The following is a 57,671-nucleotide window of genomic DNA, read 5'->3' on the forward strand; positions in this document are numbered from 1 at the left end:
AACGAACGACGGAACGAACGACGGAACGAACGACGGAACGAACGACGGAACGAACGACGGAACGAACGACGGAACGAACGACGGAACGAACGACGGAACGAACGACGGAACCACCGACGGAGAGGCGACGCATGGGAGCCGGGACCGGGGAGGCCCAGCCTGCCGCGCCCCGCGGGGACGTGGGCAACAACTGGGTCCCGGTCGCAGGGATCGGGGCTCTCTTCCTCGGCGGAGCCGTGACGGCGCTCGTGGTCGACGGCGACACGCGGCGGACGGCGGCCTATTTCGTGGTGAGCACCCTGGTGCTGATCCTGGTGGCTGCTCCCTGGCTCGTCTCCCACCCTCCGGCGCTTGCCGCTCCTCCGGGCGCCTATCTGGTGCTCGGCGTCGCCGTCGAACTGGGCGCACTCGTCGGCGGTGCCGTGGAGGCCTTCCACGGACTCGGGGCCTGGGTGGTGCTCGGGGTCGGTCTTGTGGTGTACGGGCAGTTGGAACGGGCCCGCGTCATGGTCACCGCGGGCGGAGTCGCGGCCGTCCTCGGTGTCGTCGCCATCGCGGCGGCTCTGCCGTGGCTGACGCTGGGGCTCGCGCTGGCCACCTCGGCGTTTCTCGTCCTCGCAGCGTGGCGACTACGGCGGCTCGGGCCGCACGCGCAGTACCGGGCGGTTCGCGCGGCTAGGCGGCGGGCTGCAGCGTTCCGACGGTCATCAGGACGATCGACGACGCCGAGCATGCCGGGATCTCCTGCGCCAGGACGAGCGAGTCGGTGGCGCCCGGCGGGTAGACGCGGACTCCGGCCGCCGGCGTGATGCCGCACCCGTCGCCGTAGTTCTGGGCGTTGGTCTGCTGCAGCGTGGCCGTCGCCGATGCCCCGGGAGCCAGGACCACAGGGGTCATGGCGGAGCCGTCGCGGTCCGCGGGAGCGCCGATCTGGGTGCCGGACGCATCGACGAAGGACACACCGGGGAACCCGTCGACGACGCACTCCTGGTCGGATGCGTTGGTCAGCACGATCGTCCGGTAGACGCTCCCGGCTGCTGCTCCGCCGGCCTGGTCCTCGACGGCGCCGCTGAGTTGCGCCGCGGTGCAGACGCCGGCGGCTGCCGGCGTCGACTCGGATGCACTGGGGGAGGGCGACGGCGTCGCGCTCTCCGTCGTGGCGGTCGGATCGGGGGTCGCCGGGGTGGTCGGCTCGGCCGAGGACTCCGCTGTGGCCGACGGCGAAGCCGACGGTGCCGATGCCGATGCCGATGCCGATGCAGAGGTTGATGACGAGGACGGTGACGAGGTCGCCGTCACCCCGGCGTCCTCCGATCCCGACGACGCGCAGCCGCTCACGACGGCGATCACTCCCACGGCCGTGACGGCCGACATCCAACGCTTGCTCCCCAGCAGACTAGTCATGCCCTCACCCTACGTCCGGGAATCGGGGTGTCCCGCAGGCGGCGCGTGGTGTGGCGGGATCGTTACACGCCTACTCGTGGTGGTAGGACCGGCCGCCGGCGATCTCCTGGGCGCGGTACACCTGCTCCGCGAGGATGAGGCGGACGAGCTGGTGCGGGAACACCAGCGGGGAGAGGGACCAGATGAAGTCGGCGCGCCGGTGCACGTGATCATCGACGCCGTACGCCCCGCCGATGATCACTGTGACATTGCGGGAGGACTCGAGCGGGCGCAGGAGGGTCCGCGAGAGCGTGGGGGAATCGATGGCCTTGCCGCGCTCGTCGAGCAGCACCACGTAGTCGTCACCGAGCCTGGCGAGGAGCCGCTCGGACTCCTCCCGGCGCGCGGCGTCGTGCTCCCTCGCCGAGTGGGCGATCAGCTGCCACGACAGGTCGAACGGTTTCTTGAGGCGTTTCACGTAGCGCTCGATGCCCTCGGCCACCCAGCTCTCGTGCTTGCGGCCCACTGCGAGCACCCGGATTCCCATGTGATCAGGCTATCGCCAGGGGAAGGACTCCGGCCCCGCAGTGGCCCCGGGATGAACTGCGGGCGAACGCTAGGCAAAGGACAAGCGCTTGCACAAGACATTCGTCCGCGGAAGTTTTCCTGCTCGGCGACCGGCGCCGTAAGTACGCTTACTAAATTCTGTGAGGACCACGAAGTGAACGAAGGGGGCGGCAATGTCGACCATCACCGGCGGATTGGACGCACCAGGCACAGCGGGGAAGGACATCCGGCTGATCCTGGCCGGGCACGTGCACTTCCCGTCGTCGTCGCTCTTCGCAGGGATCCCCGTGTCGGTCGCGTCGTCGACCTGCTACACGCAGGACCTCAACGTCCCCGTGGGCGGGATCCGCGGCCGGGACGGGGCGCAGGCCTTCAATCTCGTGCACGTCTATCCGCACACGATCGTCACGTCGGTGGCCACGCTCGGGTCCTATCCGACCGCCGGGGAGTACATCCCTCCGGAGGAGGCACGACGACGCCTGACGGCGGGGATCGGGACTCCCGTCCGGCGCTGAGCGGACGGGAGCACCCGGGCCGGGGTCAGCCGTTCGCGTCCTCGCGGGACGTGATCCCGAAGCCCGGGGACTGCAGTTCGGTGAAGTTCCCGACGGTCGCGCGCACCGTGCACTCCGGCGTGATCTGCAGGGCGGTGACGGTGAGCCCCGAGCTGTCGACGGCGAGCGCCCCACCGCAGCCGTCGGAGAACCGCACTCCGTCCTCGCCGCCTGCGACTGCTGTGAACATCTGCGACGGCTTGCCCGACGCCGGACTGACGTAGAGCGGGTTCAGCTCGTCCGGGCCGCCGGCCCACACGGGGATGAGCGTGATCTTCAGGGGGCTCGGCGTCACCACACGCGCCGGGGTGCGGACCTCCACCCCGGTCAGACGCTGAACGGGGTAGGCGGTGCCCGGAACGGCCGGGTCCTGCGTCGCGGCCGACGTCGCCTCGGACCCGCCGCGGAGCCACGCATCGAGCGCCTGCTGGTCGGCGGGCTGCGCCGACACCGAGGCGGTCACCTGGACCGACCCTCCCGCCGGGACCTGCAGGTCCGACAGCGTCCAGCCGCACGCGACATCGAGCCCGGTGATGGAGGCCTGGTTGCGCTTGGCGGGGGCACCCTCCCAGCTCACGGCAGGGCACGCCTCACCCTCGGCCATCCCCGGGACCACCTCGAGGAACTCCCCGGACAGCGGCGCCTTCTGTGCTGCGTAGGTGAGCGTCAGGCGGATCCGGCCGGAGGAGGGCTCGTAGGCGGCGGCCCGCGAGATCGTCAGGCCGGTGGGCAGGGCGGTGTCCTGCGTCTGGGCCGACAGCGGAGCGCCGGCACCGGCGGACGCCGCCGGCCGCTCGGCAGGGCTGAGGACCACGAACCCGACGACCATCCCCACCAGGAGGAGCACAGCCGTTCCCGCGAGGAGGAGGGCCTTGCGGGTGCGCCAGAACGGGAGCGCGTCCGCGGGTTCGAGTCGGGTCCCGGCCACCGGCCGCACGTCGCGTCGCGGCAGAGGGCGGACGATGGTCGCGTTGCCCGCCTCCCCGAGCCGCGGGACCTCCGTGCTGTCGTCGGCGGGCGGGGCTGACGCCAGGGCTGCGAGCTCCGCGTCCGTGAAGGCGCCGCGGACCACCGTGGCGGGGCGATCGACGTCGTCGAAGTCCGCCGGGGCTTCCCCGGGCGCGAGGGGCGCGCTCGCGGCGAGGCGCAGCGCGAGGCGTCGGAGCGTCGCTGCCGCCTCGGCGGCGGTGGGGCGCTCCGCGGGGTCCTTGGACAGGAGCCCGGCCAGGACGTCCCAGAGGCCGTCGTCCACGGGGATCCTCGGCGGATGGGCGGAGACGTGGCGGTAGGCGACGCTGAAGTCCGTCCCCGGGCCGGCGAAGGGGGTGCGTCCGGCGAGCAGCTCGTAGAGCAGGACCCCCGTGGAGTAGACATCACCGGGAGGGCCCGAGCGGCCCTGGCTGATGAGTTCCGGCGGCATGTACTGCGGAGTGCCGATGAGGCCCGTCGTCTGGCGGACCCTCTCGCCCACGACGTCGGAGATGCCGAAGTCGGAGACCCGGACGTCGCCCGGGGTCCACCCGGTCCAGGGCCGGGCGAGGAGCACGTTGTCCGGCTTGATGTCGCGGTGCGTCACGCCCCGGGTGTGGGCGAACGCCAGTGCGTCGAGCACCTCGGCGGTGACGCCCAGCGCGTCCGCGGGACGCAGCGTGCCGGCTTCCCGCACGACGTCCCGCAGGGAGCCGCCGGCGACGTAGTCCATGACGATGGCCAGCCTCGCGCCCTCCACCACCATGTCGCGCACCGTGACGATGGAGGAGTCCTGCAGCCCGAGCAGCACGGACCGCTCACGGACAAACCGCTCCACCAGTGAGGCGTCATCGGCGTGCTCGGGACGCAGCACCTTCGCGGCGAGGATCCGGTCGTCGCTCGCGGTGACGGTCCACACCTCACCGACGGCTCCGGAGCCGACCCGCTCACCGAAGCGGTAGGACGCGCCGAGCGCCTGGCCCGTCTGTGCGAGTTGCATACCGTTCCCTCTCCCTCTCTCCGACGCCGTCGGTCTGCTCTGCCGGGCGCACCCGTGTCGGGGCCCCTGTCATCGTAGGTGCCGGTCAGCCTCCGGGACTGATCGACTGGACGAGCGACACCTGTCCGCCCACGCCGAGGTATCCGCGTCCGGTGGTCAACGCCACCGGCGCCTTCCGGGGCAGCGCCGCGCCCAGCAGCTCGCCGTCGTAGTCCACATCCGGCTGCAGCAGCACGCCGAGGCGTGACTTGCGGACCGTCTTGGTCCAGTGTCCGTACAGTCCGCGGAGATCCGCGGCCCGGCCCGCCGCGATGACGCACAATCCCGACGTCCCGGAGGCCACGATGCCGGCGATGGACTGGTCGGGGTCCTCGAACCGCTCCGCGTCGTCGACCAGGAGGAACACCGGGCCGCGCTCGAGCCGCAGGGACGCCAGCAGGGCCGGGACCTCGTCCGCGCCGACGGCCGTGCGGTCGAGGGCAGCGGAGGCCAGGGGGGAGCGACGGTCGCAGATGCCCCAGACCTGGGCTGCTCCCTGGGGTGTGGCCGCTCCCCGCAGGGCCGCGGCGAGTGCCATGAGCAGCGTGGACTTCCCGGAGCGGGCGGGCCCGGCGATGAGCGCATGCTCACCCTCGTAGACCTCCAGGAACGCGGGGGAGAGGTCCGACTCCTGGAGTCCGATCGGGATGCGCCACGGCTCGGCGTCCAGGTGCGGTTCCACCCCCAGGTCCTGCAGGGTGACGTCCGCAGGCAGGCGCCGGATGGCCCGGGACTTCGCGGGGGCGTCGGCCCAGCCCTGCCGTACCCGGTCCACGGCGGCGGCGACCCCGATGCGGGGCGTGGCCACATGCATCTGGAGCGCGGTGCGGGGGTCCACGCAGCGGCCCGGGAGTGCGGCCGGGATCTGCTTGCCGCGGACGCCGAGCGAGGAGTAGTCGTAGGTGTCCGCCAACCGGAACAGCCACCGCTGGAGGGTCACCTCGTTCATGGCCGAGGGCACCGCCTTGGCACGTGTGGTGGAGACCGCGAAGGAGAGTCCGAGCGCCGGGCCGTCCGCGTACGCACGGTACAGCAGGTCCAGCAGCTGCTGCCCCTCGTAGTCCTGGAGCTCGTCCCGCAGGGAGGCCAGGCCGTCCAGCAGCACCACGGTGCGGCGGTGCGTGCCAGGCTCCGCGCGGCGCCGTTCCAGCTCGCCGTGCAGATGTCGCAGGAAGCGGGCCTGCTGCTCCTTGGCGCCGGCCCCGGAACCCACGTAGGCGACGGTGTGCGGCAGCCCTTCCAGGGCCGCGAGCGCCCGCGAACCCAGGTCGAGGACCATCAGGTCGAGGTCGGCCGGATCCGTGTCCCGGGCGAGGGACAGCGCGATGGACGCCAGTGCGGTCGTCGTACCGGAACCGGCCACGCCCATCAGCATCAGGTTGCCCGCAGACAGGTCCCAGCCCGCCGCGGACTGGCGCTGCAACTCCGGCTCGTCCATGAGCGTCACCAGCACCGAGGAGCCCCGCACCCCGCCCACCCTCGGCAGGTGGTGCGGGTCGGGTTCGTCCGCGCCGTCGTCGTGCCCCTCGGGGAGGAACCCGTCCAGCTCCACGCGCTCGCCGAGGGCCTCGGGCCAGACCTGCCGCGGCGGTGCGTAGCCGGCGTCGGCGTTGGCCCCCACCACGGCATCGATGAGGAGGTCGAGGTCGTTCTCGTCCGACGCCGCGGCTGCGGACGCCGCCGCCGGGGGCACGGGGACGCCGAACCGGCGCACCTCGCGGACATCCACCGCCGCGCCCCCGCCGGCCTGCACGCGTCCCGTGACGAGGGCCGTCTGCACGGGTGTGATCTCGTCCTGGCCGAGCTTCACGTAGGCCCGGCCCATCTGTGCCCGGCCGATCGCCGAGGCCGCCGGGACGCCGATGACGTTGCTGGAGTCCTCGCGGCTCTGCACCCGCAGCGCCACCCGGAGGTTGGTGTTCGCGAGGATGTCCTCGCTGACGACGCCGGCGGGGCGCTGCGTCGCCAGGATCATGTGCACGCCCAGGGTCCGGCCCACGGCCCCCACGCTGACGAGCGCCTTGAGCACGTCCGGGAAGTCCTTCGCCAGCATCGCGAACTCGTCGATCACGAGGAGCAGCCTCGGCATGGGCTCGGCAGGGTTCGTGGCGAGGTAGGCGTTCAGGTTGTCGATACCCTCGCCGGCCGCCGCGAAGACCCGCTGGCGGCGCTCCATCTCCGCTTCCAGGGCCAGGAGGGCGCGGTCGGCCAGTTGCTCGTCCAGGTTGGAGATGGTGCCGATGGTGTGCGGGAGACGTTCGCAGGCCTTGAACGCCGCCCCGCCCTTGAAGTCCACGAGGATGAAGTTCAGGCGGGTGGGATCGTTGCGTGCCGCGAGGCCCGCCACGAGGGAGCGCAGGAACTCGGACTTGCCGGAGCCGGTGGTGCCGCCCACCAGGCCGTGCGGGCCGTCCTTGACGAGGTCCAGCGTCAGGGTCCCGTTCTCGTCCGTGCCGATCGGCGTCGACACCCCCGGGGAGGTCTCCCACATGCGGCGGATCGTGGCCGGGTCGGGGTGCTCGTAGCCCAGGAGCCGGGGCAGCCGCACGAGGGCGGGAAGGGAGGCCCCGGGCACACTCAGTTCCGGGTCGTCGAAGCGTGCCAGGCGCATGGCGCAGCGCAGCGCCTCCTCCTCGTCGAGGCCCGCGAGGATGACGTCGTCCACGCGGACCAGGTCCTCCGGTTGCTCGACGGTGGCCGCTGCATCCGACCCCACCCTGATGATGGTGGTGCAGGCCGCCGGCAGTTGCTCCTCGGACGTGGCGATGACGATGCCCGCCACCCGGGACGTGCGCTGGTGCGCCGTCAGGGAGGCCCCCGGAACGGAGCGGCCCATACCGAGCAGTGCGCGAGCCGGGGCATCCCGGCCCTCGGTGAGGACCTCGGAGTCCAGGACCACCAGCAGGGCCGGCGTGGGCAGTTCGGCGACCGTGTCCTTGAGCGAGCGGAGCATGGCAAGACTCGTCTCACGATGATCGGACATCCACCGCCGGCCCGTGCTGCTGCCGGCCTGGCGGGTATGCGGGAGCCAGGAAGCCCACTCCCACTCGTCGGCGCGTCCGGCGTCGCAGAAGACGCCGACGGTCAGGTCTGCGGGTCCGACGTGCACGGCGGCCTGGGCGAGGAGGGACCGCGCGAGCGCCAGGGTGCCGTCCCGCGGTCCCACGATGCCCACCACTCCGGCGTCGGTGAGGTCCACCAGCACGGGTGCGGCCAGCAGGCGCGCCGCCGCGAGGGAGTCCCTGACCTTCTCCTGCATGCGGGGGCCGGCCGACCGATCCACCGGGGGCTTCCACGGGACGTCGCCCGTGCCGGCGTGCAGGGCCAGGAAGTCGTCGGCGTCGGCGCGGCGCTGCCACAGGGAGGTGGCGGGGAGAGCCGCGCGCCGTACGACGGTCGCGGGATCGGGGATCAGCCGGTGGCGCAGGGCGGTCTCGGTCTCCGCTGCCGCACGGATCTGCTGCTCGAAATCCTCGATCGCTGCGGTGAAGCGGGCGTCCTCGTCCTTGAGTCCGCGGGCGTGACGGCGTTTCTGCTCGAACCACATGCCCACGGCCATGACCGGGCTGAGCATGGCGAACATCGCGAAGCGGAGGTCCCGCAGGATGATGACCATGGCCACGGCCATCACGAGGGGCGCGAGCACGCTGATGTAGCTGAACTTGCCGGCGGGCGGGACGTCCTTGGGGCTCGGGGGGATGAGCGCGTCGGCCGCCGGGGCCTTTCCGGGACGGGGCGGCCGGTTGAAGGGCGCCGTCGCCGCGGGGGTCAGGTTGTGCAGGCTGCCCGGCGCGGGGGCCGGGGTCTCGTCGAGGGACCGGCGCAGCAGGAGCACTGTCCCGCCCGCCGTGATCGTGGCGATCTCGCGGACCAGGACGCCGTCGTCCCCCACCTTCTCGCCGTCCACGAGGGTCCCGTTCGTGGAGCCGCTGTCCAGGACCCGCACGCCGTCGTCCTCCCGGCGAAGGCGGCAGTGCTCCCAGGATGCGCTCTCGGCGGGCAGGGTGAGATCGGCGTGGGGTGACCGGCCGATGAGCATCTCGCGACCGCGAGGGACGTCGGTCACCGTGCCGGTGTGCTGGCCGCCGGCGAGTGTCACGCTCCAGTCGCGCACGCGCTGGGGAGCCGGCCACGGTGCCCGGGCGATGCGGCTGCCCTCCAGGAGGACGAGCTCCGACACAGGGGTGGACCCGCGGACCTCGGCCTCGTCCACGAACACGGACTCGTCGGGCCCAAGGCATGGCCCGCCGGCGATCTCCACCAGGTCCGCCAGCGTGGTGGCCGGCGCTGCGTGCGCCACCTCGCACTCGAAGCGACGCTCGTCCAGGTCTATCAGCACGCGCACCGGGCGATCCTTCTGTCAGTGGAGTGGACCCGTCCACGGAGCGTGGGCCGGGGACGTTCGGTCAGGGGCCGGGCGTGGGGGCCGGCGCCGGCACCCAGACGAGGCGCGGGGCGTCCTCGTCCGCCGGGCGCAGGCCCAGGTCCTGGGGGGACGCGTAGACCGGCATGGCTTTGGCGGTGAGCGCCTCGGGGCGCGAGAAGTCCAGCGGCGGTCCTGCGAGCCCTTCACCGGGACCCAGCGAGACGGAGCGAAGCGCCTCGCCGACCTCTGACGGATCGCCGCTGCCGGCAAGGGCGACCGCCCGCACCAGGGCGACGACGGCGTCGTGGCTGGCCGCGTCGGCTGCCCAGGCATCAGCGGAGAACGGGGCGTCACCGGTCAGGTTCTTGACGTCGGCATCGCCCGCCGCCAGGCGCACGGCGGACAGGAAGGCGGACATCCCGCGCCCCTGGGCGTCCTGCTGCAGGGCGGCGCTGTCGCCGGCGGACGGCGCGATGCCGACCAGCTGCCCTGAGGCGGTCCCGTCGAGATCGGAGAGCGCGGAGGCGAAGTCCGGGGCGGTCGCGCCGTCGGGCAGGATCAGGGGTACGGAGACGTTCCGGGACTGCAGGGCCTGGACCAGACGGGCCAGCCGCTGCGGAGTGGCGGCGGAGACGACCACGGCGTCCGCGGAACCGGTGGCTCCCGTGGACCCGTTGCCCGCGGGGGCGTCCGGCGCGCGCTGCTGGTCGCCGGTGAGGATGGCGGCTTCCTGTGCCATGCCCGTCACGTCGTCGAAGTCCTGGAGGTCGAGGGTCTGCGCGATCGGTACCGACGCAGGGGTGGGGCCGCCGTCGGTGACGAGCAGGACGCTGGTCCTGCCGTTCACCGCCGTCCGGAGGGCCACGTCGACGGAGCTGCGGGACGGCATCGTGGTCCAGAGGGACGGCGCTGCCTCCGCCGGCTGCACGTACGGCAGGATCGCCGGGAGTCCGAGCTTCGAAGCGGCCTGGGCCGCCGCCTGGGCCTGCGTGCCCGAACTCGCGATGACGACGCCGGACACGCCCTGCTCGGCGAGTGCCTGGACGGCGGCGCGTGCGCCGTCCTCGGTCCCGCGGTCGTTCGCGGTGGGGAGGGTGAGGGCGGCACCGCCCTGGGCGAAGCGCTGTGCGGCGACGACTGCGCCCTGAGCCGCCCGGTTGTACTCGGAGCCGGGCTCGCCGGACCGGCCGAACGTCAGGACGACGCCGATGGTCAGGTCCTCGGGCAGGCCTTCGGCCTGCAGCGCCACGGGAACGGTTGCGGCCACGGGGTCGGGCCGGATGGCCTCGGCAGGGCGATTCACCACCGCGGTCAGGGCGATCACGGCCGCGACGACGAGAGCAGCCCCGACGACGAGCAGCGTCATGAGTCTGGTGCGCGGGCTCATACGCCGGCGTCGATCGTCAGGGTGTACAGGGTCTGCGACGTCGCGCCCTCCGGCACCTCGAGGTGGAAGGGCGGCAGTTCCTCGACGGCGGCGAGGGAGGCCTTGAACTGTGCCTGGCGCAGCAGCAGCCCGTCCACGTCCCGTGAGCGGATGTTGGTGTACCCCTCGGCGTTCTGGGAGGCGAGGGCCAGCTGGAAGTCGGCGGTGTCGGCCTTGGCTGCGCTGGTGGCCATGGAGCCGAGGAGGCCGGAGCCGTTCACCGTGCGGTCGCCGAGATCGAGCATCACGTTGTTGAGGCTCGACGCCAGCAGTGCGCTCGCGCCCTCGACATCGCGGGTGGAACCGGACGTGCTGGAGGCGATGTTCGCGAGCGAGGACCGGGTGCTCCTGTCGAGGCTCGCGGCCAGGGCGTCGCCGCGCTCGTTCAGTTCGTTGCGCTGCTTGTCCACCGTCCCGCCGGCCTCGGTCACGACGTCGTCCGAAGTCGCTTTCAGGCCGGTGATGGAGCGGTCGAACGCCGTGATGACGGAGGCGGAGCCAGCGTCGCCGATCTCGGCGACCTCCCGCACCTGGTCGTCGACGAGCTTCGAGATCTCGGTGGAGGTCTCCTTCGAGACGTCGCGGAGGGACTCCCTGATCTCGACGCCGAGTTCGTCCTGCTGCTCCTGCAGTCCCTCGAGGCTCTGGGCCACCAGGTCGGAGGAGCCGATCGCTTCGACGAGCACCACCTTGAGGGCTTCGAGTTCGTCGCGGGTGCTGCTGACGTCTTCCGTCGCGGCCTCGTCCAGCTTCTTCACGGTCTCGTCGATCGCGTCCAGCCCGGAGTCGTTGCCGGTGATGGCTTCGTCCAGGTCGTCGAAGGCCTTGGAGATCTTCTGGTCCGGGTCCGTGGTGTCGACGGCGTCGAGGACCGAGTCCCAGGCGGTGGCCTGCTCACGGAGCCGGACGTCCAGCGGGTCCGCGAAGTCGCGGGGCGGGATCAGGTCCAGCACGGGAAGCGCCTCGACCGTCGTCCGGAGGTGCACAGCGCTGTCTATCGTGGGGCCCGTCGTGGACCCGTCCGTTGCGAATCCGTCCGTTGCCGGTACGTCCGTCGTGGACCCGTCCGTCGTGGATCCGCCTGGCGACGGCTTGTCAGCGGAGGGATCGCCCGGCGTCACCGTGGGCGTCGGCGTTGGGATGATCGTGGGGGAGGGCGTCGGCTCGGATTCGGTGGGCTCGGGCTCGGGCTCGGGCTCTGGCTCGGAGTCGGACGGCTCGCAGGGCATGGACGTCAGGTAGGAGCGCAGCTCCTCCACCTCGCCCGTGGAGAGCCGGCCCCTCCGGGGAGAATCGCCGTCGGCCAGCTCGCACAGCTCGTCGGCGAGCTGCTGGGTTTGTTGCGTCATCGAGCCGTCCCGCCGTGAGCCGTCGACCAGTTCGTCTCTGGCTTCCTCCGCTGTCTCGCCGATGGCCTTCAGCTTGTCCCGGAGACCGTCGACGCTGTCGCGGGCCATCGCCGAGGCATCCCGGGTCGTTGCGACGGACTTCCGGGCGGACGTGATCGCGTCCCTCACCGCTGCGAGGGCCGTCGCGTAGTTCTTATCGTCCGCGGCACCGGCGAGCAGCGTCTCGAGGTCCGCATCCACCTGCTCCAGCGCTTTTGTGGAACTCTCCTGGTCGGCGATCGCGTTCTCGATCATCTGCGGCTGCAGGCCCGCGACGAGCGCGTCGCCCTTCGCCTTGAGGCCCAGCAGGGCAGCCGTGACGGTCGTTGCTGAACTGCGCAGCGAACAGGTCACCGAGCCCTGTCCGGCGCACTCCTCCGGTGTCGGGTTCTCCGGGCCCACCGTGATCCTGAGGGAGTCGGCGACGGAGTCGCGGCAGTCTGCGCTGACCTTCGCGTAGGCATCGAGCTGCGCCGCCATCGTCAGGATGCTGGAGTAGACGGTGGCCGTCTGGCCCGGCTTCGGCACCTCGGCGGAACAGCCGTCGCCGGAGATCGGGACCGTGGTGGGCGCGGCCGACGTGTCGCCCAGCATCGCGTCCACCGCGGACACGGTCTGCTGCAGCTGGGACATCGTCGTGGACTGCGTCGCGTTCGTCGCAGCTTCCAGGTCCCCACCGAGGACCTGCAGCTGCTCCTTCAGGTCCAGCATCGTCCGGGCCAGGGCCTGGGAGTTGTCGCGCAGTTCACCGGCAGTCTCGACGCCCAGGGTCTCGGCGGTGGTTTCGAGGTTCTGCCGGACGTCCGTGATGGTGGATCCTGCCTTGGTCAGCACGATGTTCACGTCGGAGACCAGGGAGATGGTGCGCCGCTGCAGATCGAGTTCGGACCCCGTACCCGAGGAGAATGCGCTGGTGACCACGCCGTCGGCGCTCAGATCGTTGTTCAGGCCCGGCTGCACCGCCAGATCGAATGCGGGCACCTGGAAGTCCTCGACATCGGCCACGAGGCGCAGAGTGGTACTGGCTCCGGAGCGTGGCGGGGCCAGGACCGTGGCCCACTGCACGACCGCCGAGCCGTCCTTCGTGCTGCTCAGAACCCCGTTGGTGCCCGTCGAACCGTCCGCGGAGCCCGGGGTGACGTCGTCCGCCCGTACGCCCTCCAGCTTCGTCGATGCGGCGATCGTCAGCGGAGCACCGACGAGGGCGGTGTCGGAGCGGGTCTGGCCCGCCGCGTCGTACTCGATGGCCTGTGGCTTGACGGTGAGGTTCTCGAGTGTCAGGTCTATCTCGACCGGGCCGGTGTGTCCCTGGAGATCCGTGAGATCGGACCCGGACCTGTTCCCGGCCCTGTACTGGAGGCTCACCCGCACCGGCAGCTCGCCCACCGTGTCGGCGGTGTTGTACTCCGTGTCCTTCGCAGAGGACTCGCCGGTCGCGGTCACCGAGATGGTGGTTCCCTCGATCGTCTCCACGCCTGCGGCAGGGGAGAGGTTCACACGCACGGTCTGCAGGAGCTTGACCGGGTCCGACACCGGCTCCGGGTTGCGGGTGGGTGTGCACGACGTCGTCGCGATCAGTCCCACGGCAACGAGGACGGCACTCAGCCCCCGACCGGGCGCGCCGAGGCGCCTCGGGTTGTGCTGGTGCATGCGAGACCGTGTGGCCATGATCGTCCCCAATTCCGTTCGGTGCCTTGAGCATCATACGTGCGGGCGAACGCATTCTTCGTCCGGCACTCCTGCGGTTGTTGCGGACGTTTCAGGCGACGTTTGTTCCGGTAGTGGCTTTTACGAATTGGTATTGGTAGCGTCACGAGCGTCCGCTCGCCGGTCGTTCAGCCCGGCATTGAAGCGGTTGTCTCTTGGGGAGGATATTTTTCATGTCGCGTGTGTTGTCTACCGAGCAAGCGAAGGCTGCTATCGGCCAGGTCCAGTCGATCATCAATGGTGGTTTCACCGATCAGATCTCGGCGCTGGATGCGCAGGGCAGGATCCTGTCGGACCCGAATATCTGGGACGGGCCGCTGGCCTCGCAGTTCCGGGGTTCGACGTGGCCGGAGACGAAGGCCGCCCTGGACAAGGCCAAGCAGGAACTGGAAGAGCTGCGGACGCAGCTGCAGAAGATCTCGCAGGACATTTTCTCCGCCGGCGGCGGCGCCTGAGTACGCATTCGCCGATATGAGGTGAGGTGATCGCGCCGCCGGATCGAGCGGTGCGATCACCTCATCGGTGCGGATCAGTTCTACCGGCCCGAATTTCTCCCGGCCCGGGTTCTTTGCGTTTTCCACCGGCCTGAGGTGATTTCCGGGCCGGCGGGGTTCTACGGTCTCTTTCGGGTGTGGGATGCCGTCCGGCAATGTCGGCGGCTGGTCGTTTTTCGGTTCTTTCTGCTGTTTGTTGCTTCTGGGGGGCGTTGGTTGTGACCGATTTCGTTGAGGTGCCGTTGTTGCCGGTATCGGATGCGTCCGATGGTGGGCGGTTCGATTACGGGGTGGCGGGAACGGTGAAGTCGGCGTTCGAGTCCGCGGCGTCCCGGCTCGAGGAGCAGTCGGCGACCCGGGCTTCCTATGTCTCGACGGCGAGAGAGGATTTCAGGGGTCGTTTCTCGGAGATCTTCCAGGCGAATGCGACAACGGCGGCCAGTGACGCAACAGCGTTGGCGGCGGCGTTGCGGACGGTCGCCGGGTATGTAGGGCAGATGATCGACGCCGGTCATGAGGAGGACTCCCGGCGGAAGAAGAACAACGAGTGGGTGCGCGAGCACAACGACCGCAACGGTTTCGAGCAGTTCGGCGACTGGTTGTTCGGCGAGGAGGCTCGCCCGAACATGGACCCCGGCAGCGCTCCCTCGTTCGCGCCGGCGTCTGCCTCGACGGGTTCCCGCCAGACACCTGCACCCGGTGGCGGTGGGTACGGGGGCGGGACGTCCTCGGCCCGGCCGGAGCACCTGCGCACCTTCGCGACCAACGCCCGTGGACTGGACGAGGGTCTGTCCTCGGCGCCGGGCGCCCTGTCCGGGCACCTGTCCTCGTTCGCGTCGAGCTGCTACTGGGGGACCATCGAGGCCTCCGGTGTGATCAGTGCCTACCGCGAGTATCTGCGGGCGAATGAGAACGATGCGGTGTGGGCGGTCACGGTTGCTGACGCGTTCGCCGCGGCCGGTGGCGAGGGTGCCGTCTCGACGGTGTCGGATGCGGGCCTGGCCGAGGCACTGGCCGCGGCCGGGGTCAGCGCGTCCCGGTCGGCGTTGAGCATCGACCCGCCGACGGCGGCGGGCGCGATGCCGACCAGCGGGTATGCGAATGATCCTGTGAACACCGCGACCGGGAACTTCATCGAACCCGAAACCGACCTCGGCTTCACGGGCCTGGCGTCGGGTCTGGTGCTCTCACGGATGTACAACTCGCTGGGCTCGGGCCTGGACACCCCGGGGGTGTTCGGTCCGGGCTGGGCTTCGGTGCTGGACCAGCACCTGAGCCTCTCGGACGAGGGTGCCCGCTGGGTGCTGGCCGACGGCCGGGCCGTCGACTTCCCCCGCGAGGGCACCGGCTGGGGCCGGGCCGTGGGCGAGAACTACTGGCTCACCCGCGAACCCGCCACCTCTGCGGACCTGACGGAACTCGACTCCGTGTCTGACGGCGTGCATGCATCCTCCGAGTTGCTGGTGGTCCGCAACAACCAGGGCGGATGGTGGGCCTACTCCCTCGCCGGTTTCTGGTTGGGGGCCGGGTCCGGACCTGGCCGGACTGTCTCGGTGATCCGCGAAGAACCGGCTGACCTTCGCCTGCCCGACGGCGGGAACGTGACTGTGGGTGCTGCACCTGCCGGCGATGCTGCCGATGACGGGGTGTCGGCTGGCGGGCCCGCCGGTGGTGTGCCGCTGGTGGCCCGGTTGTCGCATGGGCGGGGGCGTTTCCTGGAGATCGACTACGTGGAGGGGCGTGCCGCCGTGGTGCGGTCCTCGGACGGGCGTCGGGTGGAGTACGGGTACGACGACGCCGGCCGCCTGGTCGGCGTGACCACCGAGACGGGGACCCGGTCGTATCGGTGGAACGAGCAAGGCCTGATCGACGCCGTGGTCTCCGCGGCAGGGGTTGTGGAGGCGGAGAACACGTATGACGAGCAGGGCCGGGTGATCCTGCAGGTCACGCAGCACGGGCGGCGGGTCCGGTTCGCGTACCTGCCGGGCCGGGTCACCGTCGTCTCGGACGAGGACGGCACCCGGTCCAACTCGTGGGTGGCGGATGCGAAGGGCCGCCTGGTCGGGGTCCTCGATTCCGAGGACCGGCGCCAGTCCATGGCCTACGACAGGCACGGGAACCTGGTGTCCCTGACCGAGCGCGACGGCTCCGTCACGGTGCACGCCTATGACGAGCGGGGCCGCAGGATCCGGACGGTGACCCCTGAGGGCGCGGACCTGACCTACGGGTGGGACGAGCACGACCGGATCACCACCCTGGTCACCGCCACCGGGTCCGTGGTCAGCTACGACTATCCCGATGGGATCACCCGGGACCCGTGCGTGGTGCACGACCCCCTGGGCGGCCGGACGATGCTGGAGTGGGATGACGGCCAGCTGGTGCGGGTCACGGACCCGGTCGGCGTGAGCGTCGGCTTCGAGTACGACGGGTTCGGGGACCTGGTCGCCACCCGCAACGCTGTCGGGGATGTTGCCCGGATCGTCCGGGACCAGGCCGGGCGTCCGGTGACGGCGATCAGCCCGTCCGGGGCCGAGACCCGGTTCGGCTACGACGCCAGGGGGCTCTTGGTCCGCCGGGTGGACCCGGACGGGGCGGTGTGGTCCTTCGAGCACGACCCGGCCGGACGGATGACGGCGTCGGTCGCCCCGGACGGGGGCCGGACCGAGCTGGAGTACGGGCCGACGGGGGACCTGGTCCGCACCACCGACCCCCTCGGGCGAGTGATCGAGCGGGTGGTGGATGAGCTCGGCAACGTGACCGCGGCGGTGCTGCCCGACGGCGGCTCCTGGGGGTTCTCCCATGACGCGATGTCGCGGCTGGTCGGGATCACGGATCCGGCCGGCCATGACTGGGTCCGTGAATACGACAGGGTCGGTGCGTTGACCGCGGTCGTGGATCCGACCGGAGTCCGCACTGACACCACCACCGACCGGACGGCGGGGACGGCGACGATCACGGACGCCTTCGCATCCGCGACCTACACCTTCGACCAGTACGGGCGGCCCACGAAGGTGGCCGGCGCGGACGGGTCGGCGGAGCTCATCACGTATGACGCGGCCGGGAACCCGGTGGAACTGCTCGACGGGGAGGGCGGCCTCACCATCCTGGGCCGGGATGCGGCGGGGAAGATCACCTCCATCACCTCGCCCGTCGGCGCGGTGACCCGGTACGAGTACGACGCGTGCGGGCGGCCGTGGAAGACCACCGACCCGACCGGCGCGACCACCGTGCTGGCGTATGACGCCGATCAGAGGGTTGCTTCCCGGACCCTGCCCACGGGTGAGGTCGAGTCCTTCACCTATGACGCGTGCGGCAGGTTGATCCTGCGCCGCACCCCCGGCAACGGGACCGCCCGGTACGGGTACGACGCGTGCGGGCGCCTGACGTACTCGCAGGACACCTGGTACGGGACCCGCCGCTTCACCTACAACACCGCCGGAGAGCTCACCTCCACCATCAACGGGGTCGGTGGAAAGACGTACTTCGCCTACGACGCCCGGGGACGCCTGGTCCGGATCACCGACCCCCTCGGCGGGGTCACCACCCGCACCTACACCGCCACCGACCAGGTCGATTCGGTGACGGATCCGCTGGGGCGGGTCACAACCGCGACCTACGACCCGGCCGGGCGGCAGCTGTCCCAGACCGACCCCGAGGGCCACACCACCACCTGGACCTATGACACCGCCGGCCAGGAGGAAAGTACGTCGGTCGACGGAAGGCTGATCGCCTCCGTCGACCGCGATGCCCTGAACCGGCGCATCGTCATCACCGACCACACCGGGAACGTCGGCGCCGGTGCGGGTGCTGACGGGCTGGTCGTGGATCACGAACTCGGCTTCAATCGGCGCGGGCAGCTCACCTCCCGCACCCGGGGAGGGCAGGGCTTGTCGTGGGCGTACGACGCCGACGGCCACCGGACCAGCTTCACCGACGCCCGCGGCACGACCACCACCTACGCCCACGACCCCGCCGGACGGCTCACCACCGTCACCAACCCGTTGTTGGGCGACGCGGTGTTCACCCACGACGCGTCCGGCCGCCTGACCCGCGTCACAGCCGGGAACCTCGCCCAGGAATGGACCTACCGCAACGGCACCCTGACCGAGCACACCAGCACAACTTCCTCCACCCGCGAGGGACGCGCCGATTACGTGGGCCGCTCTGACAGTGCCTCGAGCAATACCGCGGGCACGGATGTGACGCTGATCGGTCGGGACGACGACGGGCGGATCACCGCCCTGACCCGCGCCGGGGTCATCACCCGCTACGGGTACGACGGAGCCGGGCAGATGATCATCGCCACTACCACGCCCGTCAGGAGCGTGGATGCGTCCGCATCAGATCCGGCGCCTGACGCCTCATCGGCAGCGGCGCGGGAGCAGCTGCCGGCAGTGGCCTCGGAGTGGGAGTACGACGCCGGTGGACGCCTGATCCGCGAGAGCACCCCCGCGGGGACACGGGTGTTCGATTACGACGCCGCGGGTCAGCTCCTCGCCATCACCGGCCCCGACGGGTCCCGGACGGAGTTCATCCACGACGGGCTGGGTCGGCGCACCCGCCTCATCGGCGTCGACGGGTCCTGGACCGAATACGCCTGGGGCCCCACCGGCCAGCTGAAGAGCACCTGTGAGCGCACCCCCGACGGGGGTGTCACGTCCCGACACGAGCTGTGGGTCGACGCCCTGGGCGAGCTCGCCGGCATCGACGGCACGCGCCTCTGGTGGGACACAGCCAACCCCATCCCCACCCTCACCGACATCACCCCATTCAGTGACAGCATCGCGGGGGCAGGGACCACCGGCATCGCTGGTGTTGGTGGTGGGCAGGTGCTGTCCCTGCCCGGCGGCGTCACCGGGATCGGCGACGCCTGGACCGCGTCGGGATGGCGGGCCGCCCGTCCCACCGACGAGACCGACCCCTGGGCAGCTCTCGGCACCCCCATCATCCCGACTCCCGTTGGGATGACCGGGGCCGGCACTGCCGGACTCGATGCCAGCGCGGGGCCGGCCGGGGTGCTGCCGGCGGGTGTCGGCCTCACCGGTCACGGTGGTGTGGGCGTCGCGGGCCTGGAATGGCTCGGCGCACGCGCTTACGATCCGGCGACCAGGGGCTTCCTCTCCACCGACCCGCTAGCCCCGGTCCTGGGCGCGGGCTGGGACGGCAACCCCTACGCCTACGCCGGCAACAACCCACTGAACACCACCGACCCCACCGGGCTGAGGCCTCTCACCGACGATGAACTGAAGGCCTACGACGGTTCCACCGGCGGTGCCATCGCCGCTGCCGGGGACTGGCTCGGAGACAACTGGGAATACGTCGTCGGAGGTGCGGCCATCGTGGGCGGAGCGGCGTTGCTGTTCGTCCCGGGTGGGCAGGTCGTCGGAGCGGGACTGATCAGTTTCGGCGCCGACGTCGTGATCCAGAAAGCCACCACCGGTGACGTGAACTGGGGGCAAGCCGCCATCTCCGGTGGTCTTGGCATGGTCGGTGGCGGAGTAGGTATGGCGGCCGGCAGGATGGTCAGCAACCCCGTGGCCCGGGTGGCGGTCGCGAACGGTGTCGAGGGGGCGATCAGTGGAGCGGGCGCGTACGTTGCCGGGCCCGGACCTCACACTCCAGCGGGTCTCGCGCGGGCCACCGCTCTAGGCGGCGGCACTGGAGCCATTCCGTTGGGTGGTGCCGCTCAGAAGGTCCGACTACCAGCCCCGCCAGTGACGAGACTCGCCGATCTTGCGCCCAACCCCTACGCGGGAGTGCAGGACGCGTCTGCGTGGCTGCAGAAGCTTGGAGTTCCTCGCGAATACAGGAAAGAGGCTCTGCAGTCATTCCAGCCGGGAACGGTATCGTTGGAGGTTGCTGGTTCCGCGCAGTACGGACTGCGATTCTTCGGTGGCGGGTCTGAGGCACTCGGCCGATATATAACGCCTAACCTCCCTGCCACCAGGAGTGATCTGGCTCTGCCGTCTGTGAATACGATGGAACGGTTGGCGCAATTCAGGATTACCGAAGGTTCCGAGTACATATCCGGGAGGGTTGGTCCCAACTTCGGGTATCCAGGCGGCGGCATTCAGTATTATGTCCCCGACCCCAACGTCTTGGTGAGAGTGGAGTGATGACCGTGGACTTGAGTAGTCTGCTGGCCTCTTTGAGGGAAGAATTGGCGCTCGACACCGGAAAACGCGCAACCAGCGCGTCCGACGCGTCTCTTGAATCCGTCATAAGTCTACTTCGAAGAGCTGAAATCTCGGCAGGAGCGGGCCAATCCGAACGAGTTCGAGAACTGTTGGACTCAGCCGCGCGTCAAGTATCGGATTCCTGGTCGTTCAATTCGAGCTTAGGCAAAGAGATCCTTAGATGTAGTCAAAGGGCTGCTCGCTAGTCTTCGAGCCGGTTCGGGCCGTTCTCGCCATGCTGGACCCGAGATGTCCCGGCCAGCCCACTTCAGCATCCACTGGAATGCAGCTCGGGGAATGCTGCTACCCAAGTGAACCGCACAGAGTCCCAGTGGAAACGTGCTCCTGAGGGCTGCGGCGCCGCAGCCCTTAGGAGGGCGAGCGGGGATCGGTGGGAAGGGGCATCTGGATTTCCGCCGGGGGTGGCAGCCGGGCAGGGAATTGACCTGTTCATCGCAACGAAGGCCCTGTCGTTTTCGTCTTGATGTAAGTTGCGAAGCCACCGACAGGTACCGCTGATGGGGGCTTATCTCATGAACTCTCCGGCCGGTCTCATACTGGGCTGTTGTTGAGAGCGCGGAATTCGTTGCCGAAAAGACAGGAGTAGCGCCATGGTGAGCGATAGCGTGAGTCCTGGCGCCGGGGATGAGGCCGTACCTGAGGGATTTTCGGAGGAGGACCTCCGCCTGCAGGCAGAAAACCTGATGCCCACCACATGCGGAAAGGATCCCGCGTCGGGTCGTATATTCTCGGGACTGTCATCATCGCTGCATGCGTCTTCTTCCGAGGGGTGTTCGCGCACGCGATCCTTATCGAGGGCGGTTTCTTCGCCGGATAGATCGTCCTGAGCCCACTCATCGCTTGTGGGACGGTTGGGTTGGCTGATCAGAGACGATGAAGAGGTTTATGAAACGCACTGCGCATAAAAGCGAGTCGGGGTTGGGATACCTGATCCTCGGCATTGCCATCGCCTGCGGCACTGCTGCGCTGATCGTCCTTGGACAACTCGAGGCGTCGTGGCCCGCATTCACAGCCCTCGCTGCGAGTGTCCTGCTGGGCGCGTGTCTGTTCAGATTCGGGGTGCGTCACGCTTGGTTGGCGCTGCTGTGCTTACTCGGCGCTCTGGCGGTCGGCCTGGTGCTTTTCGTCCGCATCGACGTGGCTGGTTCCGCGGGCATTGCCTGGATAGGAGGGTTCGTGGCCGGGACGCATCTGGGCGTTGCGTGGCGGATCGCAGGGAAGAACAGGAAGCCGGCTCCCGAGCGTGCTGCTTGGACAGTTGGCGGTCGAGGTATGCGCACTGTCGCGGAGGCAAGGGAGGCGGCTGCCGGTGCGTTGCGTGCTCTGGACGGCACGAAGGGCGGGCGGGTGTCCGTCGAGCGAGGTGGCGCGCGGTTCGAGGTGGCCGGTGCCGTGCACCCGGGCTTCATCTGCCATCGCACCACCGACGCCTCCGACGAAGGATCATGGGCGGTCCTGGTGCGCACAGGGCCGGTGCCGGATCAGTCGGTGGAGATACCGATGGGAGGCCCGAAGGGCTTCATGCCTCTGCGGCTCGTTCACGATGTCGAGTCGGTCGAGGAGGCGCTGGGCGACTTCTTCGCGGATCCGGGAGCGTCCTCGTTCGGATCAGAGTGGGAGAAAGGCAACCAGGCCGAGGGCACCCGCCTGCAGGCCCGCTAGTGTCTTTTCGTTGCTGAAAGCTGAAGTACGGGGAATTGATGGACACCCGTCGACGACGGCCGAGTGCCGATACCCGGGCGTAGGGTGGGGAGCTGACGAAAGGAGCACCCCATGAAGAAGATCCTCATGGTTCTGACCAGCGTTTCCGAGATCGGCGACACGGGGGAGAAGACGGGCTACAACGTGGCCGAGGCTGCACATCCCTGGAAGGTCTTCAAGGACTCCGGGCACTTCGTCGACTTCGCATCGATCAAGGGCGGGCAACCCCCGCGCGACGAGGTGGACACCTCCGATCCCGTGCAGGTGGCCTTCACGGAGGATGAGACCACTCGCGCCGGCCTCTACAACACGGCCCGCGTCGACGTCGTGGATCCCGATCAGTATGACGCCGTCTACCTCGTGGGAGGGCACGGCACCATGTGGGATTTCCCGGACAGCGAGGGCCTTCAAAAGCTCGTGGCTGCCGTGTACAACGGAGGCGGCCTGGTCGGTGCGGTGTGCCACGGGCCTGCCGGACTGGTGAATGTGGAACTGGACAACGGGTTCCGCCTCGTCGAGGGCCGCACGGTGGCCGCCTTCACCAATGACGAGGAGGTTGCCGCGGGCAAGGACAAGGTCATTCCCTTCTTCCTGGCGGACCGTCTCGAGGAACAGGGTGCAACCCATGTCTTCGCCGAGGTCTTCGAGGAGAAGGTCGTGGTCGACGACCGGCTCGTGACCGGCCAGAACCCTGCGTCGGCAGCGGGCGTGGCCAAGGAGATGGAGAAGCTCTTCGCGGTGGTCATCCGCCAGGAGAAAGCCGAGGAACAGCACGAGTCGGAGGCCCTGCGCGCCGAGAAGGATGCGGTCAAGGCCGCGGCGGCCGGCGACGAGGACTGACGTCGGATGGTCTCGTCAGGTGACCCGCGGCGTCCGTTCCGCGGGTCCCCCGACGAGAGTGCGTAGGTCCGGCTACACCGAAGTGACGGGGCCCGGCCTCAGGGCGTCTGCTCGTCCGTCGTGCCCCGTTCCCTCTCGAGGATGGTTCCGGCGATGACGCTTGCCCGCGCAAGGACGTCGAGCTGTGCCGGGTTGTACAGCGCCGCGATCGATTCGACGACGGTGTTCCGGGTGACCTCCAGACTTTTCGACAGGTGCTTCCCGGGCTCCGTGAGCCACGGGTAGTTCCTGATCGCATCGACGATGGTTGGTGCGTAGCGCTCGGCGAGTTTGGCACGTGCTGGTTCGTCGGCGTCAGGGGCTAGCTCGTCGAATTCCCTGCCCGGCGACTCCGGATCCTGCCGGATCATGGACCGCAGATCCTGCATCGCGTCGTCGTCGTACACCTGGGAGTAGATCAGCATCAGGGACTGGTCCTGCTCGGACAGCCTGGGCGCCACATCCTCGAATCCTGCCGGGACGCCCGTCACGGAGGAGCCCTGGAGGATCGCCTGGATCTCCGCCCTGGCGCGCTGCAGCCTCTCGATGCTCACGGCGAGGTCCGCGTCGATCGACCTCAACGCCTCGAACGATGAATCGCCGTCGAAGGTCACGTCGTCGATCTGGTCGAGCGGGACGTCGAGATCCCGCAGGCGGCGAATTTTCAGGAGACGGACCAGGTGCCTGACCTGGTACTGCTTGTAGCCGTTGGACGTCCTGTCCGGCTGCTCGAGGAGACCGACCTGGTGATAGTGACGCACCGTATTCACCGTCGTCCCTGCCAGCTCGGCGATCTCGCGGGTGCTCCACGCCACTGTCGCCACTCCTTCCGCGTCCTCGTTCGCCGGGTCAGTCGCTGCGTCCGCTGTCCGTCAGCCGGCCCGTGGGGAACCCATCGTCCCACCCGCGGTGGTCGCAGGCTTCGGTCACCACCCGAGGAACCCGACGAGCCCGGCCGCGAGAGCCGCGATGACGCCGGTCCACAGGACGATGGCGATCGCCTGCCAGAACAGGACCCGCTCCTTCCGGACCCCCGATGCTGCGAAGAACGCGGCGGTGAGCTGCGTGGGAAGAGCAAGCGGGGCGAGGAGGCTCGCGCCCGGCACGCCGAATCGGGAGAGCCAGCCCTGCAGGCGGCGCTGCCCCTTCACACGCCGGGCCGATGGAGCAGTGGATGCGGGATCTGCCGGCCCGTCCCCGCCTCCTCGACCGGCGACGACCTTCTCCCGGACACGGGAACTGATCACGACGACTGCGAGCACGCTCAGGAAGTTGCCGATCATGGCAGCGAGCGCCGCCACGACCGGGTTGATCCCGAGGACGATGCCGATTCCGGCAGCACCCTCGCCTTCGATGTAGGGGACCGCTGCGGCGACGGCGACGCCCAGCGGCTGCACGATCTCCGGTAGCTGCTGTACCCACTCCTGCATGCCCTCGTACGGGTTGGCCATGACATTCTCCTTCGTCTCTTCCGGCAGCCGGCGTAGGTTGTCCCACCGCGAGTCAGCGCGTTCCGGTTGCAAAGTCACGAGCGTTGTGCCGGGCCGGATTGCTCCATGTGCTCACCATTGAAGAGGCTGTGCCAGGAACAGGGTCAAGGCGCCGGGACGAGGCGTGCGCCACACCGGGGCGTCCACCGCAGCGGATCGGGGCAGGGGCACTCCGCGCTGCGCAATGTCGCAACGGGCGTGAGGGGAGCAGGCGGTGACGTCGAGGACATCACTCGATCGACGTTCTACATCGTCGACTGGACGCAGGAGCCGCAAATCGCTTCCCGGGGCGAAGCGAAAGGCCCCCATTCCCTCGTGAAGACGGGGAATGGGGGCCTTTCAAAGGGCGGTGACGGTGGGATTTGAACCCACGTTGGCTTTTACACCAAACAACATTTCGAGTGTTGCACCTTCGGCCGCTCGGACACGTCACCAACGCCGCTACTTTACCGGGTTGGAGGCGTCAGACCCAAAACGAGGTGCCCCGGCCGCCGGAAGGAGGCGCTAGGGCAGCTCGATGACCTCGTTCTTACCGGAGTCCGGCTTGCTGCCAGTCACCAGGCCCTTGACCATCTTCACGGCCGAGACGACGCGCGGCGCATCCATGGACCAGTATTCGGCGGTGTCGGCGTCGACGTGGATGAGTGCGACGGCGGGATCGTCGCGGCCGTTCTCGAACCATGCGGACACCGAGGGACCCCACAGCTCGTCGATCTTGGCCTGGTCCTTGGTCAGGGTCGCCGTGCCGGCGATGGACACGTAGCCCTTACCCGTGTTCGCGGTGACATTGACCTGCGGGTTCGCGCGGATCTCGTCGGCCTTCGGGGACGGATCCTCGGTGAAGAACCAGAGATCGCCGTCGAAGTCCCTGGCCTGCAGGGCCAGTGGCCTGCTGACGAGCTTGCCGTCCAGGCTCACCGTCGTGAGATTGGCGATGTCGGCCTTGCCGAGGATGTCCTGCACTTCCTTCAAACCGTCCTGCTGGTCTGCCACGTCTGCTCCTTCGTGAGGTCTGCTGCGTATTTACTAAGCCTACGCACTATTCGTTCGGGGGGCCCGCTGAGTGACGAAGAACTCCCTGAGCAGGCGCGCGCACTCGTCGTCGCGGACGCCCGGGAACACCTCGGTCCAATGGTTCAGGCGGCGCTCGCGCAGCACGTCGAACACCGACCCCGAGGCGCCCGCCTTCTCGTCCCAGGCCCCGAACACGACGCGCGGGATGCGGGCCAGGACGGAAGCCCCGGCGCACATTGCGCACGGCTCGAGGGTGACCACCAGCGTGCAGCCTTCGAGCCGCCAGGCGCCGAGCTGTGCAGCGGCTGCGCGGATCGCCTGTACCTCCGCGTGCGCGGTCGGGTCGCCGAGTTCCTCGCGCTGGTTCCACCCGGTGCCCAGCACGTCACCGCCAGGGCCCACGACGACGGCGCCGATCGGGACATCGGAGCTCGCGAGCGTCCGCACGGCCGCATCCAGAGCCAGCCCCATCCACGCCCGATGCTCGGCGTCCATGGCACGGGGGAAGGGGGTCATGGGCTCAATGGTACTTTTGACGCATGCGCGTACTGGTAGTCGACCACCCCCTGGTAGCCCACAAACTGACGGTTCTCCGGGACAAGGACACGTCGTCGCCGGTGTTCCGCCTCCTCACCGAGGAGCTCGTCACCCTGCTGGCCTACGAGGCCACACGCGACGTCCGCGTCGAGACCGTGTCCATCGAGACACCCGTCACGAAGACGGAGGGAACGGGGCTGGTGAAGCCCACGCCGCTCGTCGTCCCCATCCTGCGTGCCGGCCTCGGGATGCTCGAAGGCATGACGCGCCTCGTGCCGACGGCGGAGGTCGGCTTCCTCGGCATGGCCCGCAACGAGGAGACCCTCGAGGCCATCACCTACGCCGAGCGACTGCCGGACGATCTCACCGGGCGCCAGGTCTTCGTCCTCGATCCCATGCTCGCGACCGGCGGCACGCTCCGTGAGGCCATCAAGTTCCTCTTCGCGCGGGGTGCAGCGGACATCACCTGCATCTGCCTGCTCGCCGCTCCCGAGGGCCTCGCGACCCTGCAGGAGGAGCTGGACGGCCGCAATGTCACCATCGTGCTGGCTTCGATCGATGAGAAGCTCAACGAGAAGTCGTACATCGTGCCGGGCCTCGGGGACGCGGGAGACCGCCTCTACGGCGTCGTCGGCTAGCCGGACCCCGGAGCGTCCGGGCAGGTCCGGCCCACGGCAGGAGCCGGACGACTTCCGTCGGAAGATCGCTGAAGGGTTGCGCCGGCGCGGTCGACGGGGTCGAATAGGGCGATGACCAAGGACATCAGCGCGACCGAGTCGAGTACCGAGGGCGGTCTGAAGCGGGCGATCGGTACGCCGCTGTTGTTCGCATTCATCGTCGGAGACACCCTCGGAGCCGGCATCTACACCCTCGTCGGCACCATGGCCGACGACGTCGGGGGCGTGATCTGGCTCCCGCTGCTCATCGCGCTGGTCCTGGCGCTCCTCACCGCGGGGACCTATGCGGAACTGATCACCAAGTATCCGCACGCCGGCGGGGCGGCGCGGTACGTCGAGCGGGCCTTCAACATCCCCTACCTCTCGTTCCTCGTCGGGTTCCTCATGATGGCCTCGGGCATCACCACGGCCGCTGCCCTGGCGAACGCCTTCGCCGGTGACTACCTGGCTGCACTCATCGACGTACCGGCTGCTCCGGCCGCAGTGGTCTTCATCATCCTGCTCACGCTGATCAATCTGCGCGGCGTCCGGGAATCCCTCGCCGCGAACCTCGTCGCGTCCGTGATCGAGGTGACCGGCCTGGTGCTCGTGATCGTGCTCGCCGCCGTCGTCCTCGGGAGCGGGAACGGTGAGCCTGCCCGGCTCCTCGAGTTCGCTCCGGACGTGCCTCCGCTGCAGGGTGCCTTCGCGGCATCCGTCATCGCCTTCTTCTCCTTCCTCGGCTTCGAAGCTGCCGCCAACATGGCGGAGGAGGTACGCAATCCGTCGAGGGCCTACCCCCGAGCCCTCTTCGGCGCCATCGGGACCGCCGCGGTCGTCTATCTCCTCATCGCCCTCGGCGCGGTCATCGTCCTGCCGCCGGCCGAACTCGCCGAGTCCACCGGACCGCTGCTCGCCGTCGTGACCGCCAGCGGCGTCGGCATCCCGCCCTGGCTGTTCAGCCTCATCGCGCTTGTCGCCATCGCCAACGGCGCCCTGCTGTTCATGGTGATGGCGAGCCGGGTCGGATACGGCCTCGCGGAGGCCGAGCTGCTGCCGCGGGCGTTCAGCCGCGTGCTGCCCGAGCGCCGCACGCCGTGGGTGTCGATCGTCGTCGTCGCCGCTCTGACCATCGTGCTCTCACTCGTGGGTGATGTCGGCACGCTGGCCGAGACCACCGTGCTGCTGTTGCTCCTGGTGTTCCTGTCGGCCAATGTGAGCGTGCTCGTCCTCAAGAAGGACAAGGTCGACCACCCGCACTTCTCGGTACCGCGGGTCGTGCCGATCCTCGCGATCATCGCCAGCATCGCCCTGCTGACCCAGCAGACCGGCGTGGTCTGGCTCGGCGCCATCGGGTACGCGGTGGTCGGATCGTTGCTGTTCCTCGCCGCCCGTGCCGGTCGCAAGCGCCAGGAACGAGTCTCCGCCTAGCCGGGGCGCTGCCTCCGGCCCTTCAGGTGCCTGCAGGGCCCTCAAGGGTTGCGTCTGCCATCCGCTCGTGCGGGCTCCGGCGTGCGTTCGGGCCGCGTTCGTTGTATGGACGGAAGGCGGCAGGACCCGCCGGGGACCGGACGGATCGCCGCGTCGTCGCGGTGGCACGCTCTCGCGTCCATCAGCCGTCCGCCACGCCGAGTGCTCGCATGCTGGACATTCGGGCATTGTTACTTGCGCGTAGGCGATTGTTACATGCAATAATTCGAAATGTGAATACCAACTCACCCGCATCTGCAGCGGTAGTTCCCTCCCTGGACGCCACGTCCGGAGCGGACCTCCGCTGTTATCGAATGCACGCGTAACGGTTATACCCAGACCCTCTTTACGCACTTCAAGCCCAACGGCGGGCATCCTTCTTCATCCCGACCGGGCACATCCCGCATTCGAGCCGCGATGACGGCATACTTCACGAGGTTGTTTTCATGTCAGTAAATCCGGGCTACGTCCATATCTCCCTCCGCTCCCCGCAGAACCGGCAGGCACGCCAGCAGTTCGCTCCCGCCTTCAACGCCCACGCGCCGCAGGTTCCCCACCCCCATTCGCGCCTCCAGGCGGTTCCCGGCGGAGACGCCGCCCAGCCGCTGAGCGCTCCGATCCCCGTGGTCACGCCGAACGGCGTTCCCGGACCGCAGGCGGTCACGGGTGATACCACTGCTCGGGGCTTCGTGCTCTACGTCGCGCTCGACGAGGCCACCGCAGCAGCCGCGGGCACCACGTTCGCCAAGCTGGCGCAGGATGTCCGGTCCTACGTGCGGTCCCTGGTCCCGACGGCGGAGAGCCACGCAGCGGTCGCGCTGGCTCCGGCAGACGCGCCGGGTTCGGACATCGACGTCGTGCGTGCGGCACTCGGCGACCCGACGGTCGCCCGTCGACCCCGTGCCGACGCCATCCCGGCACCGTCGCAGGCCCAGCCCGCCCGCCCCACGGGCGTCCTCATCGATCTGTCGCGCCGCGAGGTGCACCTCGACGGTGAGACGCTGAACCTGACCTTCAAGGAGTTCGAGCTCCTCAACTACCTCGTGGAGAACGCCACGCGCACCGTGGGCCGCGAGGAACTCCTCAGTGGACTCTGGCGCAATGCCGACGAGGTACCGAACGAACGCACCATCGACGTCCACATCCGGCGCCTCCGCTCGAAGCTCGGTCGCCTGGCCAACACCGTCCGCACCGTGCGGGGGCAGGGCTACCGTTTCTACGACCACCCCGAAGTGGTCGTCTGGGCCGCTCCCGAGTACTCCATCTAGGCTCATGCCCGGCCGGGGGAGGCCATAGACTTCGGATCATGGCCTCCCACCACCTGAAGAAGCTTCTGCTGCTGCGCCACGCGAAGGCCGAGTTCCAGGAGGGCGTCCCCGACCACGAGCGCTCGCTCAGTTCGAGGGGCCACGCGGACGCTCCGCTGGTGGGTCGCTGGATGCTCGACCACGACGCCGTCCCCGACTTCATCCTCGTCTCCACCGCCCTGCGCACACGACAGACGTGCACCTGGGTGTGCAAGGAACTCGGCGATAAGGCGCCCACGCCCAAGCTGGAGGACGACCTCTACGCCGCACGGCCGTCGGAGATCCTCTCCCTGATCAACCACGTGCCGCCGACCGTCACGAGCCTCCTCGTGATCGCCCACAATCCGGGCATCCAGGAGCTGGCGATGCGCCTCGCATCGGTCCGGTCGAGCGAGCGCGCCGTCATGGATCTCGCCACCGACTACCCGACGGCAGGTCTCACCGTGATGACGTACGACGGCGAATGGGCCGAACTCGACGGACGCGACGCCGAGGTCACCGACTTCGTGGTCCGCCGCGCGTCGAGCCTTCGCTGACCCCTGCTACATCCCGTACTTCTCCAGCAGGCGCAGCCAGACCTCGCTGACGGTCGGATAGGCCGGCACGGCGTGCCACAGCCGATCGAGGGGCACTTCCCCGACGACGGCGATGGTCGCCGAGTGCAACATCTCGGAGACATCCGGTCCGGCGAACGTGACGCCGACGAGCACCTTCCGGTCCTCGTCGACGACGATCTGCGCCCAGCCGCTGTAGTCGTCGGAATGGAGCGACGATCCGGCCACAGCGATCTCGAGTGATGTCTCGGAGGCGTTGACGCCGTCCTTCCGCGCCTGCTCGAGCGTGCGTCCGACCATGGCGATCTCCGGATCGGTGAAGACGACCTGCGGGACCGCCCTCCGGTCCGCGGTCGAGGTGTAGGGGCTCCAGTCCTCCGCGTGGTTCCCGAGTGTTCCTTGCGCGCGGGCGGCGATGGCGTCGCCCGTCATGCGGGCCTCGTACTTGCCCTGGTGCGTCAGCTGGACGATGCCGCCCACGTCACCGACGGCGTACAGCCAGCCGCCGGCGTCGGGCACGCGCCCGGTGTCGTCCCGCGTGAGCTTCTTCGGATCGAGGCCGATGCTCTCGAGTCCGATACCGGAGGTGTGCGGGTGGCGGCCCGTCGAGACGAGCAGCTTCTCGGCGGTGACGCTCCGGCCCTCGCCGATGTCGAGCACGAACAGGCCGTTCTCCTTGCGCACCGAGGTGGTGGCGGTGTCCGTGTGCACGGTGAGCCCCTCGGTGCGCAGCGCGTCGAGGACCAGCCCCGAGGCCTCCGGCGGGTAGTTGCCGAGGATGCCGCTCCGCGCGATGACCGTGACCTCCGCGCCGAGCCGCGCGTAGGCCTGCGCGAGTTCGACGCCGGCCACCCCGCCACCCAGGACGGCGAGGCTGGCGGGGACCTCCTTCGCGGACGTCGCCTCCCGGGTGGTCCAGTAGTCGAGGTCGGCGAGGCCGTCGATGGGCGGGATCGTCGGCGTCGAACCGGTGGCCAGGACGACGGCGTGCCGGGCCTGGTAGGTGGTCGTCGAGCCATCGCCATGGGTGATCTCCACCTCGCGCTCACCGGACAGTTTCGCCCAGCCCCGCTCCAGGGCGATGCCTGCGGAGGCCACCCACTCCTCCTGGGAGGAGTCATCCCAGTCCGAGGTGAACGAGGTGCGGCGGTCGAGGACCTGCCCGGCGTCGAGGGTCCCCGTCACTGCCTCGCGCGCACCGGGAACACCGCGCGCGGCTCGGAGGACGGTGCCGGGGCGCAGGAGGGCCTTGGACGGCATGCAGGCCCAGTAGGAGCACTCACCACCGACGAGGTCGCTCTCGACGAGCACCGCCGAGAGGCCCTTCTGGACTACGCGGCCCGCCACGTTCTCCCCGACGGCGCCGGCGCCGATCACAATGACATCGATGGTCTTGGCTTCACTCATGGGCCGAGCCTTCCACCGACACGGCGAAGGATCAACCCGACGCAGAAAGGCCCCGACCGGAGCCGGGGCCTTTCGATGGTTCAGGGAACCGTTGTGCGCGCGAAGGGATTCGAACCCCCAACCTTCTGATCCGTAGTCAGATGCTCTATCCGTTGAGCTACGCACGCATCCGCAGGTCGTCGATCCGCAGTGCGAACCAGTCCTACAAGCGGGCCGTTTGGCCGTAGACAACTCTAGCGTGGATTCGCCGCGGCGCCTAATCAGCTGTGTGACGCGAGGAAAGCTAGACCGGTCTATGTGACCTTTGTCACAGCAAGGAGCGACGTAAGCGTTGGACATCGCCGCCGTGACGCGGATCCCCGGGGTGCTGTGCCTATTGTTTCCGGGCCCACGCCCTTGCCTGAAATGTCCCACACCTAGCATCGATACACATCGAGCACCCCCAACGAAGGGAAGAGTAATGGGCGATCCCGTACGAGAGCTTGCGGTCGACACACCACCCACGGGTTCCGAGGTCGGAGCACCGGCGGTCGGGTCCGGTTCCGCGCCGACCACGCACGCCGGCCTGCTGGCCTGGGTGCGGGACGTGCAGGAGCTGACGCAGCCTGCCGAGGTCGTGTGGGTCGATGGCTCCGAGGCCGAGAACACGCGGCTCGCGGACGGACTCGTCGAGTCCGGGACGTTCGTGCGGCTGAACCCCGAGATCTTCCCCAACTCCTTCGCGGCCTTCTCGGACCCCAAGGACGTGGCCCGGGTGGAGGAGCAGACGTTCATCTGCTCGAAGGACGAGCGGGAGGCGGGCTTCACGAACAACTGGATGGACCCGGCCGAGATGAAGGCCAAGCTCAAGGGTCTCTTCGCCGGATCCATGCGGGGCCGCACGATGTACGTCATCCCCTTCGTGATGGGCCACCTCGACGCCGAGGACCCCAAGTTCGGTGTCGAGATCACGGACAGCGCCTACGTGGTGACTTCCATGCGCATCATGGCGACCATCGGCAGCGCGGTCCTGGACCGGATGACCGAGCTCGGCGCCCCGTTCGTGCCCGCGCTCCACTCCCTCGGCGCCCCGCTCGAGCCGGGCCAGGCGGACGTGCCATGGCCGTGCAACGACGACAAGTGGATCGTGCACTTCCCCGAGGAGCGCTCCATCTGGTCCTACGGCTCCGGGTACGGCGGCAACGCCCTGCTCGGCAAGAAGTGCTACGCCCTGCGCATCGCCTCGGTCATGGCCCGCGACGAGGGCTGGCTGGCCGAGCACATGCTGATCCTCAAGCTCACCTCGCCCCAGGACAAGACCTACTACCTGTCCGCCGCGTTCCCGTCGGCCTGCGGGAAGACCAACCTCGCGCTGCTCGATCCCACGATCGAGGGCTGGAAGGTCGAGACCCTGGGCGACGACATCACCTGGATGCGCTTCGGGAAGGAGGGCGAGCTGCGCGCCGTCAACCCCGAGGCCGGACTGTTCGGCGTGGCCCCCGGCACCGGCTGGCACACCAACCCCAACGCGATGCGCGCCATCGCCAAGGGCAACTCCGTCTTCACGAACGTCGCCCTGACCGACGACGGCGGCGTGTGGTGGGAGGGCATGACCGAGGAGGTTCCGGCGCACCTGACCGACTGGCAGGGCCGGGACTGGACCCCGGACATGGACCACCCCGCGGCGCACCCGAACGCCCGGTTCTGCACGCCCATCGACCAGATCGACATGCTCGCCGAGGAGTTCAACCGGCCCGACGGCGTGGAACTCTCCGCGATCCTGTTCGGCGGCCGCCGCAAGACGACCGTGCCCCTGGTCACGCAGTCCCGTAACTGGGCCAACGGCATCTTCATGGGCTCCACCCTGTCCTCGGAGACCACGGCCGCCGCTGCCGGGGAGGTGGGGCGCGTGCGCCGCGACCCGATGGCCATGCTGCCGTTCATCGGGTACGACGCCGGCGATTACCTGCGCCACTGGCTCACCCTGAGCGCCGGGGCGGACCAGGCCCGGCTGCCCACGATCTTCCTCGTCAACTGGTTCCGCCGCACGGCCTCGGGCGGTTTCGCCTGGCCGGGCTTCGGCGACAACTCGCGGGTGCTCAAATGGGTCATCGAGCGGCTCGAGGGCACGGCCGACGCCGTCGAGACCCCCATCGGTTTCGTCCCCACCGGCGACGCCCTGGACCTCACGGGCCTGGACATGACCCCGGCCGAGGTCGAGGCCGCCGTGCACGTCGACGCGGTCGAGTGGGCCGAGGAACTCGACGGGATCGAGCAGTGGTACGCCCGCTTCGGTGGATCCCTGCCGACCGAGCTCAAGGATCAGCTCGAGGAACTCAAGGAACGCTTCAGCAACGCCTGATCAGCCCCTGGAGATGCGAGAGGCCCCTTCCGCCGGAAGGGGCCTCTCATCGTCCTGGTGTCTGGTGCCGGATGCCTGATGCTGGGTGGCGGGGCCGCTAGGCGCGGATGACGGCGAGGACGCGCTGCACGAGGTCGTCGAGCGTCTGCGGATCCACGGCCTCCGCATTGAGGCGGAGGTATGGCTCGGTGTTCGACGGGCGGAGGTTGAACCACCAGTTGCCGTGGCCGGGCGTGAAGGTGAGGCCGTCGAGGTCGTCGACCACCACGCCCGCCTGCTCGAACTCCGCGCGGGCCCGGGCGATCGATCCCGGCACGTCCTCCACCTTCGAGTTGACCTCGCCGGAGGAGAAGTACGGCTCGTACTCGCGGCCGAGCTCGGACAGCGGGCCGTCCTGCTCGCCGAGGGCGGCCAGGACGTGCATGGCGGCCAGCATGCCGGTATCGGCATTCCAGAAGTCACGGAAGTAGTAGTGGGCCGAGTGCTCCCCGCCGAAGACGGCGCCCTCCGCCGCCATCACGGCCTTGATGAACGAGTGGCCCACGCGTGTCCGCACCGGACGGCCGCCGTCGTGCAGGATCAGCTCCGGCACCGCACGGGAGGTGATCAGGTTGTGGATGACGACCGGCTCTGTCTCACCGGCGGCCTGGGCGCGGGCGATCTCGCGCCGGGCCACCATCGCGGTGATGGCGCTGGGGGAGACGGGGTGGCCCTGTTCGTCGATGATGAAGCACCGGTCTGCATCGCCATCGAAGGCGATCCCGATGTCGGCGCCGTGCTCGACGACGGCGGCCTGCAGATCGCGGAGGTTCTCCGGCTCGAGCGGATTGGCAGGGTGGTTGGGGAACGAGCCGTCGAGCTCGAAGTAGAGCGGGACGATCTCGAACGGCAGGGCGGGGAGGATGCGATCGCCGAGGACGGCGGGCGTCGTGAGGCCGGCCATGCCGTTGCCGGCGTCGACCACGACCTTGAGCGGGCGCGACGACGAGAGATCCACCTGCGTCCGGAGGAACCGGGAGTACTCCTCGAGGATGTCGCGGACGCTGGTCCTGCCCTGGACCTCCACAGCGGGGATCGAGCCCTCCTCGAGGTAGCGCTCGGCCCGTTCCTGGACGTCCTTGAGTCCCGTCTCCGAGGAGACCGGAACCGCTCCGGGGCGCGTCATCTTCATGCCGTTGTACTGGGCGGGGTTGTGGCTGGCGGTGAAGGTCACGCCGGCCAGGTCCAGGGTGCCGCTCGCGTAGTACAGCTCGTCGGTCGAGATGAGGTCCAGGAAGAGGACGTCGGCCCCGCGCAGGGTCGCACCGTCCGAGAACGCCTTCGAGAATTCGGGGGAGGAGGGGCGCATGTCGCCACCGACGAGGATCGTCTGGCCGGCCAGTCCCAGCGAGTCCACGAAGGCCGCTCCGACGGCCCTCACCGAGTCCACCGTGATGGTCTCGCCGACGATGCCGCGGACGTCGTAGGCCTTGAAGGACGCAGAAAGATCGAAGGTTGTAGTCACGCTCCGAAGTGTATCGGGTGGCATCACACCGTCCGTTGCGCACATGGTGATCCCCCGACGGTGGCTGTCGGAGGTGGCTGGGATACTGGGTGGATGTCGCCGACCACCACGCTGAACGAGCAAGCAACCGCCATCCTGCACACCCTCGTCGGGTCGCCGGACGCGCACTTCCACGAGGGGCAGTTCGAGGCCATCGAGGCCCTCGTCGAGGGTGGACGTCGTGCACTGGTGGTGCAGCGGACGGGCTGGGGCAAGTCCGCCGTGTACTTCGTCGCGAGCCTGCTGCTCCGCGCGCGGGGTGCTGGTCCTACACTCATCGTCTCGCCCCTCCTCGCCCTCATGCGGGACCAGGTGGCCGCGGCGGCACGGGCCGGCGTCCGCGCCGAAGCGATCAACTCGGCCAATCAGACCGAGTGGCAGGAGATCACGGCCAAGCTTCAGGCCGATGAGGTGGATGTCCTCCTCGTCTCGCCCGAGCGGCTCAACAATCCGTCCTTCCGGGAGCTGTACCTGCCGGAGCTCGTGCGGCGTACCGGCCTGCTCGTCATCGACGAGGCGCACTGCATCTCGGACTGGGGCCACGACTTCCGGCCCGATTACCGGCGTCTGCGCGAGCTGATCATGGGGCTTCCGCAGGGCGTCCCGGTGCTCGCGACCACCGCGACGGCGAACTCCCGTGTGGTCAAGGACGTCGAGGAGCAGCTCGGGGCGGGCGGCACGGATGTCTTCACGCTGCGCGGCGAGCTGGCACGGAAATCCCTCCGGCTCGGTGTGCTGCGCCTGCCGAGCCCCCGGTCACGCCTCGCGTGGCTGCTCACGCACCTGTCGGACCTGCCCGGGAGCGGCATCATCTACGCCCTGACGGTGTCTGCGGCGGAGGACACCGCGCGCCTGCTGCGTGAGAACGGGCACGCCGTCCGCGCCTACACGGGACGCACCGATCCGGCCGACCGCGAGGCCGCGGAGACGGCGCTGAAGAACAACGAGGTGAAGGCCCTGGTGGCCACGAGCGCTCTCGGGATGGGCTTCGACAAACCGGACCTCGGATTCGTGGTGCACCTCGGGGCGCCGTCCTCGCCCGTCGCCTACTACCAGCAGGTGGGACGGGCCGGCCGCGGGACGCCGAACGCCGACGTGCTGCTGCTGCCGGGCGCCGAGGACCGCGACATCTGGGAGTACTTCGCCACAGCCTCGATGCCCTCCCAGGATGCAGCCCTCCGGGTACTCGACGCCCTGGAACCCGGCATCGTGCTGTCCACGCCGGCCCTCGAGACCCGGGTCAACCTGAAGCGCTCGCCGCTCGAACTGCTCCTCAAGGTGCTCGACGTCGACGGCGCCGTCCGCAAGGTGACCGGCGGGTGGGAGAGCACGGGGGTGCCCTGGACCTACGACGCCGAGCGGTACCGACGCATCAGCGAGGCGCGGATCGTGGAGCAGCGCTCCATGCTGGACTACGAGAACACCACAGGCTGCCGCATGGAATTCCTGTCGGCGTCCCTCGACGACCCTTCCGCCACGCCCTGCGGGCGCTGCGACAACTGCGCGGGGCCCTGGTACTCGGACGAGGTGGCCCACGAGGCATCGGACTCCGCGAGTCAGGCCCTCAGCAGGGTCGGCGTGGAACTCGAGCCGCGCGGCCAGTGGCCCAGCGGGATGGACAAGCTCGGTGTCCCCCTCAAGGGGAAGCTCAAGCCGAACGAGGTCAGTCTGCCCGGCCGCGCCCTGGCCCGTCTCACGGACCTCGGCTGGGGCAACCGGCTGCGTGAGCTGATGTCCGATGCCACCCTCGACGCTCCGCTGGACCCTGCTGTGATCGACGCCGTCGTGCGGGTCCTCGCGCAGTGGGGATGGGAGGAGCGGCCCGTCGCCGTGGTCAGCATCCCCTCCAGGCGGCGCCCGGAACTGGTCGGGTCGCTGGCGCAGGCCCTCGCGACCGTCGGCCGCATCCCCTACCTGGGGCGGCTGGACACACCGCACGGCTTCCCGCAGGGACAGCCCGGCGGCAACAGCGCTTTCCGCCTGGCCTCCGTCTGGGACCACTTCGCCGTTCCCGACGAGGGTGCCGCCTGGTTCGCGGCGAACCCCGGGCCCGTGCTGCTCGTCGACGACTTCGCCGACAGCCGGTGGACCATGACCGAGGCAGGGCGGGCGCTGCGCACCGCCGGGGCATCCAGCGTGCTGCCGTTCGCCCTGGCGCTGAAGGCCTGACCCGGCCCTGATCCAGCCCGGGCGCTGCCCGGCGTCCGGGACCGGGCCAGGGTGCTGCCCGGGAATCCGCGTCGGTCCCGGCACGGTCGCATGGTCGGCGAAACGAAAAGACCCCCGCAGCTGCGGGGGTCTTTCAGCGGAGACGGGGGGATTTGAACCCCCGGTAGGCTTTAGGCCCACACTTCATTAGCAGTGAAGCCCATTCGGCCGCTCTGGCACGTCTCCATCGGCTATCTCTAGCCTCCCAAGGTTACCCAGAAGGTGACGGCAAGAGCAAAACCGCGGCTGCGGTCCGCACTGTGGGGCCGCATTGTGGGGCCGCACTGTGGGACTGTGCAGAGGATGCCGTCAGAGCGAGCCTGTGAGCGCGCGCCAGAGGAACTCGAAGCTCATCGCGTGCATGCGGGCCGCCTGCCGGTTGTCGGCTGCGCCGGCATGCCCACCCTCCAGCGCTTCATGGAACCAGACGTCCTGGACGCCGAGGTCCTTCATCCTCGCTGCCATCTTGCGGGCCTGGACCGGGCCCACGCGGTCGTCGCTCGTCGCCGTCCAGATGAGGGTCTTCGGGTACGCGACGTCCTCGCGCAGGAGGTGGTAGGGCGAGAAGGTCTGCACGTACTCCCATTCCTCCGGCTTGTCGGGGTCACCGTATTCGGCGATCCAGGAGAAGCCGGCGGACAGTTTCGTGTAGCGGCGCATGTCCAGCAGCGGCACTCCGCACGAGATCGCACCGAACAGGTGCGGGTAGGTGGTGAGCATGTTGCCGACGAGCAGCCCGCCGTTGCTCCTGCCCGTGCAGCCCAGCAGCGCCGGCGAGGTGACCCCCCGCCGCACCAGGTCCTCCGCGATCGCCGCGAAATCCTCGTAGGCCCGGTGCCGGTCGGCATGCAGCGCGGCTCGGTGCCACTGGGGCCCGTACTCGCCCCCGCCGCGGATGTTCGCCAGGACGTAGACGCCGCTTCGGCCGTCCTGCGTGATGCGCTCCAGCCACCCGCGGCCGATCACGCCGCTGTAGGCCGGGGTCATGGAGTGCTCGAAGCCGCCGTAGCCGGAGAGCAGCGTCGGGTTGCCGCCGTCGAGCGCAAGGTCCTTCGCCGCGATCTGGAAGTACGGCACGCGCGTGCCGTCGCTGGACACGGCGAAGTGCTGCTCCACGGCGTAGAGATCCTCGTCGAAGTAGGAGGGGGAGGATTTCACCGCGGTGGACTCCCCACCGATCGTGCCCCGGTACAGCGTCGACGGTGTCAGGAAGCCGGTGGCGACGAGCCAGTAGTCGTTGCCTGCCGCGTCGTCCTCGTCGTCGACGGCATAGGCATCGACCGAGTGCAGCGGCGGGCAGGCGTCGAGGAGCTCGGCCGCCCAGTCCTTCGCCGGGTCGAGGATACGGATCTCGGACGACACGTCGTGCAGCAGGTTGAGCAGCAGGTAGTCGCGGGTCCAGCTCCAGGACTGCAGCGACGTGGACGCGTCCGGCACGAACACGGTCACGAAGGAGCGGTCCCCGGCGAGGAAGGACTCGAGCGGGATGACGAGCAGTGACCCGGCACCGTGGGTCGTGGATCCCGTCGTCCAGTCGGTGCGGGGCCGGATGATCAGCCACTCGCGGTGCAGCGAGATGCTGGCGTCCTCCGGCACCTCGATCAGGTGCCACGCGTCGTCCTGCCGCAGGTAGCTCCGGCGCGTGTAGAAGTCGATGGTGTCCACCGCGAGGTCCCTCTCGAACCCGGGGGTGGAGTCGTGCAGGACGAGGGCCATCATGTGGTCCTCGTCCACCGCGAAGTACTCTTCGGCCGACCCGAGGTCGCCGCCGCGCCGGAGCGTCCGCACGGTCCGCGGGTAGGAGCTGGACGTCATCGACCCGGGACCGAAGTCCGTACCCACGTACAGCATGTCCTCGCCGGCCCAGCTGATGCGGCTCTTCGCCGTCGGGATGTCGAAACCGGCCTCCACGAAGGAGAGGGTCCCGAGGTCGAACTCGCGGTACCGGGTCGCATCGCCGCCGTCGGGGGAGAGCGCGACGAGCACCCGCGCGTGGGGCGCGCTCTCCGCCGGCCGGAGGAAGAGGGCACCCGCCCAGACCCACTCCGTTCCCTCGGCTGCACTGAGGGCGTCCACGTCGAGGAGGAGCTCCCAGTCGGGGTCGTCGGAGGCGTAGCTGTCCCACGACGTCCGGCGCCAGATGCCCTGGCGGTGCTCGGCGTCACGCCAGAAGTTGTAGTAGAAGTCCCCGTGCTTCCCCGCCATCGGGATGCGGTCGGTCGAGTCGAGTACTTCGAGGATGCCCCGCTCGCGGTCCTCGAAGGCCGGGGTCACCAGGGCGTCCTCGGTCAGGGCGTTCTGCGCACGGACCCACTCGAGCTGCCTGTCACCGTAGATGTCCTCGAGCCAGAGGAAGGGGTCGTCCGTTGTCGCGGTGGTCTCCGTCGGGTGCGTCATGGGGCAATCCTATGCAGGGCGTTCCGGGCGCTGCCATCGCAGCCCCCTGCCACCGGGCAGGGCGGGGTGCCGCGTTCGTTAGTCTTGACGGGTGGAGAACCAGGAGTCACGGCAGGTGGCCGTCATCGGCGGCGGACCTCGTGGCACCTCCGTGGTGGAGCGTCTCATCGCCCGGCACCGCGCCCTCGGCGCGGCCGCTGCAGGGCTCGTCATCCACGTCGTCGAACCTCACGACCCCGGTCCGGGGCATATCTGGCGCACCGACCAGTCGCGCCTCTTCCTGATGAACACGCCATGCCTGTACCCCACGGTGGTCCCGGTCGGACCCGCCGCGGCGGGTATCGCCGAGGCGCCGATAGCGGTGTCCTTCGACGAGTGGCGCCGGCGGGTGAACGAGGGCCTCGTTCCCGGCACGGAGCCGGCGGACGTCGCCGAGTGCGCGGCGCTGGCGTCGAGCGATTTCCCGAGCCGGGCGCTCTACGGCCGGTACCTCACCTGGATGTTCGCTGAACTGGTGCGGCAGGCCGGCCCCGGCATCCGGGTGGAGCACCACCGCAAGGAGGCCGTGGGGCTGGCCTGGGGCGATGGGGACAGCGACGGCACCGGCGGCAGCGACGACAGGAAGGGCAGGAAAGGCGGACAGGGCACCGACGGTACCGGCGGCAGTGACGGCACCGGCGGCAGCGGCGGGACCGGTGGTTCCGTGCGCAGGTGGCGGATCGCGCTCGACGACGGCTCGGAGCTTCTCGCCGACGACGTCGTCCTGGCCGTGGGCCACGTTGCGGCGACCCTCACGCCCGAGCAGGAGAGGCTGCAGGATGCGGCCGCCCGGTACGGCCTGCAGTACTGGCCGCCCGCCGTCCCGGCCGATGTCTCCTGGAACCGGCTGCCGGCGCGGAAGACCGTCCTGATCCGCGGCCTCGGCCTGAACTTCTTCGACGCCATGATCCAGGTGACGGAAGGGCGCGGCGGGCGGTTCACACGCCGCACCGACGGCCGGCTCGACTACGAGGCCTCCGGGAGGGAACCCAGGCTGGTCGCCGCCTCACGGCGCGGCGTACCTTACCGGGCCAAGGCATCCCTCGACTCCTACATCCCGCGCAGTGTCACGCTGCGCTACTGCACGCCCGACCGCGTGCTCGCGTTCCGGAGGTCCGGCATCCAGCCTGGCTTCGACCATGACGTCTGGCCCCTGCTGCATCGGGACGTGCTGTGGGCCTATTACTCGACGCTGTGCCGCACGTCGCCGCGAGCTCTCGGGGCGCCGCGGGCCGCGTTCCTCGAGGAGCTCGCAGCAGCGCTCGCCATGAGCGGCCCGGAGTGGGAGGACGCCGCCGGGTCCGCCGTCGGACGGTCCGTTCCGGAAGACCTCCGGCTGGACGTCGAAGCGCTCGCGCATCCCTTCGCGGGCCGCCACTTCGCGGACGGCGACGAATTCACCGATGCGGTGCTGGCCTACCTCGACGCCGATGCCGCCGGGTCGGCGAAGGGCGAGGACGATCCGCTCAAGATGGCGATAGGTGCCATGAACGCCGGCCGCTCCGTGGTCAAGCAGGCCGTGGCGGACGGCGGCATCTCGGATTCGTCGTGGAACGCGGAACTGCGGGGGTGGTTCGAACCGCTCGTCGAGGGCCTCGCCAGCGGGCCGCCGCCACTGCGGATCGCGCAGCTCGCGGCGCTGGTCCGGGCTGGGATCGTCCGGTTCGTCGGCCCGAACCCGGGCTTCGGCTTCGATCCGGACGAGGAGCTGTTCCGCGCCACCTCGCCGTGGGTCCAGGACGAATCCTTCTCCGCGCGCTACCTCGTCGAGGCGATGATGCCTGCCAACCGGGTGTCCACGAGCCTGTCGCCGCTCATGCGGAACCTCCTCGATCGGGGCACCGTCCGGCCTAAGACGCACATGTCGGAGGACGGGGTCCCGGTGACGTCGGCCGGGCTCGACGTCACCGCCCCGCCCTACCGCGCCGTCGACAGCAGCGGCAGGAAGCAGGAGTCCCTGTTCGTGATCGGTCTCCAGCTCGCATCGGTGCAGTGGGGGACGGCTATCGCGGCGGAGGCCGGAGCGCCCCTCGATGCGGGCAGCAGGACCCTCCTCGACGCCGACGCCATCGCCGGGGAGATCCTCGCGCGGACCGTCCCCGCCTGAGACACGCCGGCCGAGCGTCCCGGATCCGGGTCCGCTCCCGAAAAAGGGGACCTCCACCATGCTGGTGGAGGTCCCCTCGGTTCTTCGGGCCGGAGCCCGGCGATCTACCTAGCCTTCGAGGCAGCGGTGGTAGTTCGCCAGGTGGGCACGGTAGCTGGCCCAGCTGCCGTTGTTGGCGCCCTCGGCCGGCAGGGCCGGCTCGGAGCAGGCGGGCTTGCCCGGCTTGCCGGGTTTGACCGGCTTGACGGGCTTCTCCGGCTTGCCGGGCTTGGGCGGCTCGACCGGAGTCACCGCTTCGACCGTGACCGGAAGGGTCACCGTCGTCGCGCTCGGCGCGGCGGTCAGGACGATGCGCCCCTGTCCGCCGGCGGTCGCCGGGATCGTGAGGTCCACGGTGGCGCTGCCGCCCGAGACGGGAACGGACCCGAGTTGCGTCGTCGTACCGTCCGCCGCAACGAAGCTCGCGGCCAGCGTGGTGTTCACCGGGCTGCCCAGCGACGTGAGGTCGAGCTTCGAGACGGTGAAGGAGACGGCGGTGCCGGCCTTCACCGTGGTCGGGGCACCCTGAACCTGCACACTCCGGCGATCGAAGGAGGGCGACAGCGGGCTGTTGGCCCGGATGTAGTCGATCCATGCGTCGCGGTCCACCAGTCCCGACTCGCGGGTGTCGGTTCCCTCACGGAAGGCCGTGAAGTTGTCGCCACCCTGCGCGAGGAAGCTGAAGGTTCCGATCCGGTAGTCCCTGGCGGGATCGAGGGGTGCGCCGTCGATCAGGACCGACGTGATCCTCGAACCGCGCGCGAGGGCCGGGTCGTAGGTGACGCTCACGTTGTCCGACAGGCCGAGGGCCAGGAAGGACCGTGAGCTGCCGTCCGGCTGCCACTGCTGCTCGAGCACTGCCTTGAACTGCGCACCGGTCAGGGTCGTGGTCCAGAGGTCGTTGACGAACGGCAGTACCGCGTTCGCCTCGGCGAACGTCACGACGCCGTCGGGTGCGTAGTAGAGCTCGTTGCGCAGGCCGCCTGGATTGACGACCCCGATCTCGGCTCCGCCGCGTTCCGCGGAGGAGAGGCTCGCCCTCAGCGAGTCGGCGACGAGGTTGCCGAGCGTCGACTCCGAGGTGCGGTCGTCACGCGTGGTGCCCGTGAAGGCCGTCGTGATGTCCTTGGTGACGGAACCCACCGGCTGGTTGCCGATGACCGCCGCCTGGGCGAGGGCCGCGTCGACGATCGTCTTCACCTCGGCGACGCGGGGGAAGGCGGCCACGAGGGCTGTGTCGGCGTCCGTGGTGCGGGCGACGTTGCGGGCCGTGTAGGACTCCACGTCGCCGGTCTCCGTGTCGACGCTCAGCGTGATCTGACCGACGAACTCGCCGTACGAGCCGGTCTGCAGCACGGGCCGGGTCTCGCCGGCCGCGCCCGGCACGGGAGCATCCCACGCGTACTGCTTGTGGGTGTGGCCCGTGAAGATCGCGTCCACCAGCGGCGTCGTCTCCGTGACGATCCGGGCGAACGATCCGCCGGCGGCGAGCTCCTGCTCGAGCGTCGCCCCCTCGACGACGCCGTCGCCGGCGCCCTCGTGGTACTCGGCGACGATGACGTCGGCGAGGTCCTGCTCCTCGATCTCCGCTGCGACGCGGTTGACGGCGTCGACGGGATCGCCGAAGTCGACGCTCGCGATACCACCCGGGCTGACGAGTGCTGCGGTCTCCTGCGTGACGACGCCGATCACGGCGACATCGACGCCGTCGACGGTGATGATCGAATACTCGTCGAGCGCGGGCTCGGTGGTGCCCTTGGTGTAGACGTTGGCCCCGAGGTAGGGGAAGTCCGCCTCCTCGGCGACGCGTCCGGTCAGGTCCGCGAGACCCTTGTCGAACTCGTGGTTGCCCACCGCGGATGCCCGGAGGTCCAGTGCGTCGAGGACATCGAGGGTCGGCTTGTCGTCCTGCAGCGCGGAGGCGAACAGCGACGCACCGATGTTGTCCCCGGCCGAGAGGAAGGCCGTCCTGTCCTCGCCGAACTCGGCGCGCAGCTTCTCGACGGTGCCCGCGAAGCGGACCGTGTTGGCGTCGATGCGGCCGTGGAAATCGTTGATGTTCAGCAGGTTGAGTTCGGCCGTCGTGTCGGCCGGCGCGAGGTCGAGTCCCACGATCACGGGATCGTGGTCGCTGGCCCGGTAGGGATCGGCGGCGTAGTAGTCGGTGACATTGTTGTTGAACCGGCTGTACTCGAGGGCGACCGACTCGACGGAGTTGATGTTCCAGGTGTCGACCCCGGTCACCGCGGCATCCGCCGCGGGCGAAGCCAGGATGTGGTCGAGGGAGCCGCTGAGGCCCGAGAAGACGTAGGAGTAGCTGTCGTCCTTCTCGCCCTGGTTGACGTATCCCGCCTCGTAGAGGACCTGCATCGGGTCCTCCTTCGTGTACGAGTTGAAGTCGCCGGTCAGGAAGACCTTGTCGGTCCCGGCCGACTCCTTCATGGAGTCCGCGAAGGCCACGAGTGCCTTGGCCTGGGTGACGCGTGCGGCGTTCCAGGCGCCCTGGCCGTCACCGTTGTCCGCATTGGTTCCGGAGCTCGGGCCCGAGCCCTTGGACTTGAAGTGGTTGACGATGGCGAGGAACGTCTCGTCCTCGGTACCGCCGGCCGGCTTGAAGGCCTGGGCGAGGGGCTTGCGTGCGTTGGAGAAGGCGACGTCGTCATTGAGGATGACGGACTCACCCACGGGCTCCACGACGGCCTTCTTGTAGATCAGGGCCGTGCGGATCAGGTCCTCGTCGGCGAGCGCTGGGACGGCGGCCGGCGAGCGGACATAGTCCCAGGTGCCTGGGGCCTTCTCGTTGAGTGCCTCGACGAGCGTCGCGAGGGCCGCGTCACGGTCCTGGCCGAACTGCGCCGAGTTCTCGATCTCCATGAGGGTCACGACGTCCGCGCCGAGGGCGTTGATCGCCGCGACGATCTTCGCCTCCTGGCGTTCGAAGTTCTCCTTGTCGGCAGCACCGCGGGCGTCGCAGCCGCCGTTGATCGTGATCGGGTTGCCCGCGCGGTCCGTGAAGTAGGTGCACCCGGCGAGGTCCTCACCGGTGGTGGGGAAGTAGTTGAGCACGTTGAACGAAGCGATCTTGACGTTGCCGCCGACCGGCTGGGGCGCGGCCGGACGCTCGCCGGCGAACTGCACGGGCTGCACGCCCGAGGGGGCCGCTCCATCGAGCTCGGCGAGCGGCTGGAACTTCCAGGCGCTGTTGCGGTAGTCGAGGACCATCGGGGAGGTGAACGACGCGCTGTAGCCGACACGCACGGGCTGGGACGGCGTGAGGTACGGAAGGACCTTGCCGCGGTTGGCCTGCGTGAAGAAGTTGGTCGTGGCGCCGTCGTCGAGCCGGATGCTGCGGGCCGCGTTGTCGGCGGCGACCGCGGCGTTCTCCGGGGTGCCCGGACGCGCGACGTCGGTGGGCTGGAGGAGGCGCTCGGTGCCGGCCGCGAGGGTGACCTCGCCGTACTGGTTCAGGGTGTAGTTGTCGGCGACCGTGAAGTCACCCGAGGGCTGGAACAGCATGCCCTCGACCGCTTCGCGGGCTGCCTCCGTGGCGGGGAGCGCGATGGTGGACGCCTTGGGCTCCTCGGCAGCCTCGGCGAGCTTCGTGGTGCCGCCGGCCGCGACGGTGAGCTGCGTCAGGTTGAAGAACTCTCCGGCGGTGCCGGTGACCTCGACGTAGTCACCCACGGCGACGGATGCGACGGTCGCGGGGGAGTAGACGAAGAGGGCGTCCGAGGCGGTCTGGTCGGCTGCTGCCGAGCTGCCCGCGGTCTGGAGGTAGAAGCCGGCGAAGCCGCCCGTGGGGTAGGCGGCGGTGACCTTGCCACGCGTGGTGACCGTCTGGCCGCTGAGCGGCGTGGCGGTCCCGGTGCCCTGGATGTCACGGATGGGCGTGACCTTGCCGGGGGTGGGCGGCGTGGGGGTCGGCGTCGGGGTCGGCGTCGGGGTCGGCGTCGGAGCCGGACCGCCCGGGGTCGCGCCGCTGTTCGTCGGCGTGGTGTCCTGGAGGGTGAAGTCGGCGCCGTTGTCGTCCGTGTCGGCAAAGCCCGTGCGGTTGGCCGACTTCGCGCTGCCGCTGCCGGGAGCGGTGGCGACCGTGCCTTCGAAGGCGGTGGCGTTGCCGTAGCCGAGGGCGTCCACGACGCCCGGCGTCCCGTTGATGGTGCCCGTGGGCAGGACTCCCACCGTGGTGGCCTGGTCGGACAGGACCAGGAGGCCGCCGTTGGCGCCGGGGGCGAAGGAGGTTGCGAGGTCCGGGGTGGGCAGCGCCGAACCGGCCGTGCCGTTCGAGTTGCCCTGGACCAGGAAGTATCCCTTGGCAGGGATGGTGCCGCGGAGGGCGGTCACTCCCGGTGCGACAGTGCTCGAAGCGGGTGCGCGGTACTGCAGGGACCACCCGTCGAGGCTCACCGGCGCGTCCGTCGGGTTGTAGAGCTCCACGTACTTGTTGGTGAACGGCGTGCCCGCCGAGCCGCCCGAGACGAACGCCTCGTTGATGATGACACCGTCTCCCGCGACGGACGCCGTGGCCGGTGGGGTCTCCACCGCCGCGGCTGGCAGTGCGATCATCGGTGAGGCGATCAGCCCTGCCGACAGCGCCGCACCGAGCGCTCCCTTCCATGACGAATTACTCATTCGTTGGTTCTTCTCCTTGACGATGGCTGCGCAGCAGCCGCGAGTGAAGCCCGCCGACCCTCGATGGGTGGGCGCGTTGGCATGAGCACCATATGTGACTCAGGTGACATTTCCGTTTCCGGGAGAAGCCAACCAGTAGATCGTTAACAATGGGTTACCAAAAAGCCAGTGGCTCCGGAAGAATCGGGGCCCGCGGGCCTTATCCGTGGACGAATCGTCCTAGCGTGCGGCGTCCCTGAGCGTTCCGGTCACCGGTGTCTCGCCCGCGTCCGCGACGAAGCAGAGGATCTCCCGGTCGTCGTCCGAGGTCCAGCTGTCCTCGACCGGGTAGAAGTAGAGCAGTTCGAGCGCTGACGCATCGTATGCCAGACCGACGAACGCAGCGAACTCCTCAGCACAGAAGTCGCTCGCGGCGGTGTTGGCCGCGGGCAGGCCGGGATAGTCGCCATCGGGCATCTCGGTCCTCGCGAACGCCTCGAAGGTATGCAGTTCGTCGCAGGGGAGGACGGTGATGTCCGAGACGTCCTCGGTGCCCGGGTCGTCGATGCAGTCGCCCACCTCGATCGAGAAGGCGTCGGTCCGGGCTTCCGCGGTCACGGTTCCCTCGGCGTCGCGCTCGGGGCCGTCCGGGGAGAGGATGCCGCAGCCCGTCGCGAGCGTGAGGGTCCCCAGGAACGCCGTCATCACCGCCCGACGGCGCAGCGATTCCCCCGTGTGTTCCCCAGTGTGCATCGAGACCCCGTCGTCGGCCACGGACCCGTGGCACGGCTGTTGCTCCTCGGGACAGTACCGCACCGACGACGGAGGACACCATCGCCGGGGTGCGCCGCCGGCACCGGGGAGACAGAAAAGGAGGCCCCGCGGTGCGGGACCTCCTGATGAGCGGAAGGTAAGGGATTCGAACCCTTGAGACGGGGTGACCGCCCACTGGTTTTCAAGACCAGCTCCTTCGGCCGCTCGGACAACCTTCCGCCGCTAGTGTTTCATGAAGGGCGGGTGACGCCCAAATACCCAGCAGGTGGAGGCCGGTATGCGTGCAGTGGTGATCGATGCGGCGGGTGGACCCGAGGTGCTGTCGGTGCAGGAGGTCCCCGACCCGGTCCCGGGCGAGGACGAGGTGCTCATCGACGTCGTCGCGGCCGGGCTGAACCGCGCTGACGTGCAGCAGCGCCGCGGCTTCTACCCGCCTCCCGACGGGGCATCCCCGATCCCGGGCCTCGAGGTGTCGGGTCGCGTCGCGGACCCGGGGACGTCGGCCTTCCACGAGGGGGATGCCGTCGTCGCCCTGCTGGCAGGCGGCGGCTACGCGGAGAAGGTGGTCGTGCCGTCCGGGCAGGTCGTGCGGGCGCCGGAGGGAGTGGGCCTGCTCGAGGCCGCCGCTCTCCCCGAGACGGCCGCGACCGTCTGGTCCAACCTCGTGCTGCAGGCCGGACTCGAGGAGGGCGACGACGTCCTGATCCACGGTGCATCCGGAGGGATCGGCGTGATGGCCATCCAGGTGAGCCTCGCCCTCGGGGCCGTGCCGCACGTGACGGCCGGGTCCGCGGCGAAGCTCGGTGTCGCCCGCTCCCTCGGTGCCCGGACGCTGATCAACTACCGGGAGCAGGACTTCGTACAGGAACTCCGGACGGCGACCGCCGGTAGGGGAGCGGACGTCATCCTCGACGTCGTCGGTGCGAAGTACCTGGCGCGGAACGTCGAGTCCCTGGCGACCGGCGGGCGTCTCGTGGTGATCGGGCTGCAGGGCGGGACGACGGCGGAACTGGACCTCGGCACCCTGATGGGCAAGCGGGCGAGTATCGCCGGCACCACCCTGAGGGCGCGGCCCGTCGGCGAGAAGACGGCCATCATGGCTGCGGTCCGCGACAGCGTCTGGCCGCTCGTCGCCTCGGGTGGCGTGCGGCCGTTCGTCGACCGCGTGTTCCCCCTGGAACAGGTCGCGGAGGCGCACACCTACTTCGATGGGGGCGAACACACCGGCAAGATCCTGCTGTCGATGCGCTAGGCGCCCGCGGCGGCCGACCGCGCACCGCGCTGCGCGGCGTGGAGCGCCAGCACGAGAGCGATGCCGACCGCGGCGCCGATGACCGTCTCGATCGCCCGGTCCGCGAGGAGACCGGCCGGGTCGCTCGGGTGCGCCAGTTCGGTGCTGACCAGGGCGAGCGGAGTGACGAACGCCTGCGCGAGGGCGTACTGCCGCAGGACGAACATCTCAGCGGCGAACTGTGCGACGGCGATGACGACGACGAGCTGCCATGCTGCCAGCCCGGGCAGGAGGACCAGGGCGGTCAGGACGAGCCCGGCGAAGGTGCCGAGGATCCGCTGCAGGCCCCGGTTGACCCGTGCCCGTGCGGACTGCCCCACGAGCGGGACGGTCGCGGCGACCATCGCCCAGTACGAGTGACCGATCCCGAGCGCCGTCGCCGTGCTGCCGGCGAGCAGGGCTGCCACGACGTAGAGGGCGGATTCCCGGCCCAGAGCCGCCAGGTGGTGGGCGGTGGGCCGGCCGGTGCCTCCCCGGGTCCAGCCGGTCCGGTGCTTCGGCCACAGGGCGCCCGACTGCCCGAGGAGCACCGCGAGTCCCACGGTGGCGACCGCCGTGGCGAGCCCCTGCCACAGGGGAGGCTGCCCGGGCACGGAGGCGATGGCCGCGAAGGCGAAGATGTGGAACAGCGAGCCGCCCGGACGGAGGCGGAACAGACCCGCCGCGAACGTGCCCAGCCCGGCGACCGCGCTGGTGAGCAGCACGAGCGTCCACGGTCCGACGTCGGCGCGGGCGGTCAGCGCCGCAGCGAGGACCACCGCGAGCATCAGCCCGCCGCCGCGCAGCTGCGTCGCAAGGCGTTGCCGGTGAGGCTCGTTGCGGCCGTAGATCCCGGCGAACGCGCCGAACGTGGCGAAGATCGCGAGATCCAGGCGCCCGAGCACCAGGACGAGGAACAGCGGGATCCCCACGCCGGCCGCGCAGCGGAGCGCAGGATGGTGGTCGTCGGCGGAGGGGGCGATGCTCACGAGGTCGCGGAAGAGAGGCACGGACTGCGGGCTTTCGGTCGAAGGGATCGACGGCGCCGCTGGCATCGGGTGGCTCAGGCCACCGATCAACTTTACGCCCGTCCCGGTCCGATCGTCAGCACCGGCGGAATCACCAGCCTCCTTCCGGTGGCCGTGCGCCTGTGGAAGGGTGGCAGGACAGCCAACCGGAAGGAGTAGGACGGTGACCACCACCCAGCACGGCCACGACGGCGACGAGGGCGGCCTGCCGCGGGCGGCCGACAGCTTCGCCGAGAACCTCGGCGACCAGGTGCCCGACGGCGTCGACAACGGACCCACGGACGACGCCGACGAGCCGGCCGACGACCGCACCCGAACCCACTCGAGCATCAGCGAGGGCATGAACGCGAACGACGACGACGAGCCGCCCGCCGTGCTCGACGACGGCCTCGACGGAGGCAGGCACGGCTCCTCCTGATGGGAAGGACGGAAGCGCCGGCCACTCGCCGCACGGGCACGTGCGTTCGGCGCTTCCGAGGGGTTCGGGCGCTTGCCCTGTGACGCAGCCCTCACTAGGTTGCTACCTTCGTGTGCATCACACTTCCGCACCCGAGGAGCATCATGAGCAAGAAGCAGAACGGGTCCCACCGGCACGCCGACGTGCTGGCGACGGATCCGGACCTGCCCGCGGTCGCCGTCGACCCGCAGCAGGCCGAAGCAGAAGACCGCCGGTGGACACCGGCGAAGATCGCACTCTGGGTAGGCATCGCACTCCTCGGCGGAATCGCCTGGACGATGCTCGCCATCGTCCGCGGAGAGACCGTCAACGCCATCTGGTTCGTCTTCGCCGCGGTCTGCACCTACCTCATCGCCTACCGGTTCTATTCGAAGTTCATCGAGCGCAACCTCCTGAAACCCGATGACCGGCGCGCCACCCCCGCCGAGTACAAGGCCGACGGGAAGGACTACGCCGCCACCGACCGCAGGGTCCTCTACGGCCACCACTTCGCCGCCATCGCCGGCGCCGGCCCCCTCGTGGGCCCCGTCCTCGCAGCGCAGATGGGCTACCTCCCCGGAACGCTCTGGATCATCATCGGCGTGATCTTCGCGGGCGCCGTGCAGGACTACCTCGTCATGTTCTTCTCCATGCGCCGCGGCGGCCGTTCCCTCGGCCAGATGGCCCGCGAGGAACTCGGCGTCATCGGCGGGACCGCGGCCCTCATCGCCACCCTGACGATCATGATCATCATCGTGGCCATCCTGGCGCTCGTCGTCGTGAACGCGCTCGGAGAGAGCCCGTGGGGTGTCTTCTCCGTCTCCATGACCATCCCGATCGCACTCTTCATGGGCGTCTACCTCCGCTACCTGCGGCCCGGCAAGGTCACCGAGGTCTCCCTCATCGGCTTCGCCCTGCTGCTGCTCGCCATCGTCGGCGGCGGCTGGATCTCCGAGACCGCCTGGGGCGTCGAGATCTTCACCCTCGACCGCATCACCATCGCCTGGGGCATCATCATCTACGGCTTCATCGCCGCCGTCCTGCCCGTCTGGCTCCTGCTGGCACCGCGCGACTACCTCTCCACCTTCATGAAGATCGGGACGATCATCATGCTCGCGGTCGCGATCGTCATCACCCGCCCCGAGATCAGCGTCCCCGCCATCACGCCCTACGCGACCTCCGGCACAGGCCCCGTCGTCGCCGGCACGCTGTTCCCGTTCCTGTTCGTCACGATCGCGTGCGGCGCCCTCTCCGGGTTCCACGCGCTGATCTCCTCGGGCACGACCCCCAAGATGATCGAGAAGGAACGCCAGACCCGGTTCATCGGATACGGCGGCATGCTGATGGAGTCCTTCGTGGCCATCATGGCGCTCGTCGCCGCCCTCTCGATCGACCGCGGCATCTACTTCGCCATGAACTCCTCGGGAGCGGCGACCGGAGGCACCATCGAGGGAGCCGTGACCTTCGTCAACGGCCTCGGGCTCACCGGCGTCAACCTGACGCAGGAGGCACTCAGCACGATGGCCTCGAACGTCGGCGAGGAATCGATCGTCTCCCGCACCGGCGGCGCCCCGACCCTCGCGGTCGGTATCGCACAGATCATGCAGGGGGTCTTCGGCGGCTCGGGCATGATGGCGTTCTGGTACCACTTCGCCATCATGTTCGAGGCGCTGTTCATCCTCACGGCGGTCGACGCCGGCACCCGCGTGGCGCGCTTCATGCTGCAGGACAGCATCGGCAACTTCGTGCCCCGCTTCCGCGACACCTCCTGGCGGGCGGGCGCGTGGATCTGCACGGCCGTCATGGTGGCCGGCTGGGGGGCGATCCTGATCATGGGCGTCACCGACCCCCTCGGCGGCATCAACACCCTCTTCCCGCTCTTCGGCATCGCCAACCAGCTGCTCGCGGCCATCGCGCTCGCGGTGTGCATGGCGATCTGCGCCAAGAAGGGCCTCTTCCGGTTCCTGTGGATCCCGGCCCTGCCGCTCGCCTTCGCGGCAGTGGTGACCATCACGGCGTCGTTCCTGAAGATCTTCTCGCCGGTGCCGGCCATCGGTTACTGGGCGCAGCACACGGCCTTCAAGAACGCGCTGGCGGCCGGTGAGGAGAGCTTCGGCACGGCCACGAGCGTGGCCGCCATGGAAGCGGTGGTGCGCAACACCTTCATCCAGGGCACGCTGTCGATCATCTTCGTGGTGCTGTCGATCATCGTCATCGCGACGGCGATCCTCGCCACCATCCGGGCCTACCGGCACGGCGGCGGCAAGGAGAACGAGGACACCCCGGTGCCGTCGCGCATCTTCGCACCCGCCGGCCTGATCGCGTCTCCCGCCGAGAAGGAGCTCGAGGCGCAGTGGTCGGCCCTGGAGCCCGGCAGGCGGCCGGCGAGGACGGGGCACTGATGACCGTCCCACAGGTCCTGCACCGGGCACGCGACACCGCTCGCGAGCTGGCCTGGCTGTTCAAGGGCGTGATGGGGGAGAACGCCTACCAGGCGTATCTCGACCACCACGAGCGCACGCACCCCGGTGGCCTCCCGATGACCGAGCGTGAGTTCTGGCGGGACAAGACCGACCGCCAGGACGCCAACCCCGAAGGCCGCTGCTGCTAGGCAGCCGCCTCCTCCACGAAGCCCGGCGCGAGCAGCGCCGGGCTTCGTCGTGTCCGGAGGCCGCCGCCACGGCACGGGAGCAAGGCCGGATCCGACGTGCCCGCCTTCCGGCGGTTGTGGGAGCATAGCGTCATGACTGAACAGCAGCCAGCCAGTCCCTTCGATCCAGCCCCCGGGGTGTCGCCCGGCACGCCTGAGGATCCCCGGCAGGGAGGCGGCAGCGAGGCTCCGGCGGACAACCGCCCGACATCGCTCGCGGAGCTCGTGGACGAACCGGCGAAGGTCATGCGCATCGGCACCATGCTCAAGCAGTTGCTGGAAGAGGTCCGCACCGCACCGCTCGACGACGCCGGCCGCACCAGGCTCGCCTCCATCCACGAGCGCTCCGTCAAGGAACTCGAGGACGGCCTCGCACCCGAACTGGTCGAGGAACTGCACCGGATCAACCTGCCGTTCGACAGCGAGTCGGTGCCCACCGACGCCGAACTGCGCGTGGCCCAGGCGCAGCTCGTGGGCTGGCTCGAGGGTCTCTTCCACGGCATCCAGGCGGCGCTGGCAGCGCAGCAGATGGCGAACCAGCAGCTCGCGGCCCGCCTCCAGTTGCGCGAGCTGCCTCCGGGCACCGTCATCGCGCCCGGGGTGGTCATCGGCGAGGACGGCGAGCCGAAGCGGACCCCGCCCGTGCGCCAGGCCCAGGCGGCCAGGGCGGACAGCCACGGGCCCGGCCAGTACCTGTAACGCGTAGGTGGCATTCTTCGCAGCAGCTCGACAGGGACGGAAGGACGACGCCGAACTCGGCACGGGGGTCTGGCGTCGGGCCCACGACCGCTTCCGCCGTGGGCTGGACCGCTACCACCAGATCCTCGAGGGCATCGAGGACGACGACGTCTACAACGAACTCGTGGTGATCGCCGACGACCTCGGCGCCATGCTCCCGCGCGTGCGTGCCGTCTGCACGAGCGCCCAGGCCTCGTCCCCGAGCACCGGCCTCGACATTCCCGGCGCACTCCTGCAGGTGCACCGCGCCCTGTCGCGTGCGGGCAATACCCTTGCGACGACCGCCGAGGCGGCCGCGATGACCCGGCTCGACGGCGAGCGGTGGGGCATCGCGTCCGCGGGGCTGGACAACGTGCGCCGCCGGGCCCAGCTGGTGGCGGACGACGTCGACGAGGCCGAACGGGCGATGCCGGGCGGCCGGCCGCCGGGTCAGTAGAACAGCAGGGTGCTCCCCGGCGCGACGGCGATGTCCCAGACCTCCAGGTCCTGGCCGCCGCACACGCCGCGGCCCCCGGTCGGCACTCCCCGGATGAAGGGAGCCGCCCGGTCCTCGTCCACATAGGGGTAGCCGCGCTCGTTCAGCACGGTCAGCACGCGCCGCTCCGCCTCGGGGTCGCGGTCGGCGGAGGCCCGGGACGGCTCGCGCAGGTAGGCGGAGAAGCCGTCGGGCCAGCGGATCAGGACGGAGCGGCCGTTGAACTCGAACCAGACGCATGCCCCGCCCGCCCCGGTGCCTGCCCGGAACGTCCCGAGCAGGCTCTGCGGCAGGTTCTGGGCGTCCCGTCCCTCGGCCGGCCGGATGCCGACGATCGATTCCGGGTCCAGGGAGCCGGGAGCCGCGCCGCTCGTCGCGAGCGGCAGCTCATCCTCCGGCATCGCATCGATGGCATCGCGCAGCTCGTCCGGAAGCACCGCCGGGTCCCCGGCGATCGTCGTCGCTTCCCCCGTCCGGCGGTCGGCCAGGGTGAGCACCGAGCCGTCGCCCTCGACCGGGCTGAGCACGCCGCTCGCGTCGCGCACCAGGAACACGAGCTGGTGTGGCGGGAAGAAGTTGCGGGTGTAGGGGCGCTCCAGGGTGCTCCGGCCGGTGACGTCGAGGGTCAGTACGTCCGGGTCCGCCTCGCCCTTCACGATCTGGACCACGGGGGCCCGCTGCAGGATCTGCATCTCGCCGTCGACGACCGTCGGTTCCACGCTGGTGGCGGCGATGACCGCGACGACATCCGCGAGTCCGAACAACCGTTCCGCCCTGCCGGCGGGACCGGGCGCGGTCCGGGGGACGAGCGCTACGGCCAGGGCCGCGACGACCAGGACGAGGCACACCGCACCGACGACGGTCTGGATCCGTCGACGGCGTACCGGACCCCGCCCGTCTGCAACCGGCATCGGCCCGCCGTCCGGTCGGTCGACCGGTATCAGCCGACCGACGGGGCGGCTCTCCCCGGCGACGGCGGCACCGGAGAGGCTGCCACGGCTGTGCTCGAGCTCCCGGTCGGGCAGGGTGCGTGCCGGGTCGATGGCGGCGAGGACGGCCGGCAGCGCCACGTCCGGGGCCGGCCCGACGGACAGCATGCCTGCGCACCTGGCCTCGACGGCGGGAAGCTGACGCACGTCCTGCCCCGCGGCCCGGGCAGCGTCCCCGGCGCTCAGGCCGTCCCAGTGAAGCAGGAGCAGGAACTCCCGCTCGCCGGGGGAGAGTGCCGCGAGTGCGCCGTAGAGGGGTGAGGTGCTGGGGACACGGGGCGGCAGGTCCGGAGGGACGTACCGTTCGAGGGCTGCCCGGGCCGCCAGCAGGACCGGTACGACGTCGGCAGCGGTGGCGGGCTCAGTGCCGGGTACGGTGTCGGGCTCGATGTCGGGCTCGATGTCGGGCTCGATGTCGGGCTCGGAGTCGAGGACCCCGACGGCCTCCAGCGCCGCCGCCGAGGCGAGCCGCACCGACAGCGAGCGCCGGAAGGCGTACCGGAAGGCGTCGTCGTGCAGCACGGCCCGCCGCCCGTCCCGCGTCGCGCGCATCGTCCGCACCCCCGCCTCCGGCCCGATGCCGCCGTCCGGCGATACCACGCAGGCTGATAGTTGTCGGTGGGAACAGAAATAAATGGGAAGTGCCGTTGGTTCCCGCCTGTATGACTACTTCACCAAACCTTACGTTCAACGACGGCCAGATCATCCCCCAGCTCGGGTACGGAGTGTGGCAGGTCGAGGACAGCGTCGCCGAGGACGTCGTGGGCAAGGCCTTCAAGGCCGGCTACCGGCACATCGACACCGCCATGATCTACGGCAACGAAGCCGGCGTGGGACGCGCCATCGCCTCGTCCGGCCTCAGCCGGGACGAACTGTTCATCACCACCAAGCTGTGGAACGCGGACCAGGGCTACGACAGCACGCTCAAGGCGTTCGACGCGTCCATGGAGCGACTGGGACTCGAGAGCCTGGACCTGTACCTCATCCACTGGCTGCAGCCCAAGCAGGGCAAGTACCTGGACACGTGGAAGGCGTTCATCGAACTGCAGAAGCAGGGTCGCGTGAAGAGCATCGGCGTCTCCAACTTCACCGTCGGGGCCCTCGACGAGATCATCGACGCGACCGGAGTGGTGCCCGTCATCAACCAGGTCGAGACCCACCCGTACCTCAACCAGTCCGAGCTCCGCGCTTTCGAGGCGGAGAAGGGGATCCTGCACGAGTCGTGGTCGCCCATCGGCTCCGGCAAGGGACTGCTCGACGACGCCGTGCTGCAGGACATCGCGCAGAAGCGGAACGCGACACCGGCGCAGGTCGTGCTCGCCTGGCACGTAGCGCTCGGCAATGTCGTGATCCCGAAGTCGGTCACCGAGTCGCGCATCATCGAGAACTGGGAGTCGCTCGACGTGAAGCTCGAGGACGAGGACATCGACGCCATCAACGGCCTCGACAAGGGCGCCGCAGGCCGCATCGGCGCTGACCCGGCGACGTCCGACTTCGCCTAGGCCGCCCGCAGGTACCGCCTGCTGCACGGATGACAGGAGCCGCCCGGCGACGCCGGGCGGCTCCTGTCGTATCCGCCGGAGGTCAGGCGGCCTGGGTCAGCGCCGCGCGCAGCGGGTACTCCGACCCCTCGAGGACCACCTGGGCGCACCGTCCGGTGGCAGGATCCAGGACGATCGGCGCCGCCAGGTTCACCGTGGTGCCGCCCGGGGCGGGATTCGCGACGACGAAGAGGTGGGCTTCCGGCACGTCCGGTCCGAGCACGTCCCGCTGCGCGTCCGAGAAGCGCGGGCTGTAGGCCGGGACGTACGTCGCGGCGTCGAGCAGGAACAGGCGCACGCCGGTGTCGTCGGCGGAGGTGAGGGTGAACAGCCCGTCGGCTCCCTGCACCTCCTCGAGACGGAACTCGGTGCGCGGCGCGAGGCCCGGGGGAGGGGTCACGAAATCGGCCCTCATCGCAGGAAGTCCATGAGGGAGGGCTGGAGGACGCGCGCCGAGACGGCGAGGGCGCTCTGGTAGGCGGTCTCCTGCAGTTTGAGGTCCAGGATGATGGACGCGAGGTCGATGTCTTCCACGGCGGCGCGTTCTCCTTCGAGTGCCAGCGAGGCGTCGGCGACGGTGTCCTTGGCTTCGAGGAGCCGTGCGTGGCGCGTGCCGATCTCGCTGTGATGTGCGGTGAGGTCCTGGATGCGTTGCTGGAGTGGCGCGAGGTGGACGGACACGTCCCTGCCGGCGCGCAGGTCGGCGGCGATGGTGTCCAGCAGGGCGAATGCCGAGCCGGCGCCGCTGCCGAAGACCGCGGCCCCGTCCGCATCGACGCGCACCGTCCGGTCCGGTCCCACCCGTCGCTCGACCGTCCCACCGGCGGGGAACGTGAGGTCCGGGCCGAGGGCGGTGGGGGCGTCCGTGTTCCCGGCGAACAGGAACCGGCCCGCATAGGTCGCGTTGGCCTGTGCCGCGAGGTCGCTCCGCAGGGATTCGATGTCGAGCGCGAGGGCCTCGCGGGCCGCCGGCGGCAGCGAGGAGTTGGATCCCTGCAGCGTGAGGTCGTTCACCCGGCCCAGTGCGCGCTTCGAGGTCGTCATCGCGTTGTCGAGCTGGGCCAGCCAGCCCTCCCCGTTGGAGATGTTCCGCCCGTACTGTTCGGTGGCGCGGATCTCCGCACGCACGCGCAGTGCCTCGGCCGCCCCGGCAGGGTCGTCGGACGGGCGGCTGATGGCCTTCTGGCTGCTCGCCTTCTCCTGCAGGTCCGCGAGCCGTGCGAGGTTGGACTGCAGGGAGCGCTGGGCTCCGTGCAGCATGGTCTGGTTGGTGACGCGTGTGATCATGGTGGCCTTCCCCTAGCGTCCGACGATCCCCATGCGGTTGATGAGGACGTCGAGCATCTCGTCGACGGCCGTCATCACGCGCGCGGCGCCCTG

At 69.7% G+C, this 57,671-nt stretch carries 39 protein-coding genes and 4 tRNA genes (1 of these 43 running past the window's edge); 19 read left to right on the forward strand and 24 right to left on the reverse strand.

The genetic code is table 11. The annotated features are described in order from the left end of the window. Window positions 1-675: 675 nt before the first annotated feature. Window positions 676-1,404, reverse strand: coding sequence for a DUF4232 domain-containing protein (locus ACX80U_RS13890; RefSeq protein WP_459268874.1), 729 nt, complete (start codon window positions 1,402-1,404; stop codon window positions 676-678). 70 nt (window positions 1,405-1,474) lie between these two features. Then, entirely contained in the window at window positions 1,475-1,930 is a 456-nt protein-coding gene (locus ACX80U_RS13895; protein ID WP_459268875.1) for a 23S rRNA (pseudouridine(1915)-N(3))-methyltransferase RlmH, read from the reverse strand. Window positions 1,931-2,123: 193 nt separating this feature from the next. On the opposite strand from ACX80U_RS13895, the gene ACX80U_RS13900 reads away from it, so the two are divergent. Beyond that, a complete protein-coding gene (locus ACX80U_RS13900) occupies window positions 2,124-2,465 on the forward strand; it encodes a hypothetical protein (RefSeq protein WP_459268876.1) in 342 nt (113 codons plus the stop codon). 25 nt (window positions 2,466-2,490) lie between these two features. Here ACX80U_RS13900 and ACX80U_RS13905 read toward each other — a convergent pair whose 3' ends face one another. The 4 genes from ACX80U_RS13905 to ACX80U_RS13920 form a co-directional block, all read right to left on the reverse strand. After that, window positions 2,491-4,473 carry a serine/threonine-protein kinase gene (locus tag ACX80U_RS13905; protein ID WP_459268877.1) on the reverse strand — a complete coding sequence of 661 codons (1,983 nt, stop codon included), beginning with the start codon at window positions 4,471-4,473 and terminating at the stop codon, window positions 2,491-2,493. 85 nt (window positions 4,474-4,558) lie between these two features. Then, the gene (locus ACX80U_RS13910) at window positions 4,559-8,857 is read right to left on the reverse strand and encodes an FtsK/SpoIIIE domain-containing protein (protein WP_459268878.1); all 4,299 of its coding nucleotides are present in this window, start codon (window positions 8,855-8,857) and stop codon (window positions 4,559-4,561) included. 61 nt (window positions 8,858-8,918) lie between these two features. Further along, on the reverse strand, window positions 8,919-10,265 hold the full coding sequence (locus ACX80U_RS13915) for a type 1 periplasmic-binding domain-containing protein (RefSeq protein ID WP_459268879.1): 1,347 nt from the start codon (window positions 10,263-10,265) through the stop codon (window positions 8,919-8,921). Further along, the gene (locus tag ACX80U_RS13920; protein WP_459268880.1) at window positions 10,262-13,360 is read right to left on the reverse strand and encodes a hypothetical protein; all 3,099 of its coding nucleotides are present in this window, start codon (window positions 13,358-13,360) and stop codon (window positions 10,262-10,264) included. Before ACX80U_RS13920 ends, ACX80U_RS13915 begins: the two co-directional genes overlap by 4 nt. A gap of 212 nt (window positions 13,361-13,572) precedes the next feature. Here ACX80U_RS13920 and ACX80U_RS13925 point away from each other — a divergent pair, with 212 nt between their 5' ends. The 4 genes from ACX80U_RS13925 (at window position 13,573) to ACX80U_RS13940 (ending at window position 22,631) form a co-directional block, all read left to right on the forward strand. After that, window positions 13,573-13,854, forward strand: coding sequence for a pyrophosphorylase (locus ACX80U_RS13925; protein WP_133080355.1), 282 nt, complete (start codon window positions 13,573-13,575; stop codon window positions 13,852-13,854). A 257-nt stretch (window positions 13,855-14,111) separates the two neighbouring features. Then, window positions 14,112-20,009 (forward strand): DUF6531 domain-containing protein, encoded by a 5,898-nt coding sequence (locus ACX80U_RS13930; protein ID WP_459268881.1) that lies wholly within the window; start codon window positions 14,112-14,114, stop codon window positions 20,007-20,009. A 954-nt stretch (window positions 20,010-20,963) separates the two neighbouring features. Next, a complete protein-coding gene (locus ACX80U_RS13935; protein WP_459268882.1) occupies window positions 20,964-21,752 on the forward strand; it encodes a hypothetical protein in 789 nt (262 codons plus the stop codon). Between the two features lie 111 nt (window positions 21,753-21,863). Then, window positions 21,864-22,631: a type 1 glutamine amidotransferase domain-containing protein gene (locus tag ACX80U_RS13940; protein WP_459268883.1), complete on the forward strand. Its 768-nt coding sequence runs from the start codon at window positions 21,864-21,866 to the stop codon at window positions 22,629-22,631. 98 nt (window positions 22,632-22,729) lie between these two features. Here ACX80U_RS13940 and ACX80U_RS13945 read toward each other — a convergent pair whose 3' ends face one another. The 5 genes from ACX80U_RS13945 to tadA all read right to left on the reverse strand — a co-directional run bounded on the left by ACX80U_RS13945 (window position 22,730) and on the right by tadA (window position 25,690). After that, window positions 22,730-23,485, reverse strand: a complete 756-nt coding sequence (locus tag ACX80U_RS13945) for a MerR family transcriptional regulator (protein WP_459268884.1) — start codon at window positions 23,483-23,485, stop codon at window positions 22,730-22,732. Window positions 23,486-23,596: 111 nt separating this feature from the next. Further along, window positions 23,597-24,121: a small multidrug efflux protein gene (locus tag ACX80U_RS13950; RefSeq protein ID WP_459268885.1), complete on the reverse strand. Its 525-nt coding sequence runs from the start codon at window positions 24,119-24,121 to the stop codon at window positions 23,597-23,599. A 386-nt stretch (window positions 24,122-24,507) separates the two neighbouring features. Continuing rightward, window positions 24,508-24,594 (reverse strand) — tRNA-Ser (locus ACX80U_RS13955). 70 nt (window positions 24,595-24,664) lie between these two features. Then, window positions 24,665-25,153, reverse strand: coding sequence for a pyridoxamine 5'-phosphate oxidase family protein (locus ACX80U_RS13960; protein ID WP_133080361.1), 489 nt, complete (start codon window positions 25,151-25,153; stop codon window positions 24,665-24,667). Between the two features lie 39 nt (window positions 25,154-25,192). Continuing rightward, entirely contained in the window at window positions 25,193-25,690 is a 498-nt protein-coding gene (gene tadA, locus ACX80U_RS13965) for a tRNA adenosine(34) deaminase TadA (protein ID WP_459268886.1), read from the reverse strand. Window positions 25,691-25,713: 23 nt separating this feature from the next. Here tadA and upp point away from each other — a divergent pair, with 23 nt between their 5' ends. From upp to ACX80U_RS13985, 4 genes are all read left to right on the forward strand, one after another. Next, a complete protein-coding gene (gene upp / locus ACX80U_RS13970) occupies window positions 25,714-26,349 on the forward strand; it encodes a uracil phosphoribosyltransferase (protein ID WP_133080363.1) in 636 nt (211 codons plus the stop codon). Window positions 26,350-26,460: 111 nt separating this feature from the next. Next, window positions 26,461-27,798, forward strand: a complete 1,338-nt coding sequence (locus ACX80U_RS13975; protein ID WP_208740511.1) for an APC family permease — start codon at window positions 26,461-26,463, stop codon at window positions 27,796-27,798. Between the two features lie 485 nt (window positions 27,799-28,283). After that, complete coding sequence (locus ACX80U_RS13980; protein WP_459268887.1) at window positions 28,284-29,105, forward strand: winged helix-turn-helix domain-containing protein; 822 nt, start codon at window positions 28,284-28,286, stop codon at window positions 29,103-29,105. A 38-nt stretch (window positions 29,106-29,143) separates the two neighbouring features. After that, window positions 29,144-29,680, forward strand: a complete 537-nt coding sequence (locus ACX80U_RS13985) for a SixA phosphatase family protein (RefSeq protein WP_459268888.1) — start codon at window positions 29,144-29,146, stop codon at window positions 29,678-29,680. A 6-nt stretch (window positions 29,681-29,686) separates the two neighbouring features. Here ACX80U_RS13985 and ACX80U_RS13990 read toward each other — a convergent pair whose 3' ends face one another. Next, window positions 29,687-31,105 carry a dihydrolipoyl dehydrogenase family protein gene (locus tag ACX80U_RS13990; RefSeq protein ID WP_459268889.1) on the reverse strand — a complete coding sequence of 473 codons (1,419 nt, stop codon included), beginning with the start codon at window positions 31,103-31,105 and terminating at the stop codon, window positions 29,687-29,689. A gap of 94 nt (window positions 31,106-31,199) precedes the next feature. Then, a tRNA-Arg gene (locus tag ACX80U_RS13995) sits at window positions 31,200-31,272 on the reverse strand. A 293-nt stretch (window positions 31,273-31,565) separates the two neighbouring features. Here ACX80U_RS13995 and ACX80U_RS14000 point away from each other — a divergent pair. After that, a complete protein-coding gene (locus tag ACX80U_RS14000; RefSeq protein ID WP_133080368.1) occupies window positions 31,566-33,446 on the forward strand; it encodes a phosphoenolpyruvate carboxykinase (GTP) in 1,881 nt (626 codons plus the stop codon). A 97-nt stretch (window positions 33,447-33,543) separates the two neighbouring features. Here ACX80U_RS14000 and ACX80U_RS14005 read toward each other — a convergent pair whose 3' ends face one another. After that, the gene (locus ACX80U_RS14005; protein ID WP_459268890.1) at window positions 33,544-34,950 is read right to left on the reverse strand and encodes a phosphomannomutase/phosphoglucomutase; all 1,407 of its coding nucleotides are present in this window, start codon (window positions 34,948-34,950) and stop codon (window positions 33,544-33,546) included. A gap of 93 nt (window positions 34,951-35,043) precedes the next feature. Between ACX80U_RS14005 and ACX80U_RS14010 the strand changes: the two genes are divergently transcribed. After that, a complete protein-coding gene (locus ACX80U_RS14010; RefSeq protein WP_459268891.1) occupies window positions 35,044-37,158 on the forward strand; it encodes a RecQ family ATP-dependent DNA helicase in 2,115 nt (704 codons plus the stop codon). 137 nt (window positions 37,159-37,295) lie between these two features. Here ACX80U_RS14010 and ACX80U_RS14015 read toward each other — a convergent pair. Both ACX80U_RS14015 and ACX80U_RS14020 read right to left on the reverse strand, forming a co-directional pair. Then, window positions 37,296-37,383, reverse strand: a tRNA-Ser gene (locus ACX80U_RS14015). A 123-nt stretch (window positions 37,384-37,506) separates the two neighbouring features. Next, complete coding sequence (locus tag ACX80U_RS14020; protein ID WP_459268892.1) at window positions 37,507-39,594, reverse strand: prolyl oligopeptidase family serine peptidase; 2,088 nt, start codon at window positions 39,592-39,594, stop codon at window positions 37,507-37,509. Window positions 39,595-39,685: 91 nt separating this feature from the next. On the opposite strand from ACX80U_RS14020, the gene ACX80U_RS14025 reads away from it, so the two are divergent. Continuing rightward, window positions 39,686-41,740, forward strand: a complete 2,055-nt coding sequence (locus ACX80U_RS14025) for an FAD/NAD(P)-binding protein (protein ID WP_459268893.1) — start codon at window positions 39,686-39,688, stop codon at window positions 41,738-41,740. A gap of 108 nt (window positions 41,741-41,848) precedes the next feature. On the opposite strand, the gene ACX80U_RS14030 is transcribed toward ACX80U_RS14025, so the two are convergent. The 3 genes from ACX80U_RS14030 to ACX80U_RS14040 form a co-directional block, all read right to left on the reverse strand. Further along, window positions 41,849-46,411 (reverse strand): ExeM/NucH family extracellular endonuclease, encoded by a 4,563-nt coding sequence (locus ACX80U_RS14030; RefSeq protein ID WP_459268894.1) that lies wholly within the window; start codon window positions 46,409-46,411, stop codon window positions 41,849-41,851. Between the two features lie 219 nt (window positions 46,412-46,630). Continuing rightward, a complete protein-coding gene (locus tag ACX80U_RS14035) occupies window positions 46,631-47,143 on the reverse strand; it encodes a septum formation family protein (protein WP_459268895.1) in 513 nt (170 codons plus the stop codon). Window positions 47,144-47,294: 151 nt separating this feature from the next. After that, window positions 47,295-47,382 (reverse strand) — tRNA-Ser (locus ACX80U_RS14040). A 59-nt stretch (window positions 47,383-47,441) separates the two neighbouring features. Between ACX80U_RS14040 and ACX80U_RS14045 the strand changes: the two genes are divergently transcribed. Then, complete coding sequence (locus ACX80U_RS14045) at window positions 47,442-48,416, forward strand: NAD(P)H-quinone oxidoreductase (protein WP_459268896.1); 975 nt, start codon at window positions 47,442-47,444, stop codon at window positions 48,414-48,416. On the opposite strand, the gene ACX80U_RS14050 is transcribed toward ACX80U_RS14045, so the two are convergent. Beyond that, window positions 48,413-49,444: an FUSC family protein gene (locus ACX80U_RS14050; protein WP_133080376.1), complete on the reverse strand. Its 1,032-nt coding sequence runs from the start codon at window positions 49,442-49,444 to the stop codon at window positions 48,413-48,415. The genes ACX80U_RS14045 and ACX80U_RS14050 overlap by 4 nt on opposite strands. 181 nt (window positions 49,445-49,625) lie before the next feature. On the opposite strand from ACX80U_RS14050, the gene ACX80U_RS14055 reads away from it, so the two are divergent. From ACX80U_RS14055 to ACX80U_RS14075, 5 genes are all read left to right on the forward strand, one after another. Then, window positions 49,626-49,880, forward strand: a complete 255-nt coding sequence (locus ACX80U_RS14055; RefSeq protein WP_133080377.1) for a hypothetical protein — start codon at window positions 49,626-49,628, stop codon at window positions 49,878-49,880. 143 nt (window positions 49,881-50,023) lie between these two features. Beyond that, complete coding sequence (locus tag ACX80U_RS14060; RefSeq protein ID WP_133080378.1) at window positions 50,024-52,300, forward strand: carbon starvation CstA family protein; 2,277 nt, start codon at window positions 50,024-50,026, stop codon at window positions 52,298-52,300. Continuing rightward, complete coding sequence (locus ACX80U_RS14065) at window positions 52,300-52,509, forward strand: YbdD/YjiX family protein (protein ID WP_133080379.1); 210 nt, start codon at window positions 52,300-52,302, stop codon at window positions 52,507-52,509. The genes ACX80U_RS14060 and ACX80U_RS14065 overlap by 1 nt, the downstream gene beginning before the upstream one ends. 132 nt (window positions 52,510-52,641) lie before the next feature. Then, complete coding sequence (locus ACX80U_RS14070) at window positions 52,642-53,247, forward strand: bacterial proteasome activator family protein (protein ID WP_459268897.1); 606 nt, start codon at window positions 52,642-52,644, stop codon at window positions 53,245-53,247. Between the two features lie 7 nt (window positions 53,248-53,254). Next, a complete protein-coding gene (locus ACX80U_RS14075; protein ID WP_133080381.1) occupies window positions 53,255-53,722 on the forward strand; it encodes a hypothetical protein in 468 nt (155 codons plus the stop codon). On the opposite strand, the gene ACX80U_RS14080 is transcribed toward ACX80U_RS14075, so the two are convergent. After that, a complete protein-coding gene (locus ACX80U_RS14080) occupies window positions 53,716-55,350 on the reverse strand; it encodes a hypothetical protein (RefSeq protein WP_459268898.1) in 1,635 nt (544 codons plus the stop codon). The genes ACX80U_RS14075 and ACX80U_RS14080 overlap by 7 nt on opposite strands. A 62-nt stretch (window positions 55,351-55,412) precedes the next feature. Between ACX80U_RS14080 and ACX80U_RS14085 the strand changes: the two genes are divergently transcribed. Then, on the forward strand, window positions 55,413-56,252 hold the full coding sequence (locus ACX80U_RS14085; protein ID WP_133080383.1) for an aldo/keto reductase: 840 nt from the start codon (window positions 55,413-55,415) through the stop codon (window positions 56,250-56,252). Between the two features lie 82 nt (window positions 56,253-56,334). On the opposite strand, the gene ACX80U_RS14090 is transcribed toward ACX80U_RS14085, so the two are convergent. The 3 genes in view from ACX80U_RS14090 to flgK are tightly spaced (at most 12 nt apart) and all read right to left on the reverse strand, a layout consistent with a single transcriptional unit that may run on beyond the window. Next, entirely contained in the window at window positions 56,335-56,706 is a 372-nt protein-coding gene (locus ACX80U_RS14090; protein ID WP_208740527.1) for a flagellar assembly protein FliW, read from the reverse strand. Further along, window positions 56,703-57,578 carry a flagellin N-terminal helical domain-containing protein gene (locus tag ACX80U_RS14095; RefSeq protein ID WP_459268899.1) on the reverse strand — a complete coding sequence of 292 codons (876 nt, stop codon included), beginning with the start codon at window positions 57,576-57,578 and terminating at the stop codon, window positions 56,703-56,705. Before ACX80U_RS14095 ends, ACX80U_RS14090 begins: the two co-directional genes overlap by 4 nt. A gap of 12 nt (window positions 57,579-57,590) precedes the next feature. After that, window positions 57,591-57,671, reverse strand: partial view of a flagellar hook-associated protein FlgK gene (flgK, locus tag ACX80U_RS14100; protein ID WP_459268900.1) — the 3' end only. It continues 1,305 nt past the right edge of the window; only the last 81 of its 1,386 coding nucleotides appear in the window; its start codon lies off the right edge, out of view; the stop codon is at window positions 57,591-57,593.

This window comes from Arthrobacter sp. TmT3-37, from assembly GCF_054510835.1.

Coding starts and splice junctions, on each gene's coding strand:
- ACX80U_RS13890 (WP_459268874.1), bottom strand. CDS start 1,404: ATGACTAGTCTGCTGGGGAGCAAGCGTTGGATGTCGGCCGTCACGGCC.
- ACX80U_RS13895 (WP_459268875.1), bottom strand. CDS start 1,930: ATGGGAATCCGGGTGCTCGCAGTGGGCCGCAAGCACGAGAGCTGGGTG.
- ACX80U_RS13900 (WP_459268876.1), top strand. CDS start 2,124: ATGTCGACCATCACCGGCGGATTGGACGCACCAGGCACAGCGGGGAAG.
- ACX80U_RS13905 (WP_459268877.1), bottom strand. CDS start 4,473: ATGCAACTCGCACAGACGGGCCAGGCGCTCGGCGCGTCCTACCGCTTC.
- ACX80U_RS13915 (WP_459268879.1), bottom strand. CDS start 10,265: ATGAGCCCGCGCACCAGACTCATGACGCTGCTCGTCGTCGGGGCTGCT.
- ACX80U_RS13920 (WP_459268880.1), bottom strand. CDS start 13,360: ATGGCCACACGGTCTCGCATGCACCAGCACAACCCGAGGCGCCTCGGC.
- ACX80U_RS13925 (WP_133080355.1), top strand. CDS start 13,573: ATGTCGCGTGTGTTGTCTACCGAGCAAGCGAAGGCTGCTATCGGCCAG.
- ACX80U_RS13935 (WP_459268882.1), top strand. CDS start 20,964: ATGAAGAGGTTTATGAAACGCACTGCGCATAAAAGCGAGTCGGGGTTG.
- ACX80U_RS13940 (WP_459268883.1), top strand. CDS start 21,864: ATGAAGAAGATCCTCATGGTTCTGACCAGCGTTTCCGAGATCGGCGAC.
- ACX80U_RS13950 (WP_459268885.1), bottom strand. CDS start 24,121: ATGGCCAACCCGTACGAGGGCATGCAGGAGTGGGTACAGCAGCTACCG.
- tadA (WP_459268886.1), bottom strand. CDS start 25,690: ATGACCCCCTTCCCCCGTGCCATGGACGCCGAGCATCGGGCGTGGATG.
- upp (WP_133080363.1), top strand. CDS start 25,714: ATGCGCGTACTGGTAGTCGACCACCCCCTGGTAGCCCACAAACTGACG.
- ACX80U_RS13975 (WP_208740511.1), top strand. CDS start 26,461: ATGACCAAGGACATCAGCGCGACCGAGTCGAGTACCGAGGGCGGTCTG.
- ACX80U_RS13980 (WP_459268887.1), top strand. CDS start 28,284: ATGTCAGTAAATCCGGGCTACGTCCATATCTCCCTCCGCTCCCCGCAG.
- ACX80U_RS13985 (WP_459268888.1), top strand. CDS start 29,144: ATGGCCTCCCACCACCTGAAGAAGCTTCTGCTGCTGCGCCACGCGAAG.
- ACX80U_RS13990 (WP_459268889.1), bottom strand. CDS start 31,105: ATGAGTGAAGCCAAGACCATCGATGTCATTGTGATCGGCGCCGGCGCC.
- ACX80U_RS14000 (WP_133080368.1), top strand. CDS start 31,566: ATGGGCGATCCCGTACGAGAGCTTGCGGTCGACACACCACCCACGGGT.
- ACX80U_RS14010 (WP_459268891.1), top strand. CDS start 35,044: ATGTCGCCGACCACCACGCTGAACGAGCAAGCAACCGCCATCCTGCAC.
- ACX80U_RS14020 (WP_459268892.1), bottom strand. CDS start 39,594: ATGACGCACCCGACGGAGACCACCGCGACAACGGACGACCCCTTCCTC.
- ACX80U_RS14030 (WP_459268894.1), bottom strand. CDS start 46,411: ATGAGTAATTCGTCATGGAAGGGAGCGCTCGGTGCGGCGCTGTCGGCA.
- ACX80U_RS14035 (WP_459268895.1), bottom strand. CDS start 47,143: ATGCACACTGGGGAACACACGGGGGAATCGCTGCGCCGTCGGGCGGTG.
- ACX80U_RS14045 (WP_459268896.1), top strand. CDS start 47,442: ATGCGTGCAGTGGTGATCGATGCGGCGGGTGGACCCGAGGTGCTGTCG.
- ACX80U_RS14060 (WP_133080378.1), top strand. CDS start 50,024: ATGAGCAAGAAGCAGAACGGGTCCCACCGGCACGCCGACGTGCTGGCG.
- ACX80U_RS14065 (WP_133080379.1), top strand. CDS start 52,300: ATGACCGTCCCACAGGTCCTGCACCGGGCACGCGACACCGCTCGCGAG.
- ACX80U_RS14070 (WP_459268897.1), top strand. CDS start 52,642: ATGACTGAACAGCAGCCAGCCAGTCCCTTCGATCCAGCCCCCGGGGTG.
- ACX80U_RS14085 (WP_133080383.1), top strand. CDS start 55,413: ATGACTACTTCACCAAACCTTACGTTCAACGACGGCCAGATCATCCCC.
- ACX80U_RS14090 (WP_208740527.1), bottom strand. CDS start 56,706: ATGAGGGCCGATTTCGTGACCCCTCCCCCGGGCCTCGCGCCGCGCACC.
- ACX80U_RS14095 (WP_459268899.1), bottom strand. CDS start 57,578: ATGATCACACGCGTCACCAACCAGACCATGCTGCACGGAGCCCAGCGC.